At 68.8% G+C, this 57,047-nt stretch carries 50 protein-coding genes (1 of these 50 running past the window's edge); 26 read left to right on the forward strand and 24 right to left on the reverse strand.

The window, feature by feature from the left end; all coding sequences use genetic code 11:
• The 3 genes in view from purN to AB0I12_RS35765 are tightly spaced (at most 39 nt apart) and all read left to right on the forward strand, a layout consistent with a single transcriptional unit that may run on beyond the window.
• A protein-coding gene (gene purN / locus AB0I12_RS35755; RefSeq protein ID WP_359938605.1) for a phosphoribosylglycinamide formyltransferase crosses the window boundary here: on the forward strand, window positions 1-106 show its 3' portion. 536 nt of this gene lie to the left of the window's left edge; 106 of the gene's 642 nt are visible here — the last part of the coding sequence; its start codon lies off the left edge, out of view; it ends in the stop codon at window positions 104-106.
• Window positions 103-1,662 (forward strand): bifunctional phosphoribosylaminoimidazolecarboxamide formyltransferase/IMP cyclohydrolase, encoded by a 1,560-nt coding sequence (gene purH / locus AB0I12_RS35760; RefSeq protein WP_359938608.1) that lies wholly within the window; start codon window positions 103-105, stop codon window positions 1,660-1,662. The genes purN and purH overlap by 4 nt, the downstream gene beginning before the upstream one ends.
• 39 nt (window positions 1,663-1,701) lie before the next feature.
• Window positions 1,702-2,379 carry a hypothetical protein gene (locus AB0I12_RS35765; RefSeq protein WP_359938610.1) on the forward strand — a complete coding sequence of 226 codons (678 nt, stop codon included), beginning with the start codon at window positions 1,702-1,704 and terminating at the stop codon, window positions 2,377-2,379.
• Window positions 2,380-2,415: 36 nt separating this feature from the next.
• Here the strand turns inward: AB0I12_RS35765 and AB0I12_RS35770 are convergent, their stop codons facing one another.
• Both AB0I12_RS35770 and AB0I12_RS35775 read right to left on the reverse strand, forming a co-directional pair.
• Window positions 2,416-2,685 carry a DUF3017 domain-containing protein gene (locus AB0I12_RS35770; RefSeq protein ID WP_359938612.1) on the reverse strand — a complete coding sequence of 90 codons (270 nt, stop codon included), beginning with the start codon at window positions 2,683-2,685 and terminating at the stop codon, window positions 2,416-2,418.
• A gap of 43 nt (window positions 2,686-2,728) precedes the next feature.
• Window positions 2,729-3,586: a bifunctional methylenetetrahydrofolate dehydrogenase/methenyltetrahydrofolate cyclohydrolase gene (locus tag AB0I12_RS35775; protein WP_359938614.1), complete on the reverse strand. Its 858-nt coding sequence runs from the start codon at window positions 3,584-3,586 to the stop codon at window positions 2,729-2,731.
• A gap of 277 nt (window positions 3,587-3,863) precedes the next feature.
• Here AB0I12_RS35775 and AB0I12_RS35780 point away from each other — a divergent pair, with 277 nt between their 5' ends.
• Window positions 3,864-4,853: a pirin family protein gene (locus tag AB0I12_RS35780; RefSeq protein ID WP_359938616.1), complete on the forward strand. Its 990-nt coding sequence runs from the start codon at window positions 3,864-3,866 to the stop codon at window positions 4,851-4,853.
• Here the strand turns inward: AB0I12_RS35780 and AB0I12_RS35785 are convergent.
• Window positions 4,850-5,161, reverse strand: a complete 312-nt coding sequence (locus AB0I12_RS35785; RefSeq protein WP_359938619.1) for a cupin domain-containing protein — start codon at window positions 5,159-5,161, stop codon at window positions 4,850-4,852. The two genes, AB0I12_RS35780 and AB0I12_RS35785, sit on opposite strands and share 4 nt — an antisense overlap.
• A gap of 72 nt (window positions 5,162-5,233) precedes the next feature.
• On the opposite strand from AB0I12_RS35785, the gene AB0I12_RS35790 reads away from it, so the two are divergent.
• A complete protein-coding gene (locus AB0I12_RS35790) occupies window positions 5,234-6,166 on the forward strand; it encodes a helix-turn-helix domain-containing protein (protein ID WP_359938622.1) in 933 nt (310 codons plus the stop codon).
• Here AB0I12_RS35790 and AB0I12_RS35795 read toward each other — a convergent pair.
• Window positions 6,151-6,795: a phosphotransferase gene (locus AB0I12_RS35795; protein WP_359938625.1), complete on the reverse strand. Its 645-nt coding sequence runs from the start codon at window positions 6,793-6,795 to the stop codon at window positions 6,151-6,153. The two genes, AB0I12_RS35790 and AB0I12_RS35795, sit on opposite strands and share 16 nt — an antisense overlap.
• Window positions 6,796-8,058 carry a glycoside hydrolase family 18 protein gene (locus AB0I12_RS35800; RefSeq protein WP_359938628.1) on the reverse strand — a complete coding sequence of 421 codons (1,263 nt, stop codon included), beginning with the start codon at window positions 8,056-8,058 and terminating at the stop codon, window positions 6,796-6,798.
• Window positions 8,059-8,144: 86 nt separating this feature from the next.
• Between AB0I12_RS35800 and AB0I12_RS35805 the strand changes: the two genes are divergently transcribed.
• Both AB0I12_RS35805 and AB0I12_RS35810 read left to right on the forward strand, forming a co-directional pair.
• Window positions 8,145-8,855, forward strand: coding sequence for a transporter substrate-binding domain-containing protein (locus AB0I12_RS35805; RefSeq protein ID WP_359938631.1), 711 nt, complete (start codon window positions 8,145-8,147; stop codon window positions 8,853-8,855).
• Window positions 8,856-9,054: 199 nt separating this feature from the next.
• Entirely contained in the window at window positions 9,055-12,291 is a 3,237-nt protein-coding gene (locus AB0I12_RS35810; RefSeq protein ID WP_359938634.1) for a S8 family serine peptidase, read from the forward strand.
• Window positions 12,292-12,353: 62 nt separating this feature from the next.
• Here AB0I12_RS35810 and AB0I12_RS35815 read toward each other — a convergent pair whose 3' ends face one another.
• Window positions 12,354-13,346, reverse strand: coding sequence for a malate dehydrogenase (locus AB0I12_RS35815; RefSeq protein ID WP_355473860.1), 993 nt, complete (start codon window positions 13,344-13,346; stop codon window positions 12,354-12,356).
• Window positions 13,347-13,538: 192 nt separating this feature from the next.
• On the opposite strand from AB0I12_RS35815, the gene AB0I12_RS35820 reads away from it, so the two are divergent.
• Entirely contained in the window at window positions 13,539-14,666 is a 1,128-nt protein-coding gene (locus tag AB0I12_RS35820) for a glycerophosphodiester phosphodiesterase (RefSeq protein ID WP_359938637.1), read from the forward strand.
• A 16-nt stretch (window positions 14,667-14,682) separates the two neighbouring features.
• The gene (locus tag AB0I12_RS35825) at window positions 14,683-15,489 is read left to right on the forward strand and encodes a fused MFS/spermidine synthase (protein WP_359938640.1); all 807 of its coding nucleotides are present in this window, start codon (window positions 14,683-14,685) and stop codon (window positions 15,487-15,489) included.
• On the opposite strand, the gene AB0I12_RS35830 is transcribed toward AB0I12_RS35825, so the two are convergent.
• Entirely contained in the window at window positions 15,452-16,006 is a 555-nt protein-coding gene (locus AB0I12_RS35830) for a helix-turn-helix transcriptional regulator (protein WP_359938643.1), read from the reverse strand. The genes AB0I12_RS35825 and AB0I12_RS35830 overlap by 38 nt on opposite strands.
• A 45-nt stretch (window positions 16,007-16,051) precedes the next feature.
• Here AB0I12_RS35830 and AB0I12_RS35835 point away from each other — a divergent pair, with 45 nt between their 5' ends.
• The gene (locus AB0I12_RS35835) at window positions 16,052-16,912 is read left to right on the forward strand and encodes an MOSC N-terminal beta barrel domain-containing protein (RefSeq protein ID WP_359938646.1); all 861 of its coding nucleotides are present in this window, start codon (window positions 16,052-16,054) and stop codon (window positions 16,910-16,912) included.
• On the opposite strand, the gene AB0I12_RS35840 is transcribed toward AB0I12_RS35835, so the two are convergent.
• Together AB0I12_RS35840 and AB0I12_RS35845 are read right to left on the reverse strand one after the other, a co-directional pair.
• Window positions 16,909-17,379 (reverse strand): lamin tail domain-containing protein, encoded by a 471-nt coding sequence (locus AB0I12_RS35840; protein WP_359938649.1) that lies wholly within the window; start codon window positions 17,377-17,379, stop codon window positions 16,909-16,911. The two genes, AB0I12_RS35835 and AB0I12_RS35840, sit on opposite strands and share 4 nt — an antisense overlap.
• A gap of 112 nt (window positions 17,380-17,491) precedes the next feature.
• Window positions 17,492-18,253, reverse strand: coding sequence for an MBL fold metallo-hydrolase (locus AB0I12_RS35845; protein WP_359938652.1), 762 nt, complete (start codon window positions 18,251-18,253; stop codon window positions 17,492-17,494).
• Window positions 18,254-18,335: 82 nt separating this feature from the next.
• On the opposite strand from AB0I12_RS35845, the gene AB0I12_RS35850 reads away from it, so the two are divergent.
• Window positions 18,336-19,289: a helix-turn-helix domain-containing protein gene (locus tag AB0I12_RS35850; protein WP_359938654.1), complete on the forward strand. Its 954-nt coding sequence runs from the start codon at window positions 18,336-18,338 to the stop codon at window positions 19,287-19,289.
• Here the strand turns inward: AB0I12_RS35850 and AB0I12_RS35855 are convergent.
• The 6 genes from AB0I12_RS35855 to AB0I12_RS35880 form a co-directional block, all read right to left on the reverse strand.
• A complete protein-coding gene (locus AB0I12_RS35855; protein WP_355696210.1) occupies window positions 19,265-19,525 on the reverse strand; it encodes a hypothetical protein in 261 nt (86 codons plus the stop codon). The two genes, AB0I12_RS35850 and AB0I12_RS35855, sit on opposite strands and share 25 nt — an antisense overlap.
• Before the next feature lie 75 nt (window positions 19,526-19,600).
• Complete coding sequence (locus AB0I12_RS35860; protein ID WP_359938657.1) at window positions 19,601-20,365, reverse strand: hypothetical protein; 765 nt, start codon at window positions 20,363-20,365, stop codon at window positions 19,601-19,603.
• Between the two features lie 1,472 nt (window positions 20,366-21,837).
• Window positions 21,838-22,815 carry a CAP domain-containing protein gene (locus tag AB0I12_RS35865; protein ID WP_359938660.1) on the reverse strand — a complete coding sequence of 326 codons (978 nt, stop codon included), beginning with the start codon at window positions 22,813-22,815 and terminating at the stop codon, window positions 21,838-21,840.
• A 174-nt stretch (window positions 22,816-22,989) separates the two neighbouring features.
• A complete protein-coding gene (locus tag AB0I12_RS35870) occupies window positions 22,990-23,685 on the reverse strand; it encodes a CAP domain-containing protein (RefSeq protein WP_359938663.1) in 696 nt (231 codons plus the stop codon).
• 186 nt (window positions 23,686-23,871) lie between these two features.
• Window positions 23,872-24,534: a GNAT family N-acetyltransferase gene (locus tag AB0I12_RS35875; protein WP_359938666.1), complete on the reverse strand. Its 663-nt coding sequence runs from the start codon at window positions 24,532-24,534 to the stop codon at window positions 23,872-23,874.
• 118 nt (window positions 24,535-24,652) lie between these two features.
• Window positions 24,653-25,780 carry a GNAT family N-acetyltransferase gene (locus AB0I12_RS35880; RefSeq protein ID WP_359938669.1) on the reverse strand — a complete coding sequence of 376 codons (1,128 nt, stop codon included), beginning with the start codon at window positions 25,778-25,780 and terminating at the stop codon, window positions 24,653-24,655.
• A gap of 79 nt (window positions 25,781-25,859) precedes the next feature.
• On the opposite strand from AB0I12_RS35880, the gene AB0I12_RS35885 reads away from it, so the two are divergent.
• Window positions 25,860-26,672, forward strand: a complete 813-nt coding sequence (locus tag AB0I12_RS35885; protein ID WP_359938672.1) for a DeoR/GlpR family DNA-binding transcription regulator — start codon at window positions 25,860-25,862, stop codon at window positions 26,670-26,672.
• Between the two features lie 5 nt (window positions 26,673-26,677).
• Here AB0I12_RS35885 and galK read toward each other — a convergent pair whose 3' ends face one another.
• Together galK and galT are read right to left on the reverse strand one after the other, a co-directional pair.
• Window positions 26,678-27,805, reverse strand: a complete 1,128-nt coding sequence (gene galK, locus AB0I12_RS35890) for a galactokinase (protein WP_359938675.1) — start codon at window positions 27,803-27,805, stop codon at window positions 26,678-26,680.
• Window positions 27,802-28,848, reverse strand: coding sequence for a galactose-1-phosphate uridylyltransferase (gene galT / locus AB0I12_RS35895; RefSeq protein WP_359938678.1), 1,047 nt, complete (start codon window positions 28,846-28,848; stop codon window positions 27,802-27,804). Before galT ends, galK begins: the two co-directional genes overlap by 4 nt.
• 167 nt (window positions 28,849-29,015) lie before the next feature.
• Between galT and AB0I12_RS35900 the strand changes: the two genes are divergently transcribed.
• Window positions 29,016-30,344, forward strand: a complete 1,329-nt coding sequence (locus tag AB0I12_RS35900; RefSeq protein ID WP_355696226.1) for a hemolysin family protein — start codon at window positions 29,016-29,018, stop codon at window positions 30,342-30,344.
• Here AB0I12_RS35900 and AB0I12_RS35905 read toward each other — a convergent pair.
• The 4 genes from AB0I12_RS35905 to AB0I12_RS35920 are packed head-to-tail and all read right to left on the reverse strand — an operon-like array spanning window position 30,286 to window position 34,235.
• The gene (locus tag AB0I12_RS35905; RefSeq protein ID WP_359938681.1) at window positions 30,286-31,548 is read right to left on the reverse strand and encodes an MFS transporter; all 1,263 of its coding nucleotides are present in this window, start codon (window positions 31,546-31,548) and stop codon (window positions 30,286-30,288) included. The genes AB0I12_RS35900 and AB0I12_RS35905 overlap by 59 nt on opposite strands.
• The gene (locus tag AB0I12_RS35910) at window positions 31,545-32,144 is read right to left on the reverse strand and encodes a helix-turn-helix domain-containing protein (RefSeq protein ID WP_359938684.1); all 600 of its coding nucleotides are present in this window, start codon (window positions 32,142-32,144) and stop codon (window positions 31,545-31,547) included. Before AB0I12_RS35910 ends, AB0I12_RS35905 begins: the two co-directional genes overlap by 4 nt.
• 60 nt (window positions 32,145-32,204) lie before the next feature.
• Window positions 32,205-33,359 carry a protein kinase gene (locus tag AB0I12_RS35915; protein ID WP_359938687.1) on the reverse strand — a complete coding sequence of 385 codons (1,155 nt, stop codon included), beginning with the start codon at window positions 33,357-33,359 and terminating at the stop codon, window positions 32,205-32,207.
• A gap of 33 nt (window positions 33,360-33,392) precedes the next feature.
• Window positions 33,393-34,235 (reverse strand): alpha/beta hydrolase, encoded by an 843-nt coding sequence (locus AB0I12_RS35920; RefSeq protein ID WP_359938690.1) that lies wholly within the window; start codon window positions 34,233-34,235, stop codon window positions 33,393-33,395.
• A gap of 93 nt (window positions 34,236-34,328) precedes the next feature.
• Between AB0I12_RS35920 and AB0I12_RS35925 the strand changes: the two genes are divergently transcribed.
• The gene (locus tag AB0I12_RS35925; protein WP_359938692.1) at window positions 34,329-34,712 is read left to right on the forward strand and encodes a YciI family protein; all 384 of its coding nucleotides are present in this window, start codon (window positions 34,329-34,331) and stop codon (window positions 34,710-34,712) included.
• Here the strand turns inward: AB0I12_RS35925 and AB0I12_RS35930 are convergent.
• A complete protein-coding gene (locus tag AB0I12_RS35930; protein WP_359938694.1) occupies window positions 34,709-35,746 on the reverse strand; it encodes a BadF/BadG/BcrA/BcrD ATPase family protein in 1,038 nt (345 codons plus the stop codon). The two genes, AB0I12_RS35925 and AB0I12_RS35930, sit on opposite strands and share 4 nt — an antisense overlap.
• Before the next feature lie 209 nt (window positions 35,747-35,955).
• Between AB0I12_RS35930 and AB0I12_RS35935 the strand changes: the two genes are divergently transcribed.
• From AB0I12_RS35935 to AB0I12_RS35975, 9 genes are all read left to right on the forward strand, one after another.
• Window positions 35,956-36,738, forward strand: coding sequence for an SIS domain-containing protein (locus tag AB0I12_RS35935; RefSeq protein ID WP_359938696.1), 783 nt, complete (start codon window positions 35,956-35,958; stop codon window positions 36,736-36,738).
• A gap of 23 nt (window positions 36,739-36,761) precedes the next feature.
• A complete protein-coding gene (gene ngcE, locus AB0I12_RS35940) occupies window positions 36,762-38,180 on the forward strand; it encodes an N-acetylglucosamine/diacetylchitobiose ABC transporter substrate-binding protein (protein WP_359938698.1) in 1,419 nt (472 codons plus the stop codon).
• Entirely contained in the window at window positions 38,177-39,178 is a 1,002-nt protein-coding gene (locus AB0I12_RS35945) for a sugar ABC transporter permease (RefSeq protein ID WP_359938701.1), read from the forward strand. The genes ngcE (AB0I12_RS35940) and AB0I12_RS35945 overlap by 4 nt, the downstream gene beginning before the upstream one ends.
• Window positions 39,175-40,071, forward strand: coding sequence for a carbohydrate ABC transporter permease (locus tag AB0I12_RS35950; RefSeq protein WP_355473812.1), 897 nt, complete (start codon window positions 39,175-39,177; stop codon window positions 40,069-40,071). Before AB0I12_RS35945 ends, AB0I12_RS35950 begins: the two co-directional genes overlap by 4 nt.
• A gap of 13 nt (window positions 40,072-40,084) precedes the next feature.
• Window positions 40,085-41,428: an N-acetylglucosamine/diacetylchitobiose ABC transporter substrate-binding protein gene (ngcE, locus tag AB0I12_RS35955; RefSeq protein WP_359938704.1), complete on the forward strand. Its 1,344-nt coding sequence runs from the start codon at window positions 40,085-40,087 to the stop codon at window positions 41,426-41,428.
• Between the two features lie 123 nt (window positions 41,429-41,551).
• On the forward strand, window positions 41,552-41,956 hold the full coding sequence (locus AB0I12_RS35960; protein WP_359938707.1) for a hypothetical protein: 405 nt from the start codon (window positions 41,552-41,554) through the stop codon (window positions 41,954-41,956).
• 75 nt (window positions 41,957-42,031) lie between these two features.
• Window positions 42,032-43,087 (forward strand): tryptophan--tRNA ligase, encoded by a 1,056-nt coding sequence (gene trpS / locus AB0I12_RS35965; RefSeq protein WP_359938710.1) that lies wholly within the window; start codon window positions 42,032-42,034, stop codon window positions 43,085-43,087.
• A 5-nt stretch (window positions 43,088-43,092) separates the two neighbouring features.
• On the forward strand, window positions 43,093-43,605 hold the full coding sequence (locus AB0I12_RS35970; protein WP_359938713.1) for a 2'-5' RNA ligase family protein: 513 nt from the start codon (window positions 43,093-43,095) through the stop codon (window positions 43,603-43,605).
• Window positions 43,606-43,633: 28 nt separating this feature from the next.
• A complete protein-coding gene (locus tag AB0I12_RS35975; protein WP_359938716.1) occupies window positions 43,634-44,707 on the forward strand; it encodes a YihY/virulence factor BrkB family protein in 1,074 nt (357 codons plus the stop codon).
• Window positions 44,708-44,761: 54 nt separating this feature from the next.
• Here AB0I12_RS35975 and AB0I12_RS35980 read toward each other — a convergent pair whose 3' ends face one another.
• Window positions 44,762-45,901: a D-alanyl-D-alanine carboxypeptidase family protein gene (locus tag AB0I12_RS35980; RefSeq protein ID WP_359938719.1), complete on the reverse strand. Its 1,140-nt coding sequence runs from the start codon at window positions 45,899-45,901 to the stop codon at window positions 44,762-44,764.
• A gap of 70 nt (window positions 45,902-45,971) precedes the next feature.
• Window positions 45,972-46,901: a zinc metalloprotease gene (locus AB0I12_RS35985; RefSeq protein WP_359938722.1), complete on the reverse strand. Its 930-nt coding sequence runs from the start codon at window positions 46,899-46,901 to the stop codon at window positions 45,972-45,974.
• A 73-nt stretch (window positions 46,902-46,974) separates the two neighbouring features.
• Between AB0I12_RS35985 and AB0I12_RS35990 the strand changes: the two genes are divergently transcribed.
• The 3 genes from AB0I12_RS35990 (at window position 46,975) to AB0I12_RS36000 (ending at window position 56,957) form a co-directional block, all read left to right on the forward strand.
• Window positions 46,975-47,112 (forward strand): hypothetical protein, encoded by a 138-nt coding sequence (locus AB0I12_RS35990; RefSeq protein ID WP_359938725.1) that lies wholly within the window; start codon window positions 46,975-46,977, stop codon window positions 47,110-47,112.
• A gap of 234 nt (window positions 47,113-47,346) precedes the next feature.
• Window positions 47,347-56,556 (forward strand): DNRLRE domain-containing protein, encoded by a 9,210-nt coding sequence (locus tag AB0I12_RS35995; RefSeq protein ID WP_359938728.1) that lies wholly within the window; start codon window positions 47,347-47,349, stop codon window positions 56,554-56,556.
• Window positions 56,553-56,957 (forward strand): hypothetical protein, encoded by a 405-nt coding sequence (locus AB0I12_RS36000; RefSeq protein ID WP_359938731.1) that lies wholly within the window; start codon window positions 56,553-56,555, stop codon window positions 56,955-56,957. The genes AB0I12_RS35995 and AB0I12_RS36000 overlap by 4 nt, the downstream gene beginning before the upstream one ends.
• Window positions 56,958-57,047: the final 90 nt, after the last annotated feature.

A 57,047-nucleotide genomic window follows, 5' to 3' on the forward strand; every position in this document is an offset into this window, starting at 1 on the left:
GACCGAGCGGATCAAGGAGGTCGAACGCCGCCAGCTGGTGGAGTGGGTCGGCCGGCTGGTCCGCGAGGGCTGGACCATCACCGGACGAAAGGTTCGACTGAAGTGAGCACCGACCGCAGGCCGATCCGCCGGGCGCTGATCAGCGTCTATGACAAAACCGGCCTGGAGGAGCTCGCTGGGGCGCTGCACGCCGCCGGTGTGCAGCTGGTGTCGACCGGTTCCACGGCGGCCCGGATCGCGGCCGCCGGCGTACCGGTAACCAAGGTCGAGGAGCTGACCGGCTTCCCCGAGTGCCTGGACGGGCGGGTCAAGACGCTGCACCCGCTCGTGCACGCGGGGCTGCTCGCCGATCTTCGCAAGCCCGATCACGTCGAGCAGCTGCGCGAGATGCGGGTCGAGCCGTTCGACCTGCTGGTGAGCAACCTGTACCCGTTCAGCGAGACGGTCGCGTCCGGCGCCTCGGTCGACGAGTGCATCGAGCAGATCGACATCGGCGGTCCGTCGATGGTCCGCGGTGCGGCGAAGAACCACGCGAACGTGGCTGTCGTGACGTCCGCTTCGCAGTACTCGTCGTTGCTCGCCGCCTTGAGTGAGGGCGGTTTCTCACTCGAGGAGCGGCAGCGGCTGGCGGCGGCGGCGTTCGTGCACACCGCGGAGTACGACATCGCGGTCGCGTCCTGGATGGGCAACGTGCTCACCGACTCCAGCGAGGGCTCCGGCTTCCCGGCCTGGGTCGGCGCCTCGTGGGACAAGTCCGCCGTACTGCGGTACGGCGAGAACCCGCACCAGCCGGCCGCGCTGTACCTGAACGGGCGGGGCGGGCTGGCCGCGGCGGAGCAGCTGCACGGCAAGGAGATGTCGTACAACAACTACGTCGACGCCGACGCGGCCCGTCGGACCGCCTACGACTTCAGCGAGCCGGCCGTCGCGATCATCAAGCACGCGAACCCGTGCGGCATCGCCGTCGGCAAGGACATCGCCGAGGCCCACCGGCGCGCGCACGAGTGCGACCCGGTGTCGGCGTACGGCGGCGTGATCGCGACGAACCGCCCGGTCACGGTGGACCTGGCCAAGCAGGTCGCGGAGATCTTCACCGAGGTGCTCGTGGCGCCCGCCTTCGAGGACGGCGCCGCCGAGATCCTGCAGGCGAAGAAGAACATCCGGCTGCTCGTCGCGCCGGAGGTCGCCGCCGACGAGACGGTCGAGATGCGCGCGATCAGCGGCGGCCTGCTGCTGCAGCACCGCGACCGCTTCCAGGCCCCCGGTGACGACCCGTCGTCCTGGACGCTCGCCGCCGGCGACCCGGCCCCGGCCGAGGTGCTCGCCGATCTCGCCTTCGCCTGGAAGGCCTGCCGCGCCGTCAAGTCCAACGCGATCCTGCTCGCCGCCGACGGCGCCTCGGTCGGCGTCGGCATGGGCCAGGTCAACCGCGTCGACTCCTGCCGCCTCGCCGTCTCCCGCGCCGGCGACCGCGCAACCGGCTCCGTCGCCGCCTCCGACGCCTTCTTCCCCTTCCCCGACGGCCTCGAGGTCCTCATCGAAGGCGGCGTCAAGGCCGTCGTCCAGCCCGGCGGCTCCATCCGCGACGAAGCCGCCATCGAAACCGCCACCAAGGCCGGCATCACCATGTACTTCACCGGCACCCGCCACTTCTTCCACTGACGCCCGATCCCCGGCCCCGCCGCGCAGTAGGTTGTGCGCATGCGGAGGCTGGGGGCTTTGGCGGTTGCAGTGCTGCTGCTCGGGGGTTGCGGGAGTGAGGCGGCACCGGAAAGTGAGCGGACGCCGTCCGTGTCGTTGGGGTTCAAGGCGATCGAGCCGACCCCGGCACCAGGAGAGCTGACGACGCCGGGCGCCACGACACCGGTGCCCTATCCGACCAAGCGGTTGCCGTCACGTCCCGAGTTGCCGAAGGCGGCGTACCAGCGGATCACCGTGACGCGTCTCCAGGCGCCGAACAGTGCCCTGCGCGCGCCTCGTCCGGGGTATGCGCAGGTGATCTTCGCGTGCTCGTACGAGGAGTGGAGCTGGCAGTACGAGTACGACGTGCTGACGAACTACAACCCGCCGGGCCGGCACTGGGCCGGCGACGACGATGGCGATCAGCTGAACCCGCCGGCGAACAGTGACGTCGGCCGCGCGCTCGGTTCGTCGGCGGATCCGTTGTCGGACGACTGGATGGCGAGGTCGTACACCGAGGACTCGTGGCCCGAGCGGGAGCTCGTCACGGCGTACGAGGTCAAGCGGGCCAACCTCACCCGGGCGAAGGTCGTTGCCGCGCGCAATGCGTACGCCAAGGGGTGCTCGGTGAAGTACATCCCGCCGCTCCTCGACGCTGTGCGGGTCAGTGTCTATGCGCCCTGGGCGTGGACGATCTGAAGCTGCGGCGGTAGGGGACCTGACGGCCGTCCGGCATCAGTTCGGGATGATCAGGCCCAGGACGGCGATGGCGGTGGCGGTCAGGATCAGGAAGCTGGTGTCGAACATGCGGCTGCGGATCTGCAGGAGGCCGGCCGCGGTGTCGGAGAGGGTGGCTCGGAGGACGGCGGCCAGGCCGACGGCGCCGGCGAAGACGAGTACCCCGTTGCGCCAGTCGTAGAACCAGAGCACGACCAGGCCGGTGAGGGCGACCAGGAGCGTCAACGCCAGCGGCCACTGGCTGCGGCGTTGGGCCTCGCCCGCCATCAGCACGCCGTACCCGTCTCGGCGCTCCGCCGTACGCCGGCGGTCACTGCGCCAGGCTCGCTTCGGCGGCCTCGACGACGTTGGTGAGGAGCATCGCCCGCGTCATCGGGCCGATACCGCCGGGCATCGGCGCGATCCACGCGGCCTGCTCACGGGCGGCGGCCTCGATGTCGCCGACGATCTTGCCCTCGGCGTTGCGGCTGGTGCCGACGTCGAGGAGGACGGCGCCGGGCTTCACCATGTCCGCCGTGATCAACCCGGCCGAACCGGCGGCGGCGATCACGATGTCGCCGGTCCGGACGACGGCGGCGAGGTCCTTCGTGCCGGTGTGGCATTGGGTCACGGTCGCGTTCTCGCTGCGCCGGGTGAACAGCAGCCCCATCGGCCGGCCCGCGGTCACGCCACGCCCGACGACGACCACGTGCGCGCCGGCGATCGGTACGTCGTACCGCCGGAGGATCTCCACACAGCCCTTCGGCGTGCAGGGCAGCGGGCCGTCCTGGCCGAGGACGAGCTTGCCCAGGCTGACCGGGTGCAGGCCGTCGGCGTCCTTGGCGGGGTCGATCAGCCCGAGGATCGTGTTCGTGTCGACGTGCTTGGGGAGCGGGAGCTGGACGATGAAGCCGGTGCAGTCCGGGTTCTCGTTGAGCTCCTGGACCTTGGCGGCGATCTCGTCCTGGGTCGCGGTCGCCGGCAGCTCGACCTGGATCGAGGAAATCCCGACCGCCGCGCAGTCGCGGTGCTTGCCCGCCACATACGCCCGGCTGCCAGGGTCGTCGCCGACCAGGATCGTGCCGAGCCCGGGCACCACGCCCTGCTCGGCAAGCTTCGCGACCCGGACCTTCAACTCGTCCTTGATCGCCGCCGCCGTGGCCTTACCGTCCAGAATCTGCGCCGTCACGACTCCAGAGTCTGCCACGCGCGCGGGCCCGGGTCGCATCCGGCTCGGCCCCACTCGGGTGAGCGGACGTGCGCCACTCACCAAGCGCGCCGCGGACGCGGGCGCGCAGCGTGAAGTTGGTCGGACGAAGGGGCTTTCGGGAGGTTGGTGAGTGATGGAGGTCCGCATCCAGCGCCGCGTGCCGGCCAGTTCCGCGGCGGCCCGGGAATGCGGGCGCTCTTGCTCCGGTTCGAGGGGATAGTTTATTCTTGAACTACCGACCAGCGAGGAGCACACCATGCCCGCCGTGACCGTCAGCGACATCACCGTCCTGCCCCGCATCAGCGAGCAGGACCCGGCCGTGGTGCGGGAGCGTGCCGTGAAGTCGGTGACGTCCGCGCCGAGCGGCTACGAAGGCGAGGGCTTCCCGGTGCGGCGCGCGTTCGCGGGCGTCGACCTGCGCGACCTGGACCCGTTCATCCACATGGACCAGATGGGCGAGGTCGAGTACGCGCCGGGTGAGCCGAAGGGCACCCCGTGGCACCCGCACCGCGGCTTCGAGACCGTCACGTACATGCTCGACGGCATCATGGAGCACCAGGACTCCACCGGCGGTGGCGGCGTGATCTCCAACGGCGACACGCAGTGGATGACCGCGGGCAGCGGCCTGCTGCACATCGAGACGCCGCCGGAACACCTCGTGGTGAGCGGTGGCCTGTTCCACGGCATCCAGCTCTGGGTGAACCTGCCCAAGGCGCTCAAGTGGGCCCCGCCGCGCTACCAGGACATCCGCGGCGGCGACTCCGCTCTGCTCTCCACGCCCGACGGCGGCTCGCTGATCCGCGTGATCGCCGGCACGGTCGACGGCCACAACGGACCGGGGTCGACCCACACCCCGATCACGCTCGTCCACGCCACGGTCAGCCCCGGCGCGGAAATGGTGCTGCCGTGGCAGCCGGACTACAACGCTCTCGTCTACGTCCTGGCCGGCCAGGGCACGGTCGGTGCCGACCGCCGCCCGATCCGCAAGGGCCAGCTGGCCGTCTTCGGTCCCGGCGACACCATCCGTACGGCGGCGAGCACGTCGCAGTCGCAGGCGGAGCCGAACCTCGACGTCCTGGTGATCGGCGGCCGCCCGATCCGTGAGCCGATCGCGATGGCCGGGCCGTTCGTGATGAACACCCGCGCCGAGGTCATCCAGGCCTTCGAGGACTTCCAGGCCGGCAAGCTCGGCACCATCCCCGCGGTCCACGGCGCCCCGACCGAGCTGCGCAGCACCGAGGACTAACCCTCGGGGTAGAACAAGAACAGCGTGCAGCCCTTCGCGGACTGCGGAACGTGCGACGATCCGGCCGGGGCGTGGATGAACGAACCGGCCGGGTAGTCACGGGCGCCGTCGTTGAAGACGCCGTCGACGACGAACACTTCCTCGGGTCCGGGATCGTGGACGTCGATGCCTTCCCAGCGGGAGCCCGGATCCATCTGCAGGACGAACGCCTTCGCGACCGTGCCGGCCCAGAGCGGGCGCAGCCTGATGCCCGGAAAGAGTTCGCGGACCGGCGCTTCGTCGACGCACGCCCATTCGTAGTTCTCCATGCATCTGATCCAACAGGTATCCACAGCTTTGTCCCCAGTGTCTGGATAGTCCCTGTGCGGTACTTTTCTGCCATGCACCGGGTTGTCGCACTGGTGACCGCGCCGCAGGCGAGTTTCGAGCTCGGCTGCGCCGCCGCGGTCTTCCGGGACGCGCCGTACCGGTTCGGCGTCTGTACCGAGCAGCCGGGAAGCGTCCGCACCACCGAGGGTTTCGACTTGGTCGTCACCTCCGGGCTGCGCGCTCTCGACCGGGCCGACACGATCGTGGTGCCGGGGTGGTTACCGATCAACCGTGAGCCGACCGCGGCCGTCGTCCGCGCGCTCACCCGGGCCCATCGACGCGGCGCTCGGCTCGTCAGCATCTGTTCGGGCGCATATCTGCTTGCGGCGACCGGGCTGCTCGACGGGCGCCGGCTGGCCACGCATTGGCGGTACGCCGAGGAGCTGCAGCGCCGATTCCCCGCAGTGCAGGTCGATGCGGAGGTGTTGTACATCGACCACGGCGATGTGGCGACGAGCGGCGGGTCGGGGACCGGGATCGATCTGTGCCTGCACCTGGTGCGGAGCGATCAGGGCGCGGGGTACGCGGCGCGGGTTGCAGGGCGGATGGTGATGCCGCCGCATCGCGAAGGTGGTCAGGCGCAGTACCGCTCCGAGAGCCCAGGAAACGCGGGAGGCTCAACTGACGGAGTGGGTGCTCTGCTGGCGTGGGCGGTGGAGCGGTTGGGGGAGCCGGTCACGGTCGACGACCTCGCGCGCCGCGGGAACGTGTCGGCGCGGACGTTGGCGCGCCGGTTCGAGCAGCAGGTGGGCATGGCTCCGGGGCAGTGGTTGCTGGCGCAGCGGATCGCCAGAACACGTGTTCTGCTGGAGGAAACGGACCTTGCCGTCGAGGCCATCGCCGTGCGGGTCGGCCTCTCGTCGGCGACCAATCTGCGCCGCAGGTTCCGCGCCGCGCTGCACACCACCCCGAGCGCGTACCGGCGGGCCTATCGGGGCAGGTAGTCGCCGGTGTCGTCGAGCGTGATGTAGTGCTCGATGCGCGGGTCGGCCGGGTCCCCGCCGTACAGCTCGACGAAGCGCCGGGCCGCGGGCAGGCCGCCGTACTGCGGATTGAGGCCGCCGCGGAGGCTCTTGAACATCAGCGCGAGGTCCAGGTAGCGGTCGCCGACGCCGAGCCGGCTGAGGTCGAGGAGGCCGGCGAAGCGGAGCGTCGCCGGGTCGATGAAGACGTTCGGCGCCGCGTAGTCCCCGTGCGTGACCGCGGAGCCCGCACCGGGGAAGGGTGACGGGAACGGGCAGCCCGTCAGCTCGTCGAGGGCGCGAAGGCCCTCGGCCAGCGCGGCCAGGACCGCGGGACGGTCTGCCGCAGGCCAGTCCTGCGAGGCGTCCCGGCCGGCGAGCTCCGTGGTCAGGAGCCAGTTGTTGCCTCGGTCAACGACGCGCGGGCAAGGGAATCCCGTCGAGGCCAGCCAGGACAGCCGGTCCGCCTCGAGGTCCAGACCGGCTCCGGCCTTGTAGTACAGGCGTTCCCGGCCGCGGCTGAGCTTGACCACGGTCGCGCCGGAACAACCGACGTGGACCGGTTCGGCCTGATGAGCACCGAACCGGTCCTGGATAGTCTGGAGATCCACTCAGCGAAGGTTACGGTGCAACGCCGAGATCAGCTCCCCGTTTTGGGTGTCGCCGTCGAGCGACCAGATCATCGCCCCGCCCAGGTCGCGGTGCGAGATGTACTGCGCCTTGCGCCGCATCTCGACCGGGTCGTCCCAGGTCCAGAACGTCGTACCGTCGAACAGCCAGGCGAACCCGGCGCGGTTGTCGCGGTAGACGGTGTAGTTCGCCAGCTGTGCCTTGAGGTAGCGGTAGTCCTCGGTGCCGGCGTCGAACGTCGACGGCGCCGGACCGGTCGACGGCTGGAAGAGACCGTGGTTCTGGTTCGTCACGCCGGTCCAGCCGTGCGAGTAGAACGGCACACCCATCACCAGCTTGCTGCGCGGCGCGCCGCGGGACAGGTACGCGTCGATCGTCACCTGCGAGCTGAACTCCGGCGTCGTCGGATCCCCCGCGGGGCCGTCGATCGCGGACTGCTGGTTGGTGAGCGTCTCCCACGGTCCGTGGTAGTCGTAGCCCTGCGTCGTACCGAACGTCAGGTCCTTGAACAGCTTGCGGACCTCGAAGCCGCGGTCGATCATCGCCGGGTTCGCGGGCAGGAACGCGGTCAGGTCGTGCCGGCCGGGCAGCCGGTCGAGCTGCTTGCGGTACTCGTGCACCAGCGCGGTGAAGTTCTGCTTGTCCTCCGGCCGGATCACGTTGCCCGGGTTGCCTTCGCTGGCCGGCCACTCCCAGTCCAGGTCGATGCCGTCGAAGATCCCCTTCGCGGCGCCGGCCGGCAGACCGGGCAGGTTGCCTTTCAGCCAGAGGTCCAGGCACGACGTCACGTGCGCGGCCCGCGAGGCCGGCGTGAGCGCCGCGTCGGAGAAGTGCGCCGAGCCGGTCCAGCCGCCGAGCGAGATGCTGATCCGGAGCTTCGGGTACTTCTGCTTGAGCTGCTTCAGCTGGTTGAGATTGCCGTTGAGCACCTGACCGGGCTCGTCGGCCTTGCCGTTCACACTCTGCTCGGCGGTGAACGGCCGCTGGTAGTCGGCCCACGGGTCGCTGCTGTAGCAGTTCCCCTGGGCGTCGACGAAGCCGAACGCGTAGTTGATCTGGGTCAGCCGGGCCGCGGACCCGTTCTTGACCAGATCGCTGACCAGGAAGTTCCGGGCGTAGCCACTCCAGTTGGTGTAGTAGCCCACCACTCGTTTGTCGCTGCCGTGTGCTTCGGCAGGTACGGCGACAGTCGTTGGAACGACCATCGCGGCCGCCACCAGCAGCACCACACTCCGACGCCTCATAACACCCCCATCGGACGGTTCCTGCGGCACACAGTAGGACCCCACCCCGACTTAGGCAATGACTCTGCAAAAACTAGAATGCCGGTATGACGAGTGTGGCCGGCGATCTGGCGCCGAGTGGGGTCCTGCGAGCGTCGATCAACCTCGGCAATCCGGTGCTGGCGCAGGGGACGGCGGCGGCGCCTGGCGGCGTGACGGTCGACATCGCGCGCGAGTTGGCGCAGCGGCTCGAGTTGCCGTTGGAGCTGGTCTGTTTCGACGCGGCCCGGAAGTCGTTCGAGGCGATGACGACCGGCCGGGCGGATCTCTGCTTCCTCGCGATCGACCCGGCGCGCGCGACCGAGGTCGCGTTCACCGCGCCGTACGTGGTGATCGAGGGCGTCTACGCCGTACCGCGGGAGTCCGCGCTGACGACGGTCGCCGAGGTCGACGCGCCGGGTGTGCGGATCGGCGTGAAGCAGGGATCGGCGTACGACCTCTACCTGACCAGGACGTTGCGCGAGGCCACGGTCGTCCGCGGCGCGGAGGGCGTCGACGTCTTCCGGGCCGAGGGGCTGGAGGCGGCGGCCGGTATCCGTCAGCCGATCACCCGGTACGTCGCCGAGCACCCGGAGCTCCGCCTGATCGACGAGCGGTTCATGCAGATCCAGCAGGCCGTCGGCACCGCGAAGTCGAAGCGCCCGGAGACGGTTGCCTACCTCCACGACCTGATCGAGGACCTGAAGTCTTCGGGGTTCGTCGCCCGGTCCCTGGCGGCCTCCGGCCAGGCCGACGCCACCGTGGCTCCCGCGACCTGATTCGCCGCCCAGCGGGTGCCGGCGATCCGGAAGCTCACCGTCCAGGTGTCCGGTGACGACGGCAAGACCTGGCACGACGCCGCGGAAGGTAACGGACGTGACCGTTATCAGTTCCTACCGATCGGGCTGATGCAACCCTGAAGGTCGGTTGCGGCGTCTAGCTGGTGCGCCGACAACTGACTTTTTTTGGGGTGAGGCTGTGAGTTCGAGAAACATGCGCAGAGGAACGCCCGCGATCGCCGTCCTGGCGGTCGCGGGCTTTGCCGCCGGGGCCCTGACGCCGGCTCAGGCGGCGCCGACAGCACCCGTCGTTCCACCGGCCGGTGGCGGCAAGGACGTCAGCGTCACGCTGATCACCGGCGACCGGGTGCTGCTGCCCGGTGGCGACGTCGCCAAGCTGACCGTCGAGCCCGGCAAGGGCCGGGAGAACGTCGGCTTCGTCAAGCAACGGTTCCGGGACCACGCCTACGTGATCCCGGCCGACGTCAGCAAGGACGTCGGAAGCGGCCGGATCGACCGCCGGCTGTTCGATGTCGCCGGCTTGGTGAAGGACGGGTACGACGACGCGTCGACCAGCACGATCCCGGTGCTCACGACGTACAGCGGAAACGCGAAGCGCGCCGTACCCGCGGGTGCGAAGGTGCTGCGGCAGTTGCCGTCGATCAGCGGCGCGGCGATGAAGGTCAGCAAGAGTGGTGCGAAGAACTTCATCGGCTCGGCCGGGTTCAGCAAACTCTGGCTGGACGGGAAGCGGAAGGTGCTGCTGGACCAGTCGGTGCCGCAGATCGGCGGGCCGGACGCGTGGCAGGCCGGGTACACCGGCAAGGGCGTGCCGGTGGCGGTCCTCGACACGGGCGTGGACGCGACACATCCCGATCTCGCGCCGCAGATCGCCGGCGCCAAGAACTTCACCACCGAGTCCGCCGACGACGTGGTCGGGCACGGAACGCATGTCGCGTCGACGATCGCCGGCACCGGCGCCGCGTCGGACGGACGGTACAAGGGCGTCGCGCCGGACGCGAAGATCTACGACGGCAAGATCTGCGAGGTCTACGGCTGCGAGGAGTCGGCGATCCTGGCCGGCATGGAGTGGGCCGCGACCGACGTCAAGGCGAAGATCGTCAACCTGAGCATCGGCGGTCCGGACACGCCCGAGCTCGACCCGGTCGAGGAGGCCGTGAACCGGCTGACCGCGCAGACCGGCGCGTTGTTTGTCGTTGCCGCTGGCAACAGTGGCCCCGGTGACGGGACGATCGAGTCGCCGGGCAGCGCGGACGCGGCGCTGACGGTCGGCAACGTCACCAAGCAGGACGAGCTGAACCTGACGTCGAGCCGCGGCCCGCGGATCGGCGACAGTGCGCTGAAGCCGGACGTGACCGCGCCGGGCACCGACATCGTCGCGGCGAAGTCGAAGGACTCGTCGATCGGCGAACCGGTCGGCGACAAGTACCTGCGGCTGTCGGGTACGTCGATGGCGACGCCGCACACCGCCGGCGCGGCCGCGATCCTGCTGCAGGAACATCCGTCCTGGACGGCTGCCGAACTGAAGGCCGCGCTGATGGGATCGGCGAAGGTCGCGGCGGATCAGACCGCGTTCCAGCAGGGCGCCGGGCGGATCAACCTGACCACGGCGATCAAGCAGAACGTGGTCGCCGAGCCGGGCAGCGTGTCGTTCGGCCTCGCGGCGTACCCGCACGACGACGACCAGCCGGTCACCCGCGAGGTGACGTTCCGGAACCTAGGCGACGCCCCGGTCACGCTCGCGCTGTCCTCGGTGCTGACCGGTCCGGGCGGCGTGGCGGCCCCGGCCGGTGCGCTCGAGCTCAGTGCCGACTCGGTCACCGTCCCGGCCGGCGGTACGGCGTCCGTACAGGCGACATCGGACACCACGCTCGGCGGCGCGGACGGGCTGTACAGCGGCCGGATCACGGCCACGGGCGGCGGCCAGACCGTCGTCGTACCGGTCGGGGTCAACAAGGAAGGTCCGTCGTACAACCTGACTGTCAAGGTGATCGCGCGCAACGGAAACCCGGAGCCGAACTACCCGGTGACGTTGCTGGGCGTGGACAACGAGCAGAGCAAGCACCTGGCGCCGGACGAGACCGGTTCGGTGACCGTGCGGCTGCCGCAGGGCGAGTACCTGCTCAACACGTTCCAGGAGTTCGAGCGCGGGACCGACGACTGGATCTTCTTCACGCTGGTCGCGCCGAGCGTGCAGCTGACCGCGGACCGGACCGTCGTGCTGGACGCGCGGAAGGCGGAGCCGATCACCACCTCGGTGCCGGATGCCACCGCGAAGCAGGCGAACTCGGGCATCGGGTTCGACCGGACACTCAAGGGCGGGGAGTACATCTACGATGCGGGCGGCTTCAGGTCCGGCGAGATGTTCACCTACAACGCCGGGCCGAAACTGCCGGCGGACCAGCTGATCGGCCATGTGACGTCGCAGTGGGGCATCCCCGGCGAGGACGGGTTCTACACGAACACGCCGTACCTGTACGGGATCGCGAACTACTTCCCCGGCGACTTCCCGACCGGTTTCGACCGGAAGGTGAAGCAGTCCGACCTGGCGACCGTCGACGCGACGGTCAACTCCGCGGACGGCAAGCGGCTGTTCAAGATGCTGTTCCCGACCGGGCCGAACGGCGACAGCGGCTGGGCCCGCGTCATCCGCCTCGATCCCGCGCGGACCATCCGGTACTACGTCGACGAGACGCCGTACGGCTTCGGCGGCGCGACCGAGGAGGACAGCGACGGCTCGGACTTCCCGTTCGGCAAGTGGTCGCTGGAAGGCAAGTCGATGCCGTACAAGGCCGGGCGGTACTACCGGGAGCGCTGGAACGCGGCCGCGTTCGTGCCGTCGGTGTACGCCGCGACGCGGTCGGCGGGACAGCTTGGCATCTCCTTGTACTCGCTCACCGACGCGGACGGGCACACCGGCCAGATCGAGTTGACGGGCAGCACGAAGCTCTACCGGGACGGGGCCGAGATCGGGTCCACGAACCGGTTCGGCTACGTCAGCGTCGCGAACCAGCCGGCCGGTAAGGCGTCGTACAAGCTGGTCACGACCGGCACGCAGCAGCTCTGGCCGTTCTCGACGCGGATGGACCTGGAGGCGACGTTCACGTCGTCCGCGGACCAGCAGAACCTTCCGATCCACACGGTCGGCTTCCGGCCGGACGTGGACGGGAACAACACGATGGCCCGCACCCCGGTCACGACGCTGCCGTTCGAGGTCAGGGGCGGCGCGGTCGCGAAGGTGAAGATCGAGTACTCCGGTGACGCCGGGGCCACCTGGCGCCAGGCGCCGGTCGTGGGCGGGAAGGCGGTCTTCCCGACGCCGGCCGGCAAGACCGTCTCGTTGCGCGCGACGGCGACGGACGCGGCCGGGAACAGTACGACCCAGACCGTGATCGCCGCCTACAGCCTGCGGTGAGAACGGCAGCAGGCCCCCGGTTGCCTCACCGGGGGCCTGCTGTGCTGTTCCGAGGGCGAGGGTCAGCCGATCAGGCCGAGCTCCTTGACCGCGTCGCGCTCCTCGCCGAGCTCGGCGACCGACGCGTCGATCTTGCCGCGGGAGAACTCGTTGATGTCCAGGCCCTGGACGATCTCCCAGTTGCCGTCCTTGGTGGTCACCGGGAACGACGAGATCAGGCCCTCCGGCACGTCGTACGAACCGTCGGAGACGACCGCCATCGACAGCCAGTCGCCGTCGGCCGAACCCTTCAGCCAGTCGCGGGTGTGGTCGATGGTGGCGGCCGCGGCGGAGGCCGCCGAGGACGCACCGCGGGCCTCGATGATCGCGGCGCCGCGCTTCTGCACGGTCGGCAGGAAGTCGTTCTCCACCCAGGCCTGGTCGTTGACGACCTCGGCCGCGTTCTTGCCGGCCACCTCGGCGTGGAAGATGTCCGGGTACTGCGTCGCGGAGTGGTTGCCCCAGATCGTGAGCTTCTTCAGGTCGGTGACGTGCGTGCCGGTCTTCTTCGCCAGCTGCGCCAGCGCCCGGTTGTGGTCCAGCCGGGTCAGCGCGGAGAACCGCTCGGCGGGGATGTCCGGCGCGTTGCTCTTCGCGATCAGCGCGTTGGTGTTCGCCGGGTTGCCGGTGACGGTGATCCGGACGTCGTCCGCGGCGTGCTCGTTCAGCGCCTTGCCCTGGACGGTGAAGATCGCGCCGTTGGCCTCCAGCAGGTCACCGCGCTCCATACCCTTGGTCCGCGGCCGCGCACCCACCAGCAGCGCGACGTTGACACCGTCGAAGACGACGTTCGGGTCGTCGCCGATCTCGATCCCGGCGAGCGTCGGGAAGGCCGAGTCCTCGAGCTCCATGACGACGCCCTCGAGCGCCTTCAGCGCCGGGGTGATCTCCAGCAGCCGCAGCTCCACCGGCGTGTCCGGCCCGAGCAGCGCCCCGCTCGCGATCCGGAACAGCAGGCTGTAACCGATATTCCCCGCGGCCCCGGTAACGGCCACCTTCACCGGTGTAGTGCTCACGACTCGCTCCTAGCTCATCCGATTGTGTCCTTCGGACGCTAGCAAGCCGACTGTCGCAGCCCAACGCTGGGGGACCGCCTTTTACCTCACATCTCGATGGATCGTTCACCGAGCGGCCATCCGGCGTACCTCGCGCCGCCGACGCCGTACCCGAGGGTGACTCCCAGTCCCCTGACTCGTAAGGAGAACGTCATGAAGCTGCCTCGCCGGCTCGTCCCGGTCGCCGCCTCGGCGCTCGCGGCCGCCGCGGCCCTTGTCGTACCGCAGGCCGTGCCGTCCGCCGGTTCCGCCGAACCCGCGGCAGTCCGGGCGAGCAAGCACGACGACTTCGTCATCGTCGGGCACCGCGGCGCGTCCGGGTACCGGCCCGAGCACACGCTGGCGTCGTACGAACTGGCCGCGCGGATGGGTGCCGACTTCATCGAGCCGGACCTGGTGACCACCAAGGACCGCGTGCTGGTCGCCCGGCACGAGCCGGAGATCGGCGGTACGACGGATGTCGCCGCCCACCCCGAGTTCGCGGGCCGGAAGAAGACCAAGCAGCTCGACGGGGTCGCGGTCACCGGCTGGTTCACCGAGGACTTCACGCTGGCCGAGCTGAAGACGCTGCGCGCGGTCGAGCGGATCCCGGCGGTCCGGCAGCACAACACCGTGTTCAACGGGCACTACCAGATCCCGACCTTCCAGGAAGTGATCGACCTCAGCAAGCGGCTCTCCAAGGAACTCGGTCGCCCGATCGGCATCTACCCCGAGACCAAGCACCCGACGTACTTCCGGCAGCAGGGCCTCGCGCTCGAGCCTGGTTTGGTGCGCACCCTCGACCGCAACGGCCTGAACAGGAAGGACGCCAAGGTGTTCGTGCAGTCCTTCGAGGTCTCCAACCTGAAGGCGCTGCACAAGGAGCTCCGGGTTCCGTTGGTGCAGCTGACCAGCTCGAGCGGCGCGCCGTACGACTTCGTGGTCTCCGGTGACAAGCGCACGTACGCCGACGTCGTCAGCGCCGAGGGGCTGCGCGAGGTCGCGACGTACGCGGAGGGTGTCGGGCCGAGCAAGGACCAGGTGATCCCGCTCGACGCGACCGGCAAGCTCGGCAAGCCGACCGCCCTGGTCGCGAACGCGCACCAGGCCGGCCTGGTCGTGCACCCGTACACGTTCCGGGTCGAGAACACCTTCCTGCCGACCGACTTCGACAGCTCGGCGGTGCCGTCGGACTCGGGCAACCTGTTCGGCGAGATCGCGGCGTACCGCAAGGCCGGTATCGACGGCCTGTTCACCGACAACACCGACATCGCGGTGGCCGAGGAGGCCGAGGCCCGCTAGCTGGAATGATGGCCCGGTGGAACGCAAGGTCGGCTCCGGGCTAGCCAGTGTCGAGGTGCAGCACGACGGGACGTTCGTGCTGCGGGTCGACGGGTCGCCGCAGTCGCAGGTGGATCTCGCGGACCCGGGCAACCTGGCGTTCGAGTACATGCGCCGGATCGGTGACGTCGTGGACGCGGTCGCGCCGCGGCGTCAGCCGGTCGCGGTGCTGCACGTCGGCGGCGCCGCGCTGAGCCTGCCGCGGTACGTCGCCGTGACCCGCCCGCGGTCCCGGCAGGTCGTGCTCGAACCCGACGAGGACCTGACCGACTACGTCCGCGAGGCGCTGCCGCTGCCGAAGCGTTCCGGGATCAAGGTCCGCCCGGTCAGCGGCCGTGCGGGCATCTCCGAGGTGTACGACGACTCGATGGACCTGGTGATCCTGGACGCCTTCGAGCACGAGGCCGTCCCGGCGAACCTGGTGACGGCGGAGTTCTTCGCCGAGTGCGCGCGGGTGCTGCGGCCGACCGGCGTCCTGGTCGCGAACCTGATCGACGGCAAGGCCGGCCTGCCGTTCGTCCGCCGGACGGCGGCGACCGTTCAGGCGGCGATCGGGGCGGGTGTGGTGCTCGCGGAGCGGAAGATCCTGCGCGGCAAGGGATTCGGGAACGTGATCATGGTCGCGTCGCGCCAACCTGTACCCGACCTGACCGACGCGGGCCGCCGGGCGCAACCGCCGTACGACGTGATGCCGCTCGGCGAACTCGCCGGCAAGGCGGCCCCGCTCACCGACGCGGAGGGCTACCTCACGCCGCGCGCACCGGCCTCGGTGTTCCGGAGCTGACGCGGCCCCGCGCTTGCCCCGCGTCGGCGCTGAGCCGAGCCGCCGTGCGGGCGACTGCCGCACGCTCCTCGGGCGTGGCGCCGACCGAGCGGACCAGGTGGTCCAGCCGGTCCCGCCCGGCCAGCCGGGTGCCTTGGAGCCACGCCTGGATCGTCGCCCGCGGGATCCCTGTCTGCTGTTCCAGAGCCCGCAGCGAGCGCGGCCGCGTGAGGGCCGCGACCGCGGCACCCAGGTCCTCGAGGGTCGCCGCGTTCTCCAGCAAGGCGACGATGTCGCGCGGGTCGCGGCTCGCCTGCTCCCAACGCCGGCGCCAGACGGGCATCAGGTCCGCCGGGACGCCGCAACCCCGCAGATAGGCCGCTGTCACGTCCCACGTCGGCAACTGCTTGCCGCTGGTCGCGCGGATCAGCTGTGGATGTGAGTAGTGCGCGCGCTCGGCCAGCCGGCGGTAACTCAGGCCCGCGTGCCGACGTACCTGTTGCAAGGCAGCTGCGAAGTCCTCCACGTGTTCAAACATAACTCAACACGTTTCAACAGAGCAAGGCCGGTTAGGCTTGAGCCTGTGTCTGTCGTGAAGGTTGCTGCCCTGGCCTACTACCCGGTGAAGGGCCTCGCCGGGATCCCCGTCGAGACCGCTGAGGTCGGACCGACCGGATTACTGAACGACCGGTTGTTCATGCTCGTCCAGCCCGACGGGACGTTCCTCAGCCAGCGCAAGCTGCCGGCCATGGCGACGCTGCACGCCGAGGTGGCCGGTGACGCGCTCCGGCTGTCGGCGCCGGGCGCGCCGGATCTCGAGATCGGGATCCGGTACGACGGGAAGCGGCGCGACGTCAGCCTGTTCGAGAAGTGGTTCGGGCTCGGCGTGGTCCAGGATCCGGCCGCGGACCAGTGGTTCACCGAGCGGCTCGGCACCCCGGCGGCGCTGGTCCGGGTGACGCCCGAGCACGAGCGGCCGGGGTGGGGCGCGCACCGCGGGCTGACCGGCTTCGGCGACGCGCACGCGCTGATGATCACGTCGCAGTCGTCACTCGACGGGCTGAACGCCCGCATTCTCGAGCGCGGCGGCGACGCGATCCCGATGAACCGCTTCCGGCCGAACCTGGTGGTCTCCGGCTGGGACGAGCCGCACACCGAGGACCGGGTGCTCCGGATGACCGCCGGAGAGGTCGGGATCGGGTACTCCGCGCGCGGCATCCGCTGCGCCGTACCGACCGTGGACCAGGCGACCGGCGCCAAGTCCGGGCCGGAACCGACCCGGACGCTGGCGACGTACCGCCGCGAGCCCGCCTACGGCGGCGGGGTGAGCTTCGGCGTCAAGGCCGCAGTGCTTGCCCCGGGCACCATCCGGGTCGGCGACGAGATCGTCGTCCAGGAGTGGATCCCGGAGGGCGCCGACCCCGCGCCCGCGACGCGCGGCTAGCAGGCGACCCGGTAGCGGCCGGTGACGGCCTTGTAGGTGCAGGTGTCGAAGGTCTTGCCGGCCGGCGTCTGGAACCGGGCGGTGTCGCCGGTGTTGTTCCAGATGTACCAGCTCTGGTTCCAGTACAGCGTGAGCGCGCGGTTGCGGTTCTTGCCGGTGCGGACGATGACCGTCGACTGCCCCGGCAGGACGTAGCCGCGCGGGAACACGAACAGGTGGTTGGCGGCGTCCAGCACGCGGAAGCCGGACAGGTTGATCGGCCGCGAACTGATGTTGCGCACGGTGAAGAACTCGTTGTTCAGCTGGGCGTTCGTCCGGACGTCGGCGCCCGGCGGGTCGTACTGGATGCCGCTCAGGACCACGGTGATCGCCGCGTCGGCCTGCAGTGGTGCCAGCGCCGCCGAACCGGCCAGCACCACGGCGGCCGTGGCGGCGGAAAAGAGCGTGCGGAAGCGTCGTACGAACAAGGAATTCCCCCTTGGCAGTGGGCCGATGTCCCCCCGGCCCGATGAACACGAACTGCCGGTTCCCCCCGGCGGTCGCACACGCTATCCGTCACGCTCCGTGCTCGTCAAGTGCTCAATCAAGGTCGGTCGCGACACCGTGGTCGAGGAGCTTCACGCGGTCGGACAGACCGGCCTCCGCGAAGGCGGCTGCGAACTGGTCGGGGCCTTCGGTGAAGTGGGCCCACCCCTCGGTGTGCACCGGTACGACGACGGCGGCGGCAAGCAGACGCGCGGCCTCGACCGCGTCGGCGGACGTCAAGGTCAGGTTGGCTCCGTCGAGCAGCGTGGTGCGTGCGGCGCCGGCGAACAGGACCGCCACGTCGATCGGCGCGAACCGGTCGGCGATCTCCTTCACCAGGCCGAGCGACGCGTTGTCGCCGGAGACGTACACGGTCGGCAGTCCGTCTCCTTGCAGCACGAAGCCGGTGACCACGCCGAGGACCTCCTCCGCACCCTCCGGCCCGTGCAGCGCGGGTACGCCGGTCACCGTGATCACGCCGCCGTCCGGACGCGGCAGGTCGACCGACTCCCAGTTCGCCAGGCCGCGGACGCCGGAGATGCGGGTGGCCGCGTCGGGCGTCGACAGCACCGTCGGGATGCCGGCCAGCAGTGCGCGCCCGGCGTCGTCGAGGTTGTCCTTGTGCTGGTCGTGCGACACCAGGACGACGTCGACCGGGCCGAGCTCCGCGGCCGGGATCGCCGGGCCGGTGAGCTTCTTCATCACCCGGCCCGGGAGCTGGTACTCCCGGGGCTCGTCGAACGCGGGGTCGATCAGGAACGTGAGACCGCCGAGGTTCAGGACGGCGGTCGGGCCGCCGATGTGCGTGATCTTCATGACCACGATCCTCCGTCCTGGTGGCCCGTCTCACCATTGGCCCGGGAGCCATAGTTTCCGAAGATCGGGCCATACTGTTCTCATGCGTACTGTCGCGGTTCTCGCGTATCCCGGGATGAGCCCGTTCCACCTGTCCGTGCCGTGCCTGGTCCTCGGCGAGCGCCGCGGCCTGCCGGACCGGTACGACGTACAGGTGTGTGCCGAGCAGCCCGGGTCGTTTCCCACCAGCGCCGGGTTCGGGATCACGGTGGACCACGGGCTCGAGGTGATGGAGCGCGCCGATGTCGTGGTGCTGCCGAGCTGGGAGCCCGGGCTGGTCGCGCCCGACGTACTGCTGGACGCGATCCGGCAGGCGCACGCGCGAGGTGCGACCGTGGTCGGGCTGTGCCTCGGGGCGTTCCTGGTCGCGGAGAGTGGGATCGCCGCGGGACGTGAGGTGGTGACGCACTGGCGGTTCGCGGACGAGCTGCGGTCTCGGTACCCGTCGCTGAACGTGCGGGCGGACGTGCTGTGGTCGGATCAGGGGGATCTGGTGACGTCCGCCGGTACGGCGGCCTCGCTGGACTGCTGCCTGCACCTGGTGCGCACGCATCTCGGGGTCGAGATGGCCGAGAAGGTTGCCCGCGACATCGTGGTCGCGCCGCACCGGAGCGGCTCGCAGGCGCAGTACATCCCGGTGCCGGTGCCGCCGGACCCGGCCGACGACGTGATCGAGAAGGCGATGGTGTGGGCGCGGGCGCGGCTCGACCAGCCGGTCTCGCTCGACGAGTGGGCGGGGGCGGTGGCGATGTCCCGGCGTACCTTCACCCGGCAGTTCCGGGCGCGGACCGGGAGCTCGGGGCAGGCCTGGTTGTTGCGGCAGCGGCTGGACCGGGCGCGGTTGTTGCTGGAGACAACGGATCTGCCGGTCGAGCGGGTGGCCGCGGAGAGCGGGTTCGGGAGCAGCGACGCGTTACGGCATCACTTCCACGGCGTGCTGGGGACGACGCCGCAGCGGCATCGGCAGGAGTTCTACAGCAGCACGAGCAGGATGTAGATCACCGGCGCTGCGAACGTGACGAGCAGGATCCAGGCCATCATCCGGTGCGCCGGCTTGCCGCGGTCGAGCGACGACGCGAACGACAGCACCGCGCCCTCCTCGGTATGCCGGCTCAGCCCCATCCGCCGGGCCTCCTCGGGCCGCGGATCCGGCCGCTCCGCCGCCAGCGCGTCCGGATGAATCCCGAAATGCGCCGGCTCCACCCGATCCACGTCATCACGCTCGGAAAACATCCAGCCTCCCCCGGGTTGGTGGACCAGGTCGCAAAACCATGGTCGCACCAACCGGGAGGAATCGTGCGGGGGTTACTACGAGAAGTTCGCCACCCAGACGTTGCGGTCGGTGCAGAAGAGCAAGAGCGTGCATCGCTCGGCCGTACCGAACCCGACGCCGAGCGTGTCGAGGCTGCAGTTCAGAACAGTGCCCTTGCTGTCCGCCATCAGGTCGTCATAAGCCTGCTGGGCGCTCATCTTGTCCCCGCCTGCGCCGACCTGCGATCCGGACGAGTCGTTCATCCCGCTGCCCGTCTTGGCGCGGCTGCCGGCCGTCCCCTCGGCACTGTTGGTCAGGCTCGGGTCCTGCTTCAGGCGTGCGCACCCGTTGTCCACCCGGGCGTTGTCGATCATGTCGAAGAGTTGCTTCTCGTTGGCGTCCATACCGCCGTCCACCGGAGGCGGTGGGGGCGTTGTGGTGGTGGTCTGGGTCGGGCCGGGCGTGGTGACCGTGCGGCCCGGGGACGTGGGAGCCGTGGTGGGGTTGGACGTCGGGGCCGAGGTTGGTGCGACCGTGGGGGTGCGGGTCGACGACTTGGTTGGTTTGTCGGTCGGGGTGTCGGTCGGGCTCTCGGTCGGCGTGGTCGAGGGGGTGGCCGACGGGGTGCTGGTCGGGGTCGCCGACGGGGTCGCCGTCGGGGGGACGGTGACCTTGGCCGACGGGGTGACCTTGGCCGCCTTCGTGGTCGGGGTGATGTAGGTGTCGTCGGTACGCGTGACGATCGGCACGGACGCGTCGGCATCGTCGTTCTGTGGCTGGTGCAGCAGGATCCAGGAGATCGGCGTGATCACCAGCACCACGGACGCGATAGCGATAAAAGCCCGCCGCCCGCGCGAGGCCCGCTCCGCAGCCGCCGACCGAGCCGCAGCCCGCCGTCCCGGCCCGCCAGGCCCGGAACTCCCACGCCCAGAACCTCCCGGCCCAGAAGCTCCCCGCCCACCACCGGCAACATGCGCGGCCGCATCATCGACACCAGCCGCACCGAAGGCGCCTGACGTCGAGCGACCGTCCAACTGATCAGCCCCGAAGCCAGCTCCACCCACACCAGCCTCACCCGCCCGCGCACCTACTCCCGACCGCTCCCCGCCAAAGCCGGTTCCACCGAGGCCGGTTGCACCCAGCCCGGCTTCGGAAGCCTGTGCGCCTGTCGCGGAGTGACCGTCCGCGCGCTCCGTGCCGAAGCCGGTCGCGCCGAGGCCGGCTTCCGCCGCCTGTGCGCGTGCCGCCGCTCGGTCGTCGCCGAAGGCAGTACCGGCGATGCCTGTTGCGCCGAGTCCGGCTTCTGTGGCGCGTGCGCGTGCCGCCGCTCGGTCGTCCGCGCCGACGCCGGAGGCGTTGGTGCTTGCGGCTGGTGTGCCTTGGCCGGCTGCTGCTAGGGCTGCCGCGCCGGCGTCTGCCGCCTCGTTTCGAGGGGCTGACCGACGTCCGGCGTTGGCTAGGTCGTCAGCAGCCGTGGTCCCGGCACCCCTCGCACCGCCCGCGAGGCCGGCGCCGTCCGAGCCTCGGGTGGACTCGGAGCGCGGGGTTGCCAGGGTGGCCCAGTCGTCGGTGGCTCGGCGGGAGGACCAGGTGCCGGCGGTTTCGCCCAGGGGGGCTGGGGGCTCGGAGCGGGCTGCTCGGCGGGCGCGGCTCGGTGGTTCGGTGTCGCCCGTGAGGGACTGCTCGACCCAGGACGGCGTACCACCGGCAGGTCGCCGGTTCGCCGTACCTGAGGTGGACTCCTCGGCCGGCCGCGTGGGCAGGCCAGAGGTCGTGTCGGGGGCGGTGTAGCTGGGGAGGGCACCGCGAGGGGCGTACTGGGGTGTGGCGGGGCGCGACTGGTTGCCGTTGGCCCAGAACGGGGACTCGCTGGACGAGCCGCCCTTCGGTGCACTCGCCCAGAACGGCGACTCGTCGCTCGTCCGCGGCGCATAGCGCGGCGGCTCGGGCGGAGCGGCCGGGGTGGATTCCGCGGGCGGAGTGGACCGGTTGCCGGACCGCGTCGAGCGGGACGCCGCTCGGGTCGCCTTCCGGCGCGGTTTGTACCGGCCGTTGCCGGACTCGGACATTATTTCGTTGTTCCCTTCAAAGTCGCGCCCCCAAGACGTTCCTCGCCAGATCGAGACGCCTCACCAGCCGTCTCACCGGAGCCCCCCAGGAACGTCCGGCAACATGACAAGGACGGATCTACCCGCCGCGACCGACCGCGAACCGGCCGGACATTGTGACCGTGGGACAACATTCCGGCCACACTCGGTGTTCTAGGCACAATGACAACCATGTCGGCCCGGCCTCAGCTTCGGCCGAAGTCCTGGACCCAACTGCCGGGTCCCCAGTCCGACCGCACCCGGCCGGGGTCGTACCCGATGCCGATCGAGGTGAATCGGCAGTTCAAGATGTTCTTGCGGTGCCCGTCGCTCTGCATCCAGGCGGCGACCACCTTCTGTGCGCTGTCGTAGCCGGCCGCGATGTTCTCGCCCCAGCTCGACCCGCGGTACCCGGCGGCCGCCATCCGGTCGCCCGGGTCCTGTCCGTCGGGGTTCGTGTGGTCCATGTAATGCCGCCGGACCATGTCCGACGCGTGCTTCCCGGCTGCCTCGACGAGCGCGCTGTCCAGCCGGAGCGGGCCGCAGCCCTGCTGCTCCCGGATCTGGTTCGTGTACTCGAGGACCTGCCGCTCCTGCGTGTTCGTCCCGCCGCCGCTCGTCGGCGGCTCCGGGGTGTCGCTCGGGGTCGGGCTGGTGCTCCGGGTCTTGGTCGGCGTACCGGTCGTGGTCGCGGTCTTCGTCGGCCGCGGCCGGCCGGTCTTCGTCTCCGTACTGCGCGGCGTGGTCGGCCGCACGGTCACGGTGGTCACGCCGACGGTGGGTGCGGTCGGCGTGCTGAGCGCGTGGCCGGGCGTGTCACTCGGCGTACCCGAGATGGTCGGTGTGCCGGTCGTCGTGGAGTTCGCGGCACCGCCGAGGGCCGGCGTTCCGAGCACGGCAGTGGTCGTGCGGCCGTTCGGCAAGGTCTTGGTGATGGTGATCAGCGGGGTGCCGGCCGTCGTACCCTCGACCGCCGAGCCACCGTCGACGCGGCTCTCCTCGGAGACGTTCAGGACCTTCGCGGTGTCGTCGACCCGGGACGTGTCGCGAGACATCAGCCAGACCACAGGGCCGATCGCGACCAGGACCGAGAGCGCGCTGACGATCGGGCCGACCAGGCCACGGCTCCTGCGGGGAGCTCGTCTACTGCCGCGGTGCCGCCGGGGGGTAGGCGAATCCGTCATGGGATGGGCGAATCCTCTTCGTTTTTCGTACCGAGTTGCGCGTCGTTCCCCGTGCTACAGCCAGGTCCCCCCTGGTCACCGAACAGCGACCTTAACCGACGCGCGAGGTCATCGTTACAGAGCCGATGACCCTCTTAACGAATCCTGAAGAAAACGATTGACTGAACTGGCGAGTCACCCGCCGAAATCTTGCACCCAGCTGCCGTTGCCCCAGTCCGGCTTCACCAGGCCGCTGTCGTAGCCGATGCCGATCATCGTGTACGAGCAGTTCAGGATGTTCGCGCGGTGGCCCGGGCTGTTCATCCAGCCCTGCACGACCGCGGTCGAGTAGCCGACGGCGATGTTCTCGGCCATCGCGCCGCCGCGGAATCCGGCCGCCTTCATCCGGTCGAACGGGCTGCGGCCGTCGAGGCTGTCGTGCGCGAAGTAGTGCTGGTCGACCATATCGGCCGCGTGCGCCTCGGCGGCCTGCGTGAGGGCCTTGTTGGTCCGCAGCGGCCCGCAGCCGGCCTTCGCCCGCTCCTGGTTGGTCAGGTCCAGGACCTGCGACTCGGCCGGGCCGGATCCGCCGACGGGCTTGGAGGTCTTGGTCGTCCTGGTCGGCGTCGGGGTCGCGGAGCGCGTGGGCGTCGGTGACGACGTGCTGGGCCGGGGCGTCCGCGTGCCGCCCCGGCTCGGAGCCGTCGTCGAGCGCGTCGGCCGCGGCGTGACGCTCCTGGTGGTGGTGGGGGTTTGGGACGGGGTACGGCGAGGTGTGTACGACGGACTCGTCGGACGGACCGGGGTCGTCGACGGGGCGTCGTCGGCAGCGGTCGTCATCGTCGTGACGGGCGTCTCCTGGCTCGTCACCCTGCTGTCCGTAGTACGCATGACGAACCACCCGACCCCAGCCATCAGGGCAAGAGCCGACAAGGAGGCGAGGAGCGGACCCACCACGCCGTTGCGCGTGGGACGTCTGTGGTTCGTCATGCTGTGCAGCCTTGCCCAGGCAAGAGCTTGCCAACTCCTGCGCAGAGCGCGCTTTACAACGGTTTGACTATGGCAATCGTTTGAATGTCAGCGGGAGCGGGCGATGACGATGTCGGAGATGACCTTCCAGCCGAGGCTGCGGTACAGCCGCAGGCCGTCGATGGACGCGATCAGGATGCCGCGTTTGGCGCCCTTCGCCGCGGCCGCCTCGACCAGCGACGCCATCACCGCACTGCCGAGTCCGCGCCGGCGGTGCGCCGGGTCGGTCTCGATCCGGTCCGCGACCGCGTCCTCGCCGACGACCGCCATCCGGCCGCTCGACACCACCCCGCCGTGCATCGTGGCGCGGGTGATGATCAGGTCGTCCTCGAGTTCGGTGTGCAGCGCGTAGCGGTCCTGCAGCTTCAGGGCCGGCTGTTCCGAGAGCTGGATCGTCATCAGCCAGTCCTGGTCCTGCTGGACCTCGAGGCCGAGATTCTCCAGTTGCTCGATCCGGGCCTCCTTGTCGTCGGTGGCCAGCGTGATCCAGCCCGAGCCGCGCCCGCCGCCGTCGGCGAGGGCCAGCTGGGCGGCTCGTTCCACCCGCTCCGGTTTGTTGTCGGCATCCAGTACGACGTACTCCGTCGGCCGGCTCTCCTCACCTGCCCGGACGATCAGGATGCCGTCGTTGTCGTCCTCAACCGTGGTCCAGCCCCGCGAGACGGACCACCCGGCCTGCCAACGGCGGACGAGTTCCTCACGATCTCTCACCCGTCGATTCAAGCAGCCCGATCGCGCCACGGCGAGGGGAACCGGTGTCGTTTGTCACCAACTCGCCGTAAACCTGTGCCTGCAGCGGGTCACCGATACCGCGCCGGAGTCGCCGGGGTCAACCCCTGAACTCGCCGGCGAGCAGGTCGTAGGTGAGCAGGTTGTCGTAGCTGCCGTCGCGACGCCGGTCGGCGCTGCGCTCGTTGCCGACCCGGGTGAAGCCGTTGGCCTCGGCAACGTGCGCGGAGGCGGTGTTCCCGGCGGCGCACTTCACCACCAGCCGGCGGCGGCCGAGGCCGCCGTCCTCGATCGGCCGGAACGCGTGCGCGATCACCAGCTCGACGGCGCTCGACATCACCTTGCGGCCGCGGGCGTCCGGGTGCATCCAGTACCCGAGCTCGCCGACCGTCTTGTCCATCCGGTGGTTCATCCCGAAGACGCTGACGTTGCCGAGCAGCTCGTCGGTGACCGCGTCCGCGATCGCCCACGCCACGGCCTCGCCCTCCGCCGCGGCAACGGGCCGGTTGTTGATGAAGCCCTTGGCGTCGTCCAGCCCGTACGGCGAGGGCATGCCGGTCAGCCATTGCTGCGTCCGCTCGTCGCCGCACGCCTCCATCACCCGTTGCGCGTCCGATTCGCGCAGCGGCCGCAACCGGATCGCACCGCCGTCGAGCACCGGCACCGTCCACCAGTGGCCGTGCGGTTCGAGCTCGTCGTCGCGACCGATCGACGCGACCCACTCGTCCTTGCGGACACCGCGCGACAACCCGCCGCCCGGAATCGTCACCAGGCCGTGGAATCCGGTCTTCCAGGCGACCCGCCGGCTCGCGAAGTTCCCGACGTACGCGCGCCAGATCACGCGGTCCCAGCCGAGCCCGTCGAACGCGTGCCGCACCACGAGCCGAAGCGCCCGCGTCATCACCCCGTGGCCGCGGACGTCCGGCGACACCGCGAAGCCGACCTCGCCGACCCCGCCCTCGCCGTCGCGCAGGTCGACGGTGCCGACGTACGTCCCGTCGTACTCGATCGCCCACGCCCACGAGGTGTTCTCGCGCCAGTCGGCCGGGATGATCTCGGTGAGGTAGCCGACCGCGTGCTCGTGCAGGTACGGGACCGGGATGGTCGTCCATTGCTGCATCACCGGGTCCTGGCACATCCGGTACGCCGGCTCGACGTCGTCCGCCGTGTGCGCACGCAGGGTCACCACGCCGTCGGTCAGCTCGGGGACATCCTCGGGAAATCGCATGCTCCAGCGTGACGCGCTGCCACCGGCCGGGCAACACATTTCCCTGACAGCGGGACGTTCCGCGATTAGGCTGTGAGGCGTGAACGCAGCCGGAGCAGAACCGCCACGCGGCCGCGGCGGCCAGTTGGCCGCCCAGCGGCAGGCCACGATCGTTGCCGAGGTCAACAGCCGGGGCGCGATCACGGTGGCCGAACTGGTCGACCGGTTCGGCGTCTCGGACATGACGATCCGGCGCGACCTGGACGCCCTGGACTCCAGCGGCCTGCTGCACAAGGTGCACGGCGGCGCCACCTCGGTGGGGCTGCGCAGCGCGCACGAGCCGGGCTTCGACGCCAAGCTCACCCAGGAGTCCGCGGCCAAGCAGGCGATCGCGGCCGAGGCCGCCACCCGGGTCCAGCCGGACAGCGCGATCGGCATCGGCGCCGGTACGACGACGTACGCGCTGGCCCGTCAGCTGCTGCGGGTGGAGAACTTGACAGTTGTCACGAACTCGGCGCGGATCGCCGACGTGTTCCACGGCAACGGGCGCTCGGACCGCACCGTCGTGCTGATCGGCGGCATCCGGACGCCGTCGGACGCGCTGGTCGGACCGATCGCGACCGCGGCCCTGGCCTCGCTGCACCTGGACCTGCTGTTCCTCGGCGCACACGGCGTCGACGCCGAGCACGGACTGAGCACGCCGAACCTGATGGAGGCCGAGACCAACCGGTCGTTCATCGCGGCGAGCCGTGAGGTCGTCGTGGTCGCGGACCACACCAAGTGGGGGACCGTCGGTCTCAGCACCTTCGCGACCTGGTCCGACCTGGACGTGATCGTCACCGACGACGGCCTGTCGACCGCGGCCCGCAAGGCCATGCGGGATACGGGCTGCGACCTGGTGATCGCTTCCTAGCTGACCTAGCTGATCCGGGAGGCCCCGGCCGACGGGGTCGCGGCGAGCGACGTCGGTGCGCTGAATCCCTGCTCCGCGAAGGCCTTCTCGATCGCCGCCAGCACGGAGTCGGCCGTCGCGGCCTCGACCAGCGCGATGATGCAGCCGCCGAAACCGCCGCCGGTCATCCGCGCGCCGAGGGCGCCGGCCTCGAGCGCCGCGTCGACCGCGACGTCGAGTTCGGGCACGGTGACCTCGAAGTCGTCGCGCAACGAGACGTGCGACGCGGTGAACAGCGGCCCGACGTCGCGCAGCCGGCCGGCGCGCATCAGTGCGATCGCGTCCTCGGTGCGCTTGATCTCGGTCACCACGTGCCGGACGCGGCGCCGGTCGACGTCGTCGTCGAGGCGCGCGAGCGCGCCGTCCAGCCCGTCGTACTCCACCGAACGCAGGGCCGGTACGCCGAGTGCGGCCGCGGCGTGCTCACAGCTCTTCCGGCGCGCGGCGTACTCGCCGTCGGCGTGCCGGTGCGGCGCCTTCACGTCCACCACGAGCAGCCGCAGGCCGTCGGCCTCGGGGTCGAACGGGATCTGGTCCAGCGCGCCGGAGCGGATGTCGAAGGCGAGCGCGTGACCGGCCGTGCAGCACATCGACGCGGTCTGGTCCATCAGGCCGACGGGCGCGCCGACGTACTGGTTCTCGGCGCGCTGGGCGAGCCGGGCGACCTCGGCCGGGTCGACCTCCACGTCGACGAGGCCGAGCAGCGCGACGGCGGTCGCGCAGAGCAGCGCCGCGGACGACGACAGACCCGCACCCGACGGCAGGTCGGACTCGAAGTGCAGGTTCGCGCCGCCGATCGGGTACCCGGACTCGCGCAGGACCCAGGCGGCGCCCGCCGGGTACGCCGCCCAGTCGCCGACCGAGTGCGGCGCGAGGTCGTCGAGCGCGAACTCGACCACACCGGTGTGCCCGCCGGACGTGACCGCGACCCGGCCGTCGGTGCGCCGGGCGGCGGTCACCACGATCTGGTTCGGCAGGGCGATCGGCAGCACGACGCCGTCGTTGTAGTCGGTGTGCTCGCCGATCAGGTTGACCCGGCCCGGCGCGCGCCAGCTGCCGTCCGGCGCGGTACCGAAAACGTCCTGAAAGCTCACGAGCCAGCCTTCCGCAGGGTCTCGGCCACGTCCTCGGGCCGGGTGTCGCTGATGAACGCGCCCATGCCGGACTCGGAGCCGGCCAGGTACTTGATCTTGTCCTTGGCCCGCCGGATCGACAACAGCTCCAGGTGCAGGTAGCCGAGCTCGCGATCGATCCGGACCGGCGCCTGGTGCCAGGCCGCGATGTAGGGCAGCGGCTCGCCGTACAGGCCGTCGAAGCGGCTCAGGACGTCGAGGTACAGCTCGGCGAAGTCGTCGCGCTCGCCGACCGACAGCTCGTCGATGCCACCGACCTGGCGGTGCGGGTACAGGTGCACCTCGACCGGCCAGCGAGCGGCCTCCGGCACGAACGCGGTCCAGTTGCCGTTCTCCGCGATGACCCGGGTGCCCTCCTTGCGCTCGGCGGCCAGCACGTCGGCGAACAGGTTGCTGCCGGCAACTTCCTGGTGCTTGCGCGCCTGCGCCATCAGGGTGCGCATCCGCGGCGGCAGGAACGGGTAGGCGTAGATCTGGCCGTGCGGGTGGCTGAGCGTGACGCCGATCTCACGGCCGCGGTTCTCGAACGGGAAGACCAGCTCGACGTCGTCGCGGGCGCCGAGCTCGGCGGTCCGGTCGGCCCAGGTGTCGACGACCAGCCGGGCCTGGCCCTGGGAGAGGTCGGTGAACGACTGGTTGTGGTCGCTGGTGAAGCACATCACCTCGGTCCGGCCCGGGCCGGCGAAGGACGGGAACCGGTTCTCGAAGACCGCGACGTTGTAGTCGTGGTCCGGGATCTCGGTCGGGTTGCCCGGCTTGCTCGCGCACAGCGGGCACTGGTCGGCCGGCGGCAGGTAGGTGCGGGTGTTGCGGTGGGTCGCGTAGGAGATGACGTCACCGGTGAGCGGGTCGGTGCGCAGCTCGATCTGCGGTTGCGGGGCCGGCAGCCCGCGGGTGTCCTCGAGCGGCACCCGGGCCGGCGCGTCGGCCGGGTCGTAGTAGATCAGCTCGCGGCCGTCCGACAGTTTGGTGTCGGTACGGCGGACGCCGCGGGGTGTGTTCATCGTGTGACCCTCCCGGCCGTACGACGCGTCCGGCCAGGAATCATCGTAAACCAACAAACTCGAACATGCACGGTGGGACTGCCCACCGCTAGAGTTGGTAGATGGACGACTACGCCCAACGCCCGCCCTCTCGACTGTCGACGAGAGGGCGCTAGGAAAACCCACCCATGAACGACACCCTGCTCAACATCGTCCTGATCCTGGTCTTCGTGCTGATCGGCGGGGTCTTCGCCGCGGCCGAGATGGCCCTGGTCTCGCTCCGCGAAAGCCAGCTCAAGGCGCTCTCGCACCGCGGCCGGCGCGGCGAGATCGTCGCGAAGGTGGCCGCCAACCCGAACCGGTTCCTGTCCGCCGTGCAGATCGGCGTGACCCTGATGGGCTTCCTGTCCGCCGCCTTCGGCGGCGCGACCCTCGCCGACGGCCTCTCACCGAAGCTGCAGCAGCTCGGCCTGCCCGAGTCGGTCTCCGACACGGTCGCGCTGGTGCTGATCACGATCCTGATCTCGTACGTGTCGATCGTGCTCGGCGAGCTGGCCGCCAAACGCCTGGCGCTGCAGCGGGCGGAAGGATTCGCGCTCGCCCTCGGGCCGCTGGTGGACCGGATCGCGTCCGGCGCGCGGCCGGTGATCTGGCTGCTGTCGAAGTCGACCGACCTGGTGGTCCGCGCGCTCGGCGGCGACCCGAACGCGAACCGTGAGGTGATGACCGACGAGGAGCTCCGCGACCTGGTCTCGGCGCACGAGTCGCTCGGCGAGGAGGAGCGCAAGATCGTCGACGACGTCTTCGAGGCCGGCAGCCGGCAGTTGCGCGAGCTGATGCTGCCGCGCACCGAGGTCGACTTCGTCGACGCGGAGATGCCGGCGTACAAGGCGGTCAAGTTCGCCGCCGAGCGGCCGCACTCGCGGTACCCGGTGATGAACGGCTCGGCCGACGACATCGTCGGGTTCGTGCACGTCCGGGACCTGTTCGACCCGGCGGTCGCGACCCGTTCGGTGCGGGTCGGCGACCTGGCCCGCGAGGTCCTGATGCTGCCGGACACCGCGAAGCTGCTGCCGACCCTGACCGAGATGCGCCGCCGCAGCACGCATCTGGCGATCGTGCTCGACGAGTACGGCGGCACCGCCGGCATCGTCACGCTCGAGGACCTGGTCGAGGAACTGATCGGCGACATCAAGGACGAGTACGACGAGGAGGCGGCCGAGACCACCCGGCTGCGCAGCGGAGACATCGAGGTCGACGGCCTGCTGAACCTCGACGACTTCGCCGACGCCACCGCGATCGAGCTCCCCGACGGCCCGTACGAGACCGTCGGCGGCTTCCTCGCCGCCCGGCTCGGGAAGGTCCCGTCCACCGGCGACGAGGTCGCGTTCGAGACCCACACCCTGACCGTGACCGAGATGGACGGCCGCCGGGTCGCGCGGGTCCGGCTGCACCGGGTCAAGCCGGCTGAGGAAGAACAGCTTCCGGCCGCGGCGCCAGCATCCGCCGCCGACTGAGGACGACGAGCCCGCCGGCGACGTACCCGAGGCCCTGGACGACGAGGACCGGGATGATGCCGACGGCGTCGCCGAGGAAGCCGGCCGCGGCGATCCCGACCAGGACGGCCACGCTCTCGGCGGCGCCGACCGCGCCGAAGATACGGCCGCGGGTGCCGTCGACGGTGAGGTTCTGGAAGACCGTCATCATGCCGGCGATGGTGAGCGCGCCGGGCAGGCCGACCACGATCATGCAGGCGAACGCGGGGATCACACTGCTGGACACCAGCGGGTAGAGGAACAGCGCGGTGTCGATCAGGCCGAAGGCGAGCGCGCCGATGCCCCACAGGGTCGCCGCCGGCCACCGCGATCCGATCGCGGCGGCGACCAGGCCGCCGATGATCCCGCCGATCGCCTGCGACGACACGATCAGTCCGTACACCTTCCCGTCGCCGCCGACCTCGGCACTCACGAACGGCGCGAACAGTGTGCTCATGACGCCCTCGCCGACCCCGGTGACCAGGCAGAACACGAAGACCAGCCGCATCGCGGGCCCCGCGACACAGAGCCGCAGCCCCTCGGCCCACTCTTCCTTCAGCCGCTTGATCGCCCCGCCCGCGGTCTCCTCTGTCGTCTCGGGCCGCTGCTGCCGATGCCGCATCGCGGCGACCAGGCCGACCGCGATCAGGAACGTCGCGGCGTCCCCGAGCGCCAGCAACGTCAGCCCGCCGGCGGCCGCCAGCACACCGCCGAGCGCGGCGCCGATCAGCCGGGCGAGATCGCGAATCTGGCTGTTCAGCGCGTTCGCGGTCACGAGCTGATCGGAGTTCACCAGGACCGGGACCAGCGACTGCTCGGCCGGCGTGAAGAACTGCTGCAGACAGCTCTGCGCGAGCACGACGCCGTACACGATCCAGATCGTGCTCGCGTCGTGGACGGCGACCAGCGGGATCAGGACGAGCGCGTTCAGCACGTTCGTCACGATCATCGTGCTCCGCTGGTTCCAGCGGTCGACGAAGACGCCGGCCAGCGAGCCGAGCAGGACGGCCGGGAGGAACGACGCCAGTAGCAGGCCGCCGGACGCGAGCGTCGAGCCGGTCAGCACGTACACCTGGAACGCGAGTCCGGTGCGCAGCAGCCAGTCGCCGATCAGCGAGATCAGGCCCGCGCCGAGCATCAGCCGGTAGTCGCGCTGCCGCGCGAGGACGCCCCACAAGTCCTTCATCGCTCCTCCTGCTCCGGTGAGATGGTGAGGATCTGGGTCAACGAGACGTGCCGGCTGCCCGGCGGGCGGGTGGACTTGTCGTCGATGGGCCGCGCGTCGACCCAGCGCTGCAGCAGCGCGTCGATCTGCCCGACGAGTTCGGCGAGCTCCTCGCCGGTCAGGTAGACCCCGGTCTGGCCGATGCCGGAGTTGTCGCGCCACACCGGGTCCTCGTGCAGCCGTTGCTGCTGCCACTTCGCCAGGTCGTCGAGGGCGCGCTCGGCCATCAGTTGCTCGAGGACCTCGGCGGCCGCGGCGCCCTCGGGTGTCCGCATCGCGTCCCGCCAGGACTGCGACGTCGACACCAGGCGCCACGGCCGCTCGCGGTTGTCCTTGCCCGGAGCAGGCTCGACGAAGTCGTACTTCGCCAGCTGCCGCAGGTGATGGGATGCCAGCGCCTGGCTGATCCCGAGATGCCGCGCGGCCTCCGCCGCGGTCATCGGTCCCTCACGCCCCAGCAGCGACCGCAGGTCGAGCCGGACGGGATGTGCCATCGCCCGGATCGCCAGCGGGTCACTCAGCAGCCGCGTCCGCCGCGGATCCTTTTCCAAAGACATGCTTGGAATATGCGCCAGGCTGGATCCGATGTCAAGGCATTGCTTGGAATGTTGGAGTCGTCAGTGCTTGCCGGTCTTGCGGGGCTTCGGCTTGTGCTTGCCCGGAGGCTGCTTGGTGGCGGTTTGCGACGCCGTCGGGGTCCGGGTGGTCGCCGTCGGCTGTGCCGAGGTGGCGGGTGGGGTTCTGGTGGTCGCCTTCGAGGCCGTCGCGGTCGGGGTCGTGACCGCCTTGGGCGGTGGAGCCGTCTGCCGTGGGGCGCCGGACGGGGCGACATCCGCCGGCGCCGGCGGCGTACCAGGGTCCTGAGCCGTGAGCAGGCCGATGATCACCGCTGCTGCGAGCGTGAGCAGCGCGGCCAGGGCCAGGAAAACCGCCCGCCGGTTTCGGCGTAGCGGTGGGGGAGGGAGTTCGGCCGTCCTCGCGTTTCGCGGGTCGGCGAAGGCCCAGGAAGCGACCTCGTCGGTCGTCGGACGCTCCGCAGGCTCCTTGGCCAGCATCCGACGGATCAGGTCTGCGACCGGTGCCGGAACTTCCTCGGGCACGGTCGGCGTGGCTTGGACGTGCTGGGAGAGGACCACGGTCGGGTTCTCGCCCTCGAACGGCGGACGCCCGGTGAGCAGCTGGTACAGCACACAGCCGAGGGCGTACACGTCGGTGGCGGGCGTGGCCGGCTGTCCCAGGGCCCGCTCAGGGGCGAGGTAGAGGCTGGTGCCGAGGATCAGGCCCGACGACGCCGGCGTGATGGTTCCGCCGGGCGAGTGCGCGATGCCGAAGTCGGCGATCTTCACCGAGCCGTCGACGTCGATCAGCAGGTTGTCCGGCTTGATGTCGCGGTGCACGATGCCGTGCCGGTGCGCGGCCGCGAGCCCACGGGCCGCCTGCTGGACGATGCCGACCGCGCGGTCCGGGGGGAGCGGACCGCGCAGTGCGAGTTCGTGCGCGACACTGCGGCCCTCCAGCAGCTCCATGACCAGGTAGTACTCGCCGTTGGAGTGGCCGAAGTCGTAGACCGCGACGACGTGCGGATCCCGCACCATGGCGGCCGCCCGGGCCTCGCGCCGGAACCGTGCCGCCGCGAACGGATCGCGCAGGTCCGGCCGGAGGAGCTTCACTGCGACCGGGCGACCCAGGATTTCGTCGCACCCGCGATAGACCTCGCCCATCCCACCATGGCCGAGGATCTCGGACGTGCGATAGCGTTCCGCAAGCAGCACGCCCGCCCGGTACCCCGATGACAAGCTGACGATTCAGCCAGTTCGGTCCCGAATCCATTCCAGGGCGGGTTCGGCCCGGCTCAGGATCGAGACGTGGCCGAGGTCCTGGTGAATCTCGAGCGTTGCGGCCGGGAGACGGTCGGCCAGCCAGTGGGCGTGGGCGCACGGGATGATGCCGTCGGCGGTGCCGTGGACAAGGAGCGTCGGAGCAGTGACCGCGCTCGGCGTACAGCCCCAGGGGTGGGTGTACGAGCAGTCGTCGTCGATCAGGCCGTCCGGGCCGCCGGGCATCGACTGCTCGCCGGCGATGGAGCCGAGCCAGCCCCACGGTCCGTCGAACATGGCCAGGTCGGACGGTGTGAACTCGGGGTCGTACTCGGCGCCGGAGCTCTCGTGCCGTACCTTCGCGTCCCGGCCCGCGGCGGCGGCCTGCAGCGATGCGCGGCCGGACGCGACCATGCCGTCGTACCAGTCGAGGCCTTCGGCGTCGTACGGCGCGATCGCGGCGAAGGTCGCGACCGCCTCGACCCGATCGCCGAGGACCGCGGCGGCGCCCAGTGCGTACGAGCCGCCGCCCGAGTAGCCCATCAGGGCGCAGGTGCCGACGCCGAGCGTGTCCAGCAGTGCGGTCAGGTCGGCGGCGACCGACGCCATCGTGCGATGCGGCGCAGCGGTCGAACCGCCGTACCCCGGCCGGTCGAACGAGATCCACCGGATGCCGAGCCGTTCGCCCGCCTCGAACAGCGGCGCCGGCGGGGTCCCCAGGTTCGGTGTGCCGTGATGCCAGACCACGGCCAGGCGCGTGTCGTCACCGGGAGCGCTGTCGTAACCGTGCAGGACCCGCCCGTCGGCCGTCCGGAAGTCGATCTCCTCCATGCACGTCACCCTAAACAGCCGAAATGTCGAGTGCGCCCGGTTGCTTCCGACCTCTGCTGCGAAGATCCGACAACTGCCCGAAAGGACACGGTCATGAAGTACCTGCTGATGATCCACAGCAACCCGATCACCTGGGGACACCCGTCGTTCCTGCACACCGAGGCCGGCAAGGCGCTGCCGAAGAAGGCCCGCGACGCGCTCGCCGCCCAGCTCGACAACCTGCTGAAGGAACTCGACGCCAACGGTGAACTGATCACGGCCGTCCCGCTCGACCCGCCGTCGAAGACCCGCGTGGTCCGCGTCCGCGAGGGCGTCCGCGCCACCACCGACGGCCCCTACTCTGAGGCGAAAGAACAGCTGGCCGGCGTCTTCCTCATCGACGTGGCCTCCCAGTCCCGCGCCGAGGAGGTAGCCGCCACCATCCCCGAAGCCGGGTTCTTCGCCGTCGAGGTCCGCCCGGTGTCGGTGCTCGGCTAGGAAACCAGGCGAGTGTGGTTCTCGGGGTTCGGGAGGGCTGGGTCGAGGGCCCCGAGTGCCAGCCAGGTGGCGCCGCCTACGCCGTCGCGGGCGGTCAGGACCTCGCCGGCAAAATGCTGCCGGATGAGTTGTCCGACGGGTGAAGATTCACCCGCGACACTGCCCGCGAGGACCATCGGGCCCTTGTCCGACGTTGTCTTCAGCCGGGCGGCCGTTTCTGTGAGCAGTTCCGCTGCGCGTTTCACCAAGGCCCGCGCAGTCTCGTCGTCCTGTGCGTACGCCGCGATCACCGCCGGCGCGAGCTCGGCAAGCAGAACGGGTGGACGGCTGTTCACCGTCCTCACCAGATCGTCACGCAACGCGTCGTATCCTTCACGCTGTGCAGCTGCATTCTCGTCCCGATCGGGCAGGATCGCCTGTACGACGGCCTGCCCGAGCGCCCCGAGCGGCTCGCGCAGATCGAGTGCCTGGAGCACGCTGCGGACCGCCTCGCGGCCGAGCCAGAAACCGGAGCCGTCGTCGCCGAGCAGCCAGCCGTGCCCGCCCGCGGTGCGCACGAGTTGGTGGTTGCGCACCAGACCGGCGTTGCTGCCGGTGCCCGCGATCAGCACGGTGCCGTCCGGCTCCGGCGTACCAGAGGCGAAAGCGACCTCGAGATCGCCGATGTAGTCAGGGGCAACGATCAGGCCCGCGCCCGTCCAGGCCGCCTCGAACTGGGCCGCCACGTCCGGTCGTGCGAGCGCCACGCCGCCGGCCATACCGACGACGGCCGCCTGGACGGCCGTCGGGTCCAGTCCGGCCAGCGCGGCGTGAAGCGCCTGCCCGAAGTTGGCCGCCGCGCTTGCGGGGTGACTGGTCGGATTCCCTCCCGCTGCGGCGCCGCGACCGATTACGTTGCCCTCAGAGTCCGCGATCACGATCCGGGTGGATGTACCGCCGAGGTCGCCGCCGAGGACCAGCGGTCCGGCAGGTAGCAGGACCACCTGGTCGACAGGTGCGGCGTCAGCGTCCGGAAGCGGGCGTTCGACCGACATACGCGATGCTCCAAACTGCTCGAAAGAGCTTATAAGTAAGCACAAGAAAACAAGGTTACGCAACGGTCCCGATCTGGGGAGATCACACGAATGAGCCTTGACTTTAGCTGCGAGTTGAGAAAAGTTCTGTCCAGCAAACCGCAAACTTGCGCATTTGTCGGCACCTGGAGTGTCGCTGCGAGCACAGTAGTCGAGGGGTGGGCCCGCTGATGGCCAGCGATAACACGGGGGAGACGAGCGGCGTGAGCGCGCAGGCTTATGTTCAAACCCTGATGCCGATCATGGCTGCAGTCACCACACAGATCGACGGCCCGATCCAGCGGGCGGCCGACCTGATGACCACGTCGCTGCGCGCGAACGGCGTCATCCAGGCGTTCGGCTCCGGCCACTCCGAGGCGCTGGCGATGGAGATCGCCGGCCGGGCCGGCGGACTGATCGCCACCAACCGGATCGCGTTGCGCGATCTCGTGCTGCTCGGCGGTGAGCCGACCGAGCTGCTGCGCAGTGCGGAGCTCGAGCGCGACCCGCAGTACTCCCGGAAGCTCTACGAGCTGTCCGCCGCCCGCGAGGGCGACCTGTTCGTCATCGCCTCGAACTCCGGTGTGAACGGCTCGATCGTCGAGCTCGCAAGTGTGGTCAAGGAGAATGGCCACCCGCTGATCGCGATCACCTCGCTGCAGCACACCGGCGGTATGGAGTCGCGGCACCCGTCCGGCAAGAAGCTGATCGACTTCGCCGACGTGGTCCTCGACAACCACGCGCCGTACGGCGACTCCGTCCTCGACCTGCCCGACGGTGCGGGCAAGGTGTGTGCGGTGTCGTCCATCACCGCGGCGCTGATCGCGCAGCTGCTGGTCGCGGAGGTGCTGCGCCGGATGACGGACGCGGGCGAGACGCCGCCCGTGTATCTGTCTGCGAACATCCCGGGCGGCGACGAGCACAACCACGCCCTTGAAGCACGGTACGCCGGTCGTATCCGGCGCACTGCCTGAATCATCACTCGGAAGGCGGCAACATGACCACTCCCAACAACCTCTCGCGGCGGCTGTTCCTGCAGCGCGCGGCGGTCGGCACGTTGATGGCGACCGGCGGCAGCACGCTGCTGGCGGCCTGTGCCGGCAGTGGCAGCGACGACAGCGGTTCCGGCAGTGGCGGTGCCGACAAGACCGCGGACAACCCGTTCGGCATGGCCGACAAGGCGACTGTCGACGCGGTCATCTTCAACGGCGGTTACGGCTACGACTACGTGACGTTCGCGGCCAACATCGCGCAGAAGAAGTTCGCGGGCTCGACGTTCAAGGTTGCTCCGTCGACCCAGATCGCCCAGCAGCTGCAGCCGCGCTTCGTCGGCGGCAACCCGCCGGACCTGATCGACAACTCCGGCGCGAACCAGATCGGCTTCAACACGATCCTGGACCAGCTGTCGACGCTCGACGACGTCTTCGAGGCCAACAACTACGAGGGCACGAAGATCGCCGACACCCTGTACCCGGGCGCGAAGAACCCCGGTACCTTCGACAACAAGTTCGTCGCGATGAACTACGTGCTGACCCTCTACGGCATCTGGTACTCCGACAGCCTGTTCAAGGAGAACGGCTGGGAGCCGCCGAAGACCTACGACGGGCTGCTCGACCTCGGCGCCAAGGCGAAGGCGAAGGGCAAGTACCTGTTCGTCTGGGGCAAGGAAGCCGCCACCTACTACCACACGATGGCCGTCGACGGCGCGATCAAGGAGGGTGGCGACGAGGTCCGGCTGGCGCTGGAGAACCTCAAGGAGAACTGCTGGTCGATGCCGCAGATCCAGGGCATCTTCAAGGCCCTGGAGACGATGGTCAAGAACGGGTACTTCGTCCCCGGCGGCGCCGGCACGCAGTTCACCGCCGCGCAGGCGAAGTGGAGCAACGACCAGCAGGCCATCCTCTACCCCTCGGGCTCGTGGATCGAGAACGAGATGAAGAAGGCCACCAAGGCGGGCTTCAACATGAAGGGCGTCCCGGAGCCGGTGCTCACCGACGCCCCGAAGCTGCCGTACGAGTCGCTGCGCAGCGCGGCCGGCGAGCCGTTCATCGTCCCGTCGAAGGGCAAGAACGTTGCCGGTGGCAAGGAGCTGCTGCGGGCGATGCTGTCCAAGGAGGCGGCGACCAACTTCGCCAAGACCCGGCTGGCGCCGACGATCGTCAAGGGCCTGGTGCCCGCCGACGGCTTCGGTTCGACCGCGCTGCAGTCGCAGACCGCGATGCTGGACGCGGCCGGCACCAACGTCTTCGACTACCAGTTCGTCGGCCTGTACGGCATGAACACCGACAACCTCGTGGTCTGGAACTCGTTCCTGTCCGGCCAGACCGACGCGGCCGGCCTGACGAAGGGCCTGCAGCAGATCACCGACAAGGTGCGCAACGACAGCTCCGTCAAGAAGATCCCGGTCACGAAGTGACCACCACGCAAGAAGCTGTGCCGGGTGACGGACCCCAGCGGTCCGTCACCCGGCGCCGCCGGCCGCTGACCTTCGATCGGGTCAGCTTCATGGTCGTGTTCCTCGGCCTGCCGCTGGCGGTTTTCGTGATCTTCGTCGTCTCGCCGTTCGTGCAGGCGCTGTACTACTCGCTGACCGACTGGTCCGGGTTCAGCGCGGGGCAGAACTTCGTCGGCTTCGACAACTACGTGAAGCTGTTCCACGACGACATCTTCCTGAAGGCCGTTCGCAACAACATCCTGCTCGCGATCGTGGTGCCGATCGTGACGATCGTGCTGGCGCTGACCCTGGCCACGCTGGTGACGATCGGCGGTTCGGGCACCGGGACCGTCCGCGGCCTGCGGAACTCCGGCTTCTACCGGATCGTCTCGTTCTTCCCGTACGTGATCCCGGCGATCGTGATCGGACTGATCTGGGCCCAGGTGTTCACGCCGGGCTCGGGCATCCTGGACGCGGTGCTGACCAAGATCGGGCTCGAGCAGTTCGAGAACTACGCGTGGCTCGGCGACGCGCGGACCGCGATGCCGGCCTCGATGTTCGTGATGATCTGGGGCTTCGTCGGCTTCTACATGGTGCTGTTCATCGCCGCCATCCGCGGCATCGACCCCGAGGTGTTCGAGGCGGCCCGGATCGACGGCGCCGGCCGGTTCCGGACCGCGGTGTCGCTGACGGTGCCGCTGATCCGGGACAACGTGCAGACGGCCTACATCTACCTCGGTATCGCCGCGCTCGACGCCTTCGTCTACATGCAGGCGCTGAACCCCGGCGGCGGGCCGCAGAACTCGACTCTCGTCATGCCCCAGCAGCTGTTCACCACTGCCTTCACCAAGGGGCAGTTCGGTTACTCGACGGCGATGGGCGTGGTCCTGGCCGCGGTGACGATGCTGTTCGCGCTCCTGGTCTTCGTGGTGAACGCGCTGACCGGCGGACGTGAGCGGAAAGTGAAGGTACGCCGATGACAACCACCGCCACTGACCGGGCCGACGTCGTTGCCGGGGCCCGCCGCGCACCCCATCACGGGGCCCGCGAGGGCAGAGGCGTGGCGACGACCGCCCACGTCGCGCTGATCCTGTGGTCGCTGCTGGTGATCCTGCCGCTGCTGTGGACGCTGCTGTCCTCGTTCAAGTCGACGCAGGAGGTCCTGGGCAACCCGCTGTCGCTGCCGAGCAAGCTGCGCTTCGAGAACTACGCCAACGCCTGGACGACGGCCGGTATCGGCCGGTACTTCCTGAACACCGTGATCGTCGTGGGCTCTGCGCTGGTGCTGGTGATGATCCTCGGCGCCATGTGCGCATACGTGCTGGCCAGGTTCACGTTCCCCGGCAACCGGCTGATCTACTACTCCATGCTGGCCGGGCTGACGTTCCCGGTCTTCCTGGCGATCGTGCCGCTGTTCTTCGTACTGAAGAACCTCGCGCTGCTCAACACTCTGCCCGGGTTGATCGCCACCTACGTCGCGTTCGCACTGCCGTTCACGGTCTTCTTCCTGCACGCCTTCTTCAAGGCGCTGCCGGGAGAGGTCTACGAGGCGGCGCAGATCGACGGCGCGGGTGAGTGGCGCTCGTTCTTCTCGGTGATGCTGCCGATGGCCCGGCCGGGGATGGCATCGGTCGCGATCTTCAACTTCCTCGGGTTGTGGAACCAGTTCCTGCTCCCGGTCGCGCTGAACACCGACTCGAAGAACTACGTGCTCTCGCAGGGCATGGCTTCGTTCGCATCGCAAGCCGGCTACGCGGTGGACTTCGGCGCGCTGTTCGCGGCCGTGGTGATCACGGTGGCGCCGGTTCTGGTCGTCTACATCATCTTCCAGCGTCAACTGCAGGTCTCCGTCACCGCCGGAGGCGTGAAGTAGGTAGCCTGCCGGGATGCTGAAACGCCGGACACTACTGCAGGGAGCGCTGGCCGGCGCGGTCCTGAGCGGATGTTCCACGACACCGGTCGCCCCGCTGGTGTCGAAGGACAACCCGTTCACCGTCGATGGGAACGCTCCGGTCGACCTGGTCATCAGTGAGGAGTACGGCGGTTTCGCGGCGGCGGCGTACCGGAAGAGGTACGCCGCCGCCGTCGTCACGCCGAAGCTGGCACCGCAACTGTCCGGCCAGCTGCTGCCCCGGTTCGCCGCGGGCAACCCGCCCGACGTGGTGCTCAGCACCGGCGACGACGAGCTGGAGCTCGGCCGGCTGGTCAAGGAAGGCCAGCTGACCGACCTGCAGCAGCTGCTGGACGCGCCGTCCTGGGACAACCCGAACGCGGCGGTCAAGGACCAGCTGCTGCCCGACATGCTGAACTTCGGCCGGTACGACGGGACCCAGCGCACCGTCAACTACATCGCGAGCGTCTACGGCATCTGGTACTCGGCCAGCCTGTTCCAGCGCAACGGCTGGGAGGTGCCGCGCACCTGGACGGATCTGCTCGCCCTCGGCGCCGACATGAAGGCTGCCAAGCTCGGGCCGTTCATCTACGCCGGCACACATCCGTACTACCTGCTGGAGCTGGTGCTGACGCTGGCCGCCAAGACCGGCGGGCCGGACGTCGTCAAGCGGATCGACAACCTCGAGGGCGGCGCCTGGAAGGACGAGAGCGTCACCAAGGCGATCATCGCGGTCGGTGAGCTGGCCAAGCGCGGGCTGCTCGCGGCCGGGACCGCGGCGTACGACCACATCGGTTCGCAGAAACGCTTCCTCGCCGGCAAGGCCGGGATGCTGCCGTGCGGCAACTGGCTCGAGAACGAGATGAAGGGCCTGGTCCCGCAGGACTTCGCGCTGACCATGTTCGCCGTACCGCCGCTGGACTCGTCGCCGGCGCTGGCCAGCGGTGTGCACGTCGCGGCGACCGCGCCGTTCCTCGTACCGGACAAGGCGCGGAACAAGGCCGGCGGGCTCGAGTACCTGCGGGCCCTGCTGTCGGCCGACGTCGCGGCGCAGGTCACCTCGGAGGCGAGCCAGCTCACCATCGTCCGGGGCGCGGCCGACGGGCTCGAGATGGGGTCGGCGCTCCGCTCGGCCCGGGACCTGCTGTCCGCGGCCGGCGACCAGCTGATCGTCTGGTACTTCGACGACTGGTACCCGCAGTTCGCGGACGCGGCCGCGACGGCCACCGGGCAGTTCATGGCCGGCGGCCTGCAACAGTCCGAGTGGACCGCGCGGATCCAGGCGGCGGCCGACAAGCTCGAACAGGACTCCGCGGTCACGAAGTACCACCGCGAGTGAGATCCAGGTCAGGGCAACCTGACCGCTTCTGATCATCGGGCTGTGAACCCGGCTACGAACGGATAAAACCCCATCGCCGTCAGGCGCTCCCCGCCGTACGCTCGGAGGAGGGGAGGGAGTGCGATGGAGTGGCTGGCGGTTTTGGTTCTGTTCTTGACGCTGTGCGTCCTGCTGAACCTGCTGCTGCCGCATCCGCCGCCGTCGCGGTGGCGGCGCGGTGTGGAGCGGCGGACGGCGCGCCTGACCGCGCGGCTGCACCGGCATCGGGAGCCCGAGCCGGACCCGTTCGACACGCTCCGCCTGCAGACCCGCCTCGGGCATCTGTCCACCAAGATCCGCAGCATCGAGTCCACGCCGCACGTGTACGCCCGCGCGCACAAGCTGATGGCGCTGGAGGCCGCGTACGACGACCTCCTCGACGAGGCCTGCCGGCTGGCGGGCTGCCCGGGGGAGGCCGAGATGAAACGCTCCGAGGAGAAACGCTGGCAGGAGGAGCAGGAACTGGCCGCCCGCGGCTGGTCCTGGTGACCCATAGTCGTTGAGATATGACTGATAACCCGCCCGGGTGCAGGGTGAGTTGAGAACGCTGGCAGAATCGGTCCCATGTCCCATGCTGCGTCTGACCCCTCCGCAGCCGGTTCCCAGCGACGCCCGCGCGTGCTCTCCGGGATCCAGCCGACGGCGGACTCCTTCCACTTCGGCAACTACCTCGGCGCGTTGCGGCAGTGGGTTGCCTTGCAGGACGACCACGAGGCGTTCTACTGCGTCGTCGACCTGCACGCGATCACGGTGGAGTACGAGCCGAAGGCGCTCCGCGAGCGCACCCGCCGGTCCGCGGCGCAGCTGCTCGCCGCCGGGATCGACCCGGAGCGGTCCACCCTGTTCGTCCAGTCGCACGTGCCCGAGCACGCCCAGCTGTCCTGGGTGCTCGGCTGCCTGACCGGGTTCGGCGAGGCCAGCCGGATGACGCAGTTCAAGGACAAGTCGGCCAAGGGCGGCGCCGACCGCGCCACCGTCGGCCTGTTCACGTACCCGATCCTGCAGGCCGCGGACATCCTGATCTACCAGGCCGACCGGGTCCCGGTCGGCGAGGACCAGCGCCAGCACCTGGAGCTGACCCGCGACCTAGCGCAGCGCTTCAACCACCGGTTCGGCAAGACCTTCCGGCTGCCCGAGCCGTACATCGTCAAGGAGACCGCGAAGATCTCCGACCTGCAGGACCCGTCGGCGAAGATGAGCAAGTCGTCGTCCTCGCCGGCCGGCATCATCGACCTGCTCGACGACCCGAAGGTGAGCGCGAAGAAGATCCGGTCCGCGGTCACCGACTCCGGGCGGGACGTGATCTTCGACCCGGTCGAGAAGGCCGGCGTGGCCAACCTGCTGACGATCTACTCGGCGCTGACCGGCAAGAAGATCAGCGAGCTCGAGGACGAGTACGCCGGGCGCGGGTACGGCGACTTCAAGAAGGACCTCGCCGACGTCGTGGTCGAGTTCGTCACGCCGTTCCGGGAGCAGACGCTGACCTACCTCGACGACAAGGCGCAGCTGGACGCGATCCTGGCGGCCGGCGCCGAGCGGGCCCGGGCGGTCACCGAGCCGACGCTGGCCCGGGTCTACGACCGTCTCGGTTTCGTCGCCGGCCCGCCGCAGGGACGGTAGGCCCCATGACCACGATCGGTGTCGCGATCCCGATCGCGGAGCCGTACGGCTCGGAGCTGCAGAAGCACCGGGCCGACTTCGGCGATCCGATGGCCGCGTCGATCCCGACCCACATCACGCTGCTGCCGCCGACCGAGATCGGGGCCGGCGATCTGGAGCGGATCGACGAGCACCTGCTCGCGGTCGCGGCCCGGTTCCCGCGGTTCCGGATCCGGCTGCGCGGCACGGCGACCTTCCGGCCGATCTCGCCGGTGGTGTTCGTCCCGCTGGCGGAGGGCATCTCGTCGTGCGAGGTGCTGCAGTCGCAGGTCCGCTCCGGCCCGCTGAGCGTCGACCTGAAGTTCCCGTACCACCCGCACGTCACGGTCGCGCACGACCTGGACAAGGAAGCGCTCGACCGGGCGTACGACGCCCTGTCGGAGTACGACTGCACCTTCGACGTCGAGCACTTCAGCCGCTACGAACACGGCGCCGACGGCGTGTGGCGCCCACAGCGCGAGTTCCCGCTGGCAGGCTGAGACTCGTTCATCGGGGTACAGGAGTCACATGGGCAGCATCAAGCGTGTCTGGGCGCGGTTCACGAGGTCGCAGCTGTGGCGGGCCTGGAACCGGTACGGCGCCCGGCGCGGCAACCGATTGGCCGGGGCAACGAGCTTCTTTGGGTTCCTGTCGATGTTCCCGCTGATCGTGCTGGCCGCGGCGATCATCGGGCCGCTGCTCGGCGACGATGCGATCGAGACGCTGAAGAAGGCCCTGGAGAAGAACCTGCCCGGGATCGGCGACAAGATCGACATCGACGCGCTGATCGCGCACGCCGGGACCATCGGCCTGATCTCCGCGGTCGGGTTGTTGTTCACCGGCCTCGGCTGGATCGACTCGCTGCGCGCCTCGATCCGCTCGATGCATGAGCTGGACGACGAGCCGGGGAACATCGTCAAGCTGAAGGCGGTCGACCTCGGCGCCCTGATCGGTCTCGGCCTGATCGGCCTGATCGCCACCGGCGCGTCGTCGATCCTGACCGCGCTGTCGAAACGCATCGTCGACTGGGTCGACCTGGAGGGCACCTGGCTGGCGAACTGGGGGCTCGGCCTGATCAGCCTGGTGATCGGGATCGGCGCCGGCGCCGTGCTGTTCCTGTACATGCAGACGGTCCTGCCGCGGATCGTGCTGCCCCCCAAAGTGGCGCTGATCGCGGCGCTCGCCGGCGGCGTCGTGTACTACCTCGCCCAGCGCCTTGGCAACCTCTACGTGAACCACGTGATCGGCGCGAACGCGGCGTACGGCGCGGTGGCGGTGCCGCTGGCGCTGCTGGTGTGGATCTACCTGATGACCCGCGCGATCATGCTGATCGCCGCGTGGACGAAGGAGGCCACCCTCGACGCCCGTGCCGCGGAAGAGAAGGCGGAGGGTAGGTCGGAAGCGGAGTCGGAGCAGGAGCCGCAGGCCGTCGAGCCCGAACCCCTGCTTCCCGGTCCGCCCGGGAAGCGCTACAAGGTCGTGCCGGTCCCGCAACGCAAGGCAGACTCGGTCGCTGTCGCCGCAGGGACGGTCCTCGGCGTCACGATCACCACCCTGGCGCTCCAAGGCCTCCGAGCGGTCCGCTCCATCCGCCGCTCCTGAAAGGCGCTGGACACCTCGTCCGCGAGGACTTCGTCGACGAGTTGCACCTGTTGATCAGCCCGGTCGCCCACGGCGTCGGCGGCGGAGCGCCCGCGGGCGGCGGAGGAAGAGGCCGAGCAGGAGGACCGGCGGCGCGGCGTACGCCCAGTCGGGGACGCGGAAGGCGAGCGACTTGACCGCCTGGCCCGGGTTGAGCGCGGTGCGGGCCCGCGGTGCGCCCGTCGTACTCTTTGTGCCCGCCTCAGGCTTCTGCTGCGGCTGGGTCTTCGGCGGCGCGGCGGCCGGCTTGACCAGGGTGCCGACGGGCTTGAGCTTGCCGTAGTTCGTGAACGTCCAGGTCAGCAGGTTGCTGGCGTCCTCGGTGATGCCGTGCGGCGCGTTCATCAGCGTCACCACCAGCGTGTGCCCGTTGCGCCGCGCGGCGCCGACGAACGTGTTCCGGGCCAGCGTGGTGTAGCCGGTCTTCACGCCCAGCGCGCCGTCGTAGTTGAACAGCAGCTTGTTCTGGTTCGCGACCTGGTAGGTGCCCTTGTTCCCGGCGTTCGGGAAGTTCGTGTACTTCGTCGACGCGTACTTCGCGAAGTCCGTGCGCTCGAGCCCCGCCTGGGTGAACAGGGCCAGGTCGTAGGCGCTGGAGTACTGCCCGTCGGCGTCGAGGCCGGTCGGGTCGGTGACATGGGTGTCGAGCGCGCCGAGATCCTTGGCCTTCGCGTTCATCCGCTGGATGGTCGCCGGTACGCCGCCCTGGTCGTGGGCGCACAGCGCGTGCACGGCGTCGTTCCCGGAGGCCAGGAACATGCCCTGGAAGAGCAGGTCGACGGTGTACTGCAGGCCCGGGTACACCCCGACCTTGCTGCCGATGATGCCGGCGTCGGCGTCCGACCCGACGACCGGATCGGTCTTCTTCAGCCGGGGCAGCAGGACCAGAGCGGTGAGCGTCTTGAGCGTGCTGGCCGGGCGGAGCTTCGCGTGCGGGGCCTTGGCGGCGAGCACCTGCCCGGTGTCCAGGTCGGCCACGACGTACGCCGACGCCTGCACGGCCGGCGGTGCCGCCCCGTTGGCGACGACCGTCGGCTTCGCCGTCAGCAGCTCGCCGCCGACCGGGCCTTGTGGGCCCGAATCGGCGGCGGTCGCTGTCAGAGGTCCGGCGACCACCAGTGCGGTGGTCGCGCAGGCCGTCAGAAGCAAACGCATCGGCGGCACTCTAGTTGGCCGACGGTGCAGATGTCACAGTCGGGTCTCATGCCCTGAATCAGGCACAGCGTCAGGCTCGGTACGCGGTCCACATGTCGCTGATCCGGGTCGACTGCCCCGGAGTGAACTGGTTGTAGCAGGAGTCGTAGGAGTAGTCCATGTAGTTGTGGATCGGGTCCAGACCGGGCAGCGAGCAGGAGTCCCGGCCCTCCGGGCAGCCGCTGGACGAGCTGCTCTGCGCGGGCGTGTCGGCCACCGAGTCGTTCGTGCTCGTGCAGCCGCCCTGGAACGTGTGGTACAGCCCGAACCAGTGACCGGCCTCGTGGGACGCGGTCTTGCCTTCGTTGTAGTTGGTCGCCGAGCCGCCGGGCAGGGAGCTGTACTGCACCCGGATACCGTCGATCGACGGGTTGCTCGCGTAGTCCCACGGGAAGGTCGCGATCCCGAGGTACGAGAAGTCGACGAGCCAGATGTTCAGGGCGTTCTTGCCGCCCTGGCGCGTCTGGGAGCGGTACGAGGTGCTCTGCCGGTCCTTGTGCCACTGGTCGTTGTAGTACCGGTTGACGCCGGCCAGCGTGAACGTGAAGCCGGTGTTCGCGGCCTGGGACGACTCCTGACCTGCGAAGTCCTGGTTCAGCTCGGCGATCTGCTGGTTGATCTGGGTCGAGGTGACGTCACCGGCGCCGGACTTGCTCAGCATCACGTGGATGTACACCGGGACACTGGCCGAGGCCAACGTGCCGACACGCGCCTTCTTGGCCTTCAAGATCTCCGCGGTCCGGGCGTCGATGGCCTTCTGCTCGGCCGCCGACAACTCCCGGTGGTCGGCCCCGAAGCCACCACGCGCGGCGGGACCTTCCTCGGGCGTGAAACACGCCGCTCCGGCGGTCTGGTCGACAGGCGCCTTCGCGGTCGCCTGTCCACCGAGCGGACTGAACGCGAGCGCCGTACCGGCCAGAAGCACGGCCAGGGCGCGGGGACGGGTAACGAAAGATCGCATAGCGGTCCTCCACGAATCGGGCCGCTTTGGGCGGTGCGGCCGAATCCGGCGATTTTCCCCACCATCCCGCCAGGTGCCAACCCATTCCCTGACCAACCGGTGCCACGGCACCACCGCGCCGGGTCAGCTGCTGGCGGCGGCGTTCGGCGAGTACGGGGCGCCGGCGATCCGCGGCGCGTACACGGTCACCAAGATCGTCACCGTCAGCTGAGCCGCGCGCGACTTGCCCGGCCGCGTTCCGGATCGGGGTCCGCCGTTGTGGCCAAGGCGTTTCAGCAAAGTCCACTAGCACGTCGGGAGCGGGCTGCGCCGGGTATCCGCGTGTCGTCTGCAACAACGTGCAACGGGGTTGTGTCGGAGCGTGTTTGAAGGATAAAAATCAGGCGTCTCTACCGGTGCCGCGGGGGCTGCGCTGGTTCTCCGCCCCTCCCCAGTTGGAGTCTGCATGCGCCGCGCCCGCAGGTTGCTGACGTCTGCCCTCGTACTGTCTCTCCCCGCCTCACTCGGGGTTCCCGCCACCGCGCTGGCGCATCCACAACAGGTCGCGCAGGTCGCGGTACCGCAAGTAGCTCGTGCTGCTGTTGGTCCGCTGGCCGCACCCGCGCCTGCCCGTGTGCTGAACGCCTCGACCACAGCCGCCGCGAGTGGGAAGCCGACGCGCGTGCGGGAGCTCGAGGAGCGGCGTACCACCTCGTCGACGAGCTACCGGATGTCGGACGGCACGACTCAGGTCGAGCTGTCCACAGAACCCGTGCACTACAAGGATTCCAAGGGCAAATGGCAGGACATCGATACCAAGGTCACGGCCGGCACGGGTGCCGATTCCTTCGAAAACGCGAAGAACAACTTCCGCACACGCTTCGGCAAGTCGAGCGATCGGCTGCTGACGTTCGAGTCCGACGGCGAGTCGATCGGTCTTGGTGCCGCGGGTGAGAAGCGGGCGCTGACGCCGGTGGTGAAGGACTCGTCGGTGGCGTTCCCCGACGTGTTCGGGACGGCGGACGTGAGGTACTACGTGTCGCGCACCGGCGTGAAGGAAACCGTCGTACTGACGGCTCCCGCCGACGCCGCGGACGAGTACAAGTTCGAGCTGCACACCAGCGGTCTGATCGCGAAGGCACAGCCGGACGGGTCGATCGGCTTCTTCAAGAAGAACGATGATGAGCGCCCGAAGTACGTGATCCCGGCGCCGAACATGTACGACTCCTCGGCCCAGAACCAGCTCGGCCAGCCGGGCTACTCGGACAAGATCACGCAGACGATCAGTCAACAGGGCGGCAAGACGCTGCTGATCCTGAAGCCCGACCAGTCCTGGCTCGCGGCGAAGGAGCGGGTTTACCCGATCGTCATCGACCCGACGATCGTCGTCGTACCGGACCCGACGGCCGCCCAGGACACGTCGATTTCGCAGGCCAACGCGAGCACTCCCTATGGCACGAACCCAACCGTGCTGGTCGGCGACGACGCGAGCCACAACACCTGGCGCGGGCTGGTGAAGTTCGACACGTCGATGATCCCGGCAGGTACGACGATTCGCTCGGCCGACCTGAACATGCACTACGGCGCGACGTTCGGGTCGGACACGACGACGCTTCCTTTCGTCGCCTTGAAGGCCAACAAGGCCTGGACGGAGACGACCGCAACTTGGGCGTCGATGAATACGTCGTTCGACGGCAGTTATGCCGTGAACCGGGTCGTCGTGGACGACCAGGACACGTTGTCGACGTCGTACGAAGGTTTGTGGGAGGACCAGAGCAACGCGAACGCGGTGAACGGCTGGCTCTCCTACGCGCCGAACGGCACGACGCCGGATGCGTTCACGTGGGATGCCCGAGTGCCGAGCGCGGGTGACTACCTGGTCGAGGGCCACTACTTCCAGGCGTCGTACCGCGGAAGTCCGACGGTCACGATCACCGGCGACGATCCTTCCGCGCCGCTGACGACACCGTGGAACCAGACGACCGGATCGGCAACGGGCGCCTGGTACTCGTTCGGAACCGTACACACGGCGCCGGACAAGACCGCGCGCGTCCGGATGGTGCGCGACACCTCGTCGGCCACGACCCCGATCGCGGACGCCGTCCGCTGGACCAGGTACTCGACGCAGACGAAGCAGCCCGGCCAGCGCGACCTGTGGCATTCGTTTGCCCTAGGCACCTTTGTTCAGTCCTGGGTGGACACCCCGGCGTCCAACAACGGCGTGATGCTGAAGCTGGTCGACGACGTCACTGCTCCGCCGGTCGGTGGTCTGTACTACAGCGCGAGCGAGACGGCGTACGGCGATGAAACGGCCGCGCGGCCGAACCTGGTCGTCACCTACGACGAGCCCGGTGTCACGTTGAACGCGCCGACGACGATCCACGCGAGTGGTCCGGAGCTGACGTGGAGCAAGTACGTCGATCCGACCACAAGCGAGAGCGACAACCTGGTCGAGTACCAGATCTTTCGTGGATGCCAGGCACTGCCGGGCGGCAAGTGCACGAACCCGGTCGGTGAGTACTTCCACAACGCCAACCCGCAGGACCTGACACTCGTCGGGACCGTGGCCCCGGACGTGACGTCCTGGACAGATCAATCAGCGAAACCTTCGGCGGTTTCTGCCAACAATCCGGACCCCGCGACCTACAACTACTGGGTGGTGGCTCGCACGGTAGCGGACCAGGCGAAGCCACAGAACGGTCGGGCGGCGTCGAACGTGCAGACGGTCACAATGCCCCGCGAAGGCCGGATCGTACGCTCGTTCTCCGGCGACCCCGTCACAGGAATTCCCGACACGACGCTGAGCTCGCTGAAGCCGGACGACAACCTGCCGCGTCCGGACGGCGTCGCCGCGAATACCCGGTTCTGGATGCAAGTCGGCAACAACCACCCTACGTACGGCGACGAGCGTGCGGTGTTCAAGTTCGATACGGCCGCGGTGACGCAGGGAACACAGGTGACCGATGCGCGGGTGGAGCTGTTCTCGAACTACGGGTCCGGCAGCGGGCAGGCCGACTTCGACCTGCACGCGCTGACCCGCGACTTCGCCGAGGATTCGGCAACGTGGAAGCAAGCGGCGTCGACGATCAATTGGACAGCTGCAGGCGGCGACTACGACGCCACGACCCTGGCCTCTGTCCGTCCCGACGACAATGCGCAGCGGCTCACCTTCGCGAAGCAGGAGCTCACCGACAAGATCCAGGCGTGGGTCGCCGACCCCGGCGCCAACCACGGATTCCTGCTGAAGACACGGGACGAGGCCGCGAGCCAGCAGCTGCTCAGCATCACCAACAGCGAGTCACCCGACGCACTCTTCCGGCCCCGTCTGTGGGTCGAGTCGCTGGTCAAGAACGACGCTCAGGCCTACGAGGCCGACCAGTTGCCTGAGCGGTTCGCCCCGAACACCACGATCACCACGCCGGTCACCGTGACGAACACATCGAACGCGGACTGGCCGGCCGGATTGCGCCTGTCCTACCGGTGGGCCGATCCGGAGACCGGCGAAGACCTCACGGTCGAGGGCGATCGCCTGGAGAAGCCCCTTCAGAAGGCCTTGGCCCGTGGCGAGTCGGAGATCGTCGATCTGCCGGTCCGAGCACCGATCCAGTCCGACACCGGCACGAAGCGAATGCTTTACGACCTGTTCCTGGACCTGCGCTGGAACAACCCGGGCAACAACAACGCTCTGGAGTGGTTCTCGGCGACCCATCCACCGTCCGCCAACATCACCCCGCCGACGCAGGGTTGCGCCGTTGTGAAGTCCGGTCTGCAGTGCGTCGAACGGTACGTGGAGGATCAGGACCCCTCGTCGAGGTTGGGGCTCGAGAAGTTCCTTTCCTACACCGGCGAGGAGACCGGCGGGGGTCCGCAGCTGCTGACGAACCTCTTCAGCGGCAACGTGGTGTGGTCCTACGACGCGATCTCGGATCGATCGATCGGTCCGTCGGCCTTCGTGCGGCTCGCCTACAACAGCATGGACGGCGGCGACAGCGGCGCGGGTTACGGCGTGTCGGTGCAGGCCTCGACGCTGACGCGGCTCGGCAGCAAGCTGTCAGTGCCGTCCGGGCAGGGCGGCGAGCCCAACGAGATGTCCTTCGTCGACGGCGACGGTACGACCCAGCTGTACAAGATCGCGAGCCAGACGACCGAGGAGACGATCTACCGGCGACCACCGGGTGTCGCGCTCGACCTGAGGCGTGACAAGTCTGCGGATGCGGATGAGGCCCATGAGTGGGTCTTCAGCCGGCCGGACGGCACTCGGTTCTTCTTCAACGGCGACACGGGTCTGCAGACCTCGGTCGTCGATCGCAACGGCAACACGATGACGTTCGAGTACGACGCCGCGCGCCGGCTGACGGCGGTACGCGACGCCACCCGGCAGGATCCGGTGCTGACGCTGGGGTATGCCGGTTCCGACACGCACATCGCCTGGATCCGCGATCTCTCCGGGCGGGCGCTGAAGTTCACCTACAACGCCACGCAGCAGTTGGTGAAGCTCGAGGACGGCGGCCCGTTCACTGCCGCCACGGCGAGCTTCGATGCCGGCGCGCAGGTCAAGACGTTCCTGCTCGGCTACACCGAACAGTCGACCAACAGCAACGCGAAGCTCAACTCGATCAAGGACCCGCGCAACGCCGAGACGAGGATCGAGTACTACACCTCGACGGAGACCTCGACCTACGCGCTGTGGCCCAAGCGCTACACCGATCGCCGCAACAACGACACGACGTTCTCGTACGACGGTCCTGATCAGGCATCGAAGGAGCGCGGCGCAACAGTCACCGATGTCAACGGCAGTACGCCGTCGGTGACGACATATCGGATGGACCCCTTCGGCCGTACCACCAGCATCAAGGACGCGAACGTCAACGCCGCCGGTGGCGCAGAGACGACCAAGCTCGGATGGGACCGCGACCACAACGTCGTCCGGCTCGAAGAACCGAACGGGGCGGTCTCGACGTGGGAATACGACCCGAACACGGGGTACCCGCTCAAGGTCCGCGACGCGATGGCGGTGAAAGCGGGGCTGGCCGGGGTCGTGATGAAGTACACGACCTTGACGACTGGTACCCGTCCGACGGTGCTGGACTCGAAGACGAGCGCGGCCGGTCGCATCGACTCGTTCACCTATGACGCCAACGGCAACCTCAAGACCGTCAAGAACGGTCTGGGCTACGGGCCGGCTTATACGTACAACGACAACGGAACACTCGCGACGGTCACCGATGCCCGCAATGGATTGACGAAGTACGAGAACTACGACGCGAACGGCTACCCGCAGTCGATCACCGAACCGGAGCTGGCGACCACGCTGTTCACGTACGACACGCGTGGCAACGTGGTCCGGGTCGTCGATGCACAGACCCGCGAAACGAAGGCCGAATACGACGCCTTCGGCCGTCCCACGAAGATCACCACGCCGTACAACGGCGTCGAGACCCGCACGACGGAGACGGCGTACGACCTCAACGACAACGTCACCAAGGAAACGGCACCGAACGGTGCGTCCACGTCCTACGCGTTCGATGCCGCTGACAACTTGTTGACAAAGACGTTGCCGGACAACAACGCCACCGGGCGGCAGATCGCGTACACCTACGACGTTCTGGGTCGCAAGATCACCGAGACCGCCCCGAAGGGTGTCGCGACCACCGCGGATCCGAACGACTTCGTCACCAAGTACAGCTACGACCGGGTCGGTCAGGTACTGAAGGTCGAGACGCCGTTCGTCGACACAGACGGCTCGACGAAGACCCCGACCACGACGTACGAGTACGACCTGGTCGGAAACCAGATCACAGTCATCGACCCGGTGAAGAACGCTTCCGCGGCGACCGACTTCACGTCGAAGACGGTCTATGACCTCAACCACCGGCCAACCGCCGTCACGGACGCGGCCGGCTACACCAGCAAGACCGAGTACGACGCCGACGGTCTGGCGACCGCGGAGATCACCGCCCTGGGCCATCGCAAGAGCACTGACTACGACGAGGCCGGCCAGCCGGTTGCGGTGCACGTTCCCCGGACCAAGATCGGAGAGCACCAGAAGGATCTGGTCACCAGGACGGCCTATGACGAGGCCGGCAACGTCACTCGCCAGACCTTGCCGAGTGGTCTGTACTCCGAAACCGTCTACGACAAGAACAACCGGCCGATCCAGAAGAAGTCCGCGTTCAATACGGCGACCGCTCTCTACAAGACGCCGTCGAGCACGTTCATCCAGTACTACCCGACCGGCGAGCTCATGGCCCAGTCCGAGCCGACGTTCGGCACTTCGGGCACGCAGTGGACAAACTTCACGTACTACGGCTCCGGTGACATCAAGACGTCCACTGATCCCTGGCAGATCACGACCAGCTACAGCTACAACCAGATCGGCCAGCAGACCAATCGCACCTTGACCGTGCCTGGCGACGACGCCAAGCGCACGCAGGCCTGGGGCTACTACCTGGATGGATCGCTGCAGTCGCGGTCGGACACGGCCTCGCAGCAGCCAGTTGACGTTGTGGACAATGCGGACACATGGGAGACCAGTTCGACCGGGACATGGGCTCCGGCCACGGGCGGCACGAACACTCAGGGCAACGACTATCGCACCCACGCCGCCGCGGCGGCCGGGACACCCGAGGCCAGTGACACCTTCAACTGGCGGGTCCTACCGGATGTCGCGGGGTCGTTCGACGTCTACGCCTCCTGTCCCGTTCGCACCGACGCCAGTACCTCGGCGACCTACACGATCAACCACTCGACCGGTGCTGCCACAAAGACTGTCGATCAGAAGGCATGCACCGCGGCCACCCCGTGGGTCAACCTCGGCAACTACAGCTTCCCGAACGGCGTCGCCAAGACGATCACGCTGAACCCGGCGACAACGGGCGTGGTGAGTGCGGATGCCATCAAGCTGGTCTCGACCAACCCGGTCGAGAGCCGGTCGTTCACCTACACCTACGACCTCAACGGCCAGCAGACGGAGATCAAGGACAACAACGCGAACGCGTTGACGGACACGTTCAAGGTCAGCACAGACGGCCTTGCCCGTACGACACAGGTCCAAGAGCTCAAGGCCGGGCAGGAGCTGGCAAAGACCGACTACACGTACGACCTGAACTCGAACATCTTGTCGACCTACGCCCAGCGGCCGCAGGGCGCCAACAACCTGCTCGTGAAGCGCTACACCGCCTACACCTGGGATGCGCGGAACCTGGTCGACACCGTCAAGGCCGGTGACACACCGACAGGCACGCTGGACACCTGGACCTACACGTACGACCCGCGAGGTCTGCGGTCGACGATCACCAAGCCGAACGGCAACGTCACGACGCAGACCTACCACGAGGACGGTCTCCTGCGGACGCTGGTCGAGAAGACCAGCGCGGCCAAGGGCAATCAGCTCGTCTCGTCGCACTCGCTGAAGTACACCGACGACGGCGACCGTGAGGTCGACACGGAGCGGCTTGACCAGCCCGGTTCGTCGAACTACCTCGATCAGGCGTCCGCCTACGTCTACACGCCGGCGCGGAAGCTCGAGCGGATCACCAGGACCGGTGTCGAGAAGGGCGACAACGAGTACTACGAGTACGACGCCGCCGGCAACATCAAGAAGCAGACCATCGGCGCCACGACATCGACGATGACCTACGACCGCAACCGGCTGGTCAAGACGGTCACCGGCTCGACGACGATGAACCACCGGTACGACGTGTTCGGCCGATCGACCACGACCGATGTAGGCAGCCAGGTCGTGGAGCAGAACGGATACGACGGTTACGACCGCCTGATCCGTCAGCAGAAGTTCGACACCGCCGGCACGGCGACCTTCACCCGCAACCAGACCTATGACCCGTTCGATCGGACGTCCTCCCAGTCCGAGAAGGTCGGCACCGCTCAGTCGATCAGCACCCGCTACACCTTCATCGGTCTCGACGATCAGGTCGCAGCCGAGGAGCAGAAGGACAGCACCGGTACCTACGAGGTGTCGAAGGCGTACGCCTACGGCGCCAGCGGTGAGAACCTTTCGCTGGTTGACACGCCGGTCAACGCCAGCACCACGAAGAAGGTGTTCTACGGCGTCAATCCGCACGGCGACGTCGAGTCGCTGACCGATGCCTCGACCGGCCTGACCACTTCGACGTACCGCTACACGGCGTACGGCCAGGCCGACAAGACCGGCACCACCGGCGACGACACCATCACCGGAACTCCGAGCACCGACGCCGACGTTGTGAACCCCTATCGGTTCAACGGCAAGCGGTTCGACGGGGCAACCGGCACTTACGACATGGGGTTCCGCGAGTACAACCCGAGCCTCAACCGGTTCCTGACTCGGGATCTGTACGACGGCGCTCTCAAGGACATGTCCCTCGGCGGGGATCCGTGGAACATGAACCGGTACGCGTTCGCCGGTGGCAACCCGATCAGCCGGGTGGAGTACGACGGCCACTTCAGTCTTGGCGGGCTGGTCAGCTCGGTCGGCGACGCAGTGGACAAAGTCGGCGACGCGGCGACGACCGTCAGCGATGCGGTCTCGGAGGCGTCTTCGGCGGTCGGCGATTTCGTCGTCGAGCACAAGGCGACGATCGCCGGGGTCGCGACCGGTATCGCGGTCGGGGCCGGGTGCATGGCCGCCACCGGTGGCGCCGGGTCGGTGGGTTGTGCGGCGCTGGCAGGTGCGGCCGGTAGCGCGGTCCAGAACGCGTTGGACGAGAAGGCCGACCACAGCGTCGGCGGCTACGCGAAGTCGATGGCCGGCGGTGCCGCGATCAACGTCGCCACACTCGGTGCGGGCAAGCTGCTGGCACCCGTGGCCTCGAAGCTGGCCGCTCCACTGAAGACAGCAGCCGGGAACGCGACCGGCAAGATCGCCTCGACCGCCAGATCGGCTATCTCGAAGTTCAAGGGCGGCTGTTCGAGCTTCTCCGGCGCAACGGTCGTCTTGATGGCCGACGGCACCGAGAAGGCCATCGAGGCCATCGAGCCCGGCGACAAGGTCCTTGCCACCGACCCGGACACCGGCGAACAGGTCGCCAAGGAAGTCACCAACGTCTGGGTCCACGGCGACACGCTCATCGACCTGGTCATCGACGGCGAGTCCATCACCACCACCGAGGACCACCCCTTCTACAACGCCACCGACGGCGACTTCCAATGGGCTGCCGAGATCGACCCAGGCGACAAGGTCCTCACCGACGACGGCCGCCTGGTCACAGTCCTCGGCCTCGACATCACCACCGCCCGCAACGCCCTCGCCTACAACCTCACCGTCCAAGGCATCCACACCTACCACGTAGGCCAACACCACATCCTCGTCCACAATGCGAACGCTGACGAGGTGTGCACGGTTGGTGCGAACGGGGCGCTCCGTAACTCGTTGGGCAGGTTTGCAAAGAACCCGAACAAGCCGCCGGCGCCAGCGAAGTCGTCAGTGCATGGCAACTCGCGTGCTAGTACCGCGCTCAACTACCTGTACCGACTGGAGGACAAGAACGGCAACCTGCTAAAGTGGGGCATAACGAATGATCTTGCGCGCAGGTATTCCCAGACTTTCCTCAAGGATAAGCAGTTGATTCCGATGACGAGTGGCACCCGGGATGAAATGTTGAATCTGGAGCGTTGGATCATCGAGCGTGACGCTGGTCCATTGAATCAGGATCGCTTCCTGAGGAACTTGCCGCTGTGACATCTGACGACGCATTTTCGCTTTCGATTGGAGCGGCTCTCGGCGATTCTGACAGGGAGAATCGAGCCTGGGGGGATGCGGCAATGGCGCTTGCGAGGCGTGTCGAGGTGGCCCGCACTGGCGTTCCCAGTCCGTTGAATGTCAATGTCGTCTTCCGTGTCGATGGCCGTCTGGTGCCGCTGGACTTCACGGGTGTGCGAACACGGCGCTTTAGCGCGCGGACATCAGATCTGCTGGTCCAGGCGGCTGTGCCGATTGGGCCAGCAGCGGACCGGGATGCTGTTCTGTTGCGCCTTCTGGACGAAGCCATCGAGGCTGCTGAGGCCTTCGCAAGGAAGAAGAAGATTGCCGAGAACTTAGCCGAGATACGCGGAATTGTTGCTAGCTTGTCGGGTTCATGATCACTTGGATCGAGGTCCTATGTCCGCTCTGGCGGAGGTTGATGTCGATGCCGCGATCGACTGTCGGCGCGGTTGTCGGGAGTGATCGCG

The sequence above is a fragment of the Kribbella sp. NPDC050459 genome, from assembly GCF_040655315.1.
In the GTDB taxonomy this organism is placed as follows: Bacteria; Actinomycetota; Actinomycetes; order Propionibacteriales; family Kribbellaceae; genus Kribbella.

Bases quoted from the DNA above. Each gene is read 5' to 3' on its own strand.
- AB0I12_RS35820 (WP_359938637.1), top strand. From the start codon at position 13,539: ATGAAGCTGCCTCGCCGGCTCGTCCCGGTCGCCGCCTCGGCGCTCGCG.
- AB0I12_RS35980 (WP_359938719.1), bottom strand. From the start codon at position 45,901: ATGCGTTTGCTTCTGACGGCCTGCGCGACCACCGCACTGGTGGTCGCC.
- AB0I12_RS35910 (WP_359938684.1), bottom strand. From the start codon at position 32,144: ATGTCTTTGGAAAAGGATCCGCGGCGGACGCGGCTGCTGAGTGACCCG.
- AB0I12_RS35790 (WP_359938622.1), top strand. From the start codon at position 5,234: ATGCACCGGGTTGTCGCACTGGTGACCGCGCCGCAGGCGAGTTTCGAG.
- AB0I12_RS35805 (WP_359938631.1), top strand. From the start codon at position 8,145: ATGACGAGTGTGGCCGGCGATCTGGCGCCGAGTGGGGTCCTGCGAGCG.
- AB0I12_RS35975 (WP_359938716.1), top strand. From the start codon at position 43,634: ATGGGCAGCATCAAGCGTGTCTGGGCGCGGTTCACGAGGTCGCAGCTG.
- AB0I12_RS35995 (WP_359938728.1), top strand. From the start codon at position 47,347: ATGCGCCGCGCCCGCAGGTTGCTGACGTCTGCCCTCGTACTGTCTCTC.
- AB0I12_RS35900 (WP_355696226.1), top strand. From the start codon at position 29,016: ATGAACGACACCCTGCTCAACATCGTCCTGATCCTGGTCTTCGTGCTG.
- AB0I12_RS35850 (WP_359938654.1), top strand. From the start codon at position 18,336: ATGCGTACTGTCGCGGTTCTCGCGTATCCCGGGATGAGCCCGTTCCAC.
- AB0I12_RS35920 (WP_359938690.1), bottom strand. From the start codon at position 34,235: ATGGAGGAGATCGACTTCCGGACGGCCGACGGGCGGGTCCTGCACGGT.
- AB0I12_RS35845 (WP_359938652.1), bottom strand. From the start codon at position 18,253: ATGAAGATCACGCACATCGGCGGCCCGACCGCCGTCCTGAACCTCGGC.
- AB0I12_RS35970 (WP_359938713.1), top strand. From the start codon at position 43,093: ATGACCACGATCGGTGTCGCGATCCCGATCGCGGAGCCGTACGGCTCG.
- AB0I12_RS35770 (WP_359938612.1), bottom strand. From the start codon at position 2,685: ATGGCGGGCGAGGCCCAACGCCGCAGCCAGTGGCCGCTGGCGTTGACG.
- AB0I12_RS35765 (WP_359938610.1), top strand. From the start codon at position 1,702: ATGCGGAGGCTGGGGGCTTTGGCGGTTGCAGTGCTGCTGCTCGGGGGT.
- AB0I12_RS35905 (WP_359938681.1), bottom strand. From the start codon at position 31,548: ATGAAGGACTTGTGGGGCGTCCTCGCGCGGCAGCGCGACTACCGGCTG.
- AB0I12_RS35930 (WP_359938694.1), bottom strand. From the start codon at position 35,746: ATGTCGGTCGAACGCCCGCTTCCGGACGCTGACGCCGCACCTGTCGAC.
- AB0I12_RS35855 (WP_355696210.1), bottom strand. From the start codon at position 19,525: ATGTTTTCCGAGCGTGATGACGTGGATCGGGTGGAGCCGGCGCATTTC.
- ngcE (WP_359938698.1), top strand. From the start codon at position 36,762: ATGACCACTCCCAACAACCTCTCGCGGCGGCTGTTCCTGCAGCGCGCG.
- AB0I12_RS35865 (WP_359938660.1), bottom strand. From the start codon at position 22,815: ATGACGGATTCGCCTACCCCCCGGCGGCACCGCGGCAGTAGACGAGCT.
- AB0I12_RS35800 (WP_359938628.1), bottom strand. From the start codon at position 8,058: ATGAGGCGTCGGAGTGTGGTGCTGCTGGTGGCGGCCGCGATGGTCGTT.
- ngcE (WP_359938704.1), top strand. From the start codon at position 40,085: ATGCTGAAACGCCGGACACTACTGCAGGGAGCGCTGGCCGGCGCGGTC.
- AB0I12_RS35780 (WP_359938616.1), top strand. From the start codon at position 3,864: ATGCCCGCCGTGACCGTCAGCGACATCACCGTCCTGCCCCGCATCAGC.
- AB0I12_RS35950 (WP_355473812.1), top strand. From the start codon at position 39,175: ATGACAACCACCGCCACTGACCGGGCCGACGTCGTTGCCGGGGCCCGC.
- trpS (WP_359938710.1), top strand. From the start codon at position 42,032: ATGTCCCATGCTGCGTCTGACCCCTCCGCAGCCGGTTCCCAGCGACGC.
- AB0I12_RS35960 (WP_359938707.1), top strand. From the start codon at position 41,552: ATGGAGTGGCTGGCGGTTTTGGTTCTGTTCTTGACGCTGTGCGTCCTG.
- galT (WP_359938678.1), bottom strand. From the start codon at position 28,848: ATGAACACACCCCGCGGCGTCCGCCGTACCGACACCAAACTGTCGGAC.
- AB0I12_RS35785 (WP_359938619.1), bottom strand. From the start codon at position 5,161: ATGGAGAACTACGAATGGGCGTGCGTCGACGAAGCGCCGGTCCGCGAA.
- AB0I12_RS35880 (WP_359938669.1), bottom strand. From the start codon at position 25,780: ATGCGATTTCCCGAGGATGTCCCCGAGCTGACCGACGGCGTGGTGACC.
- AB0I12_RS35925 (WP_359938692.1), top strand. From the start codon at position 34,329: ATGAAGTACCTGCTGATGATCCACAGCAACCCGATCACCTGGGGACAC.
- AB0I12_RS35985 (WP_359938722.1), bottom strand. From the start codon at position 46,901: ATGCGATCTTTCGTTACCCGTCCCCGCGCCCTGGCCGTGCTTCTGGCC.
- AB0I12_RS35935 (WP_359938696.1), top strand. From the start codon at position 35,956: ATGGCCAGCGATAACACGGGGGAGACGAGCGGCGTGAGCGCGCAGGCT.
- AB0I12_RS35870 (WP_359938663.1), bottom strand. From the start codon at position 23,685: ATGCGTACTACGGACAGCAGGGTGACGAGCCAGGAGACGCCCGTCACG.
- AB0I12_RS35830 (WP_359938643.1), bottom strand. From the start codon at position 16,006: ATGTTTGAACACGTGGAGGACTTCGCAGCTGCCTTGCAACAGGTACGT.